Source organism: Enterobacter sp. MEB024 (assembly GCF_030209635.1).
GTDB classification, from domain to species: Bacteria; Pseudomonadota; Gammaproteobacteria; order Enterobacterales; family Enterobacteriaceae; genus Enterobacter; species Enterobacter ludwigii.
This window is the reverse complement of record NZ_JARVRQ010000005.1, coordinates 56,674-112,606: the sequence shown is the minus strand read 5'-3', so window position 1 is coordinate 112,606 and position 55,933 is coordinate 56,674. Positions and strand designations below refer to the sequence as shown.

The window sequence follows — 55,933 nt, the reverse complement described above, 5'->3', positions numbered from 1 at the left end:
CCCGATCGGTGATGGGCTGTTGCTGCCACCAGCGCAGATGGCGCAGCACGATGCCCTTCACAATCCCCGGGGTGAACACCTCCAGACCGGAAAAGGCGACCGCACTCCAGAAGGCGACCATTGCAAAGCGATAGGTCAGACTGCGACCAAACGGTACCGAGGCACCGTCGGCGGCTGACCAGTAGATAAAGTCTTCGGCGAACAGGCGCGAACGCGCTCGCAGCACCTGCGCCCTCTCCTCGTCACCGCTCAGGGTGGCGTAAATCAGGCCGTAGAAATGGAATGCCATCGAGATGTAATAATCTTTCGGCCGCCCCGGCCCGTCGGAATACCAGCCATCGCCCAGATAATAGGCCTCCATCATCGCAAACCGTCGGTCAATCGCCGTCTGGTCATACGGCAACCCGGCGCGCTTAAAACCGAGCTGCACCATAATGGCAAAGTAGTTCCAGTTGCTGTCCGGCATTTGCGCATGGGCGATCTGGTTGAGCCATGCGTGCAGGTTCATGACCTCGCGCCCGGTGAAGTGCGCGGTGAGTTTATCCCCTAGCAGGGCAAGCCCCAGACCGTAGGCAGCCATTTCGACCAGACGCTGATCGTAGGGGCCGGTTTCGCCCCAGTAACCGTCACTGTGCGGATCGGTTCCAAGTTTGATCGCGGTAAGGTATTTTTCGCAAAAGGGGCTGGCATCGCCGGATGCCAGCAGCGGAAACAGCCCCCATAACGCACGTGAGAGTCCCTCCATCTGCGCGATATCCGTGCTGTAGTGCGCACAGGTTTCGCCCAGCGAAAATCGTGAACTGCCCGGCGCAAACGATTTATCCAGCGCACTCAACAGGGTATTCAATGACGCCACGATATCCTGGCGTGAAGACAACGGATTTGATTTTTCTTTATTTGCCGCCCACATACGCTCACCCTCGTAATCAACTGCGGCAAAGCATAGTGAATCCACACGGGGCAGAAATGTTAGCCATGTCACAGGTAAGAGCGATGAATAAACCCGCAGTTAAGAAAATTTAAAAAGGTGGTTTATAAAGAGATTCTGACGGGAAAAAGTTGAGTTTTATTGCACTATGCGCGACACGCCAACATCCGATCATCTGGAGCTGATTACCTTAAATGACACCGTAGTGTCGTTTAGCCGCCTGTTTGCCAATACGGTGCGCTATCACCACTGGCATCAGTGTCTGGAAATTCTCTATGTGGAAGAAGGTTTTGGCGTGGCGATTGTCGATAACCGTCACTACACCATGCGCCCCGGGCGGCTGTTTTTCTTCCCACCGTTTACCCTGCATAAGGTGATGGTGGACGAGAAGGCAGAGGCCCTTTACAGGCGCACCATTATTCATCTCGACCAGCATGCCGTACTGAAAACCCTGCGTGATTTTCCGCAGGCTCAGCAGCGTCTGCAGAAGCTGTCTCATCGTGGCGGCGAGGCCTGGGTCGCTGACCTGGCGCATTGCCAGAAGCATATCGATTATCTTCTTGGCTGTTATCAGCCGCCGCTGAACAGCGAAAACATTGCCGGGCTGTTGATTAGCCTGTTTGCCATGCTGCCGGATGATAACGATGGTGCCCCGGGGAGCAGTCAAGGGGTGGCAAGCCAGGTGATGTTCTGGCTGGATGAGCACTATCGGGAGAAATTTCGCCTGGATGCGCTGGCGGCTGAGCTGGGAAAATCACGCAGCTATGTATCGCGAAAATTCCATGCGGAAACAGGCGAGAAGATCCACGACTATCTGAATACGCTACGGCTGCGAAAAGCCTGCGAGTACTTGCTGCACAGTGATGCCAGCGTGCGTGAGATTGCCGCGCGGGTGGGATTTTCCGACGTGACGTGGTTTATCAGCGCCTTTAAAAAAGGGATTGGTGAGACGCCGCTGCAATACCGGAAAAATCATGGCGCGGCGTGATCCCCTCACCCGCTCTTCTTGCCCGGTTTTAACCCGCGATGAAATTCGTTAATGCGCTTCATCGACCTGATGGTGCGCTGGGGCTCCGTTGACGCTACAGATAAAATGATCATCTCCAGACACAGCAGCACCGTGCCGTGGAGCGGAATTTTGCCCTTTTCACCGCCGCGCGGAACGTGGATCACCACGCTGGCCTCTTTGCTGAAGCGCGAGTCCGTAGCATTGGTCAGCAATATCGTGGGAATACCCAGTCGTTTCGCTTCACGCAGCGTGGTTTGTCCTTCCCGGTGGGCCGATTTTTGCGCCATCATCACCAGCACGTCGCCGCGCTGTAAGGCAATCAACTGCTCTGCCAGACCAATGCCGGTGCGGTTGAGTGCAATAGCGGGCAGGCCGATACGGCTGAACAGCCGGGAAGTGTACTCGGCCAGAATGCCGGAAGCCCCAATCCCAAAGATCGCGACCTGACGTGCCTGCGCCAGCAACGACACCGCCTGCGCCATTGCGTAGCGGTTGTGCGGCTCGGATAGCACGTCACAGGTATGCTGATGCCCTTCCAGCACAAAATCGATGCTCGCGTTCACGTCGCTGGTGAGCGTATTCACCGTGGTGGACATTTTTTCGCTGGAGGAGACCACCGGCCCAAACCACTGCTCCAGAGTCTGCTTCAGGTCACGCAGCCCGGCAAAGCCAAGAGCCTGAATGGCGCGAACCACCGTAGCGTCCGAGGTTTTCAGCAACGCGGCAATCTCCATCGCCGTCTGCTCCATCACCGCTTCGCGGTTTTCATTGATGTAACGCGCAACCTGCAGCAGGCGCGGCGTGAGCTGGTGCCCCCGCGAGCGAAAGCGGTCGCCATAGACATCAACCCGGGCTTTGTCTTTTCTGATCACTGTGACGCCTCCGGCAGCGGTCGACCGGCAATCTGCGACTGCACCTGGGCGGCCATCAGGCCTAAGGAGGCAAAGGAGTTCGAGATGGCCTCTTCACGGGAGATCAGTACGTAGTGGCCGGTGCGACAGGCATTGAGGAACTGACACCAGCCAGGCATCACGGCATCCATCGCTGCCAGCTCATCCTGCGGTTTGCCGCCGGTATCCCCGCGCCAGGTGGCAAAGACAAAATCTGCATCCAGCTCGGGCAGACGCTCGGCGCTGACGTCAATTCGACCGCCGTCAGGGATGGACTCAATCAGCGGCGGGAATGTGAATCCTGCGTCGCGCAGCACGCGCCCCAGCGAGTGGTAGCTGTGCATAGCGTTGATTTTGCCCTGGTTGGCCTGTATCACCGACACGGTGATGTTGCGGGTGTCGATGGTCGCTTTCAGGGCGTTAATCTGCTCCAGATAGCGACGTTCAAGGATCTTCAGCCGGGCTTCGGTGCCCGTGAGCTGTGCCAGCTTGCGGTAGATCTCCGGCGCGCCGCCATCGAGATGATCGATACTCACCGTCGGGGCAATTTTCTCCAGCTGTTCAACCGGCGTGTTACGGGTCGGTTCGGTGATGATTAAATCCGGCTTTGCAGCAGCGATGGCCTCGATGTCGATATCCGCGGAGCCGATAAATTTGATGTCGGCATTATCAAAATCAACGCCCGTCAGCATGCCGCTGGCGCGCAGAAAATGGCTACCGTCCGGCCGCGTGCGCCCGTGGCTTGCCACTGGCGGCACGCCGAGCTCAATCAGCGGAATGGTGATATCCAGATCGTGCAGCGAGACAATCCGCTTTGGGTGAAGGGGCACAGTCACCTTGCGGTTCAGATCGTCGGTAAACGTCTGCGTCGGCTCCGACGCACTCACGGTAACCCCCACCAGCAACAACATCGAAAAAAGTATACGCATCACCATCTCCTAAAATCTGTCCCGTCGCTGCCAGAGCAGCAGCAGGAAAAACGGTCCGCCAATCAATGAAATGACTACGCCTGCCGGCAACTGCAGCGGCAGGAAAGCCAGACGTCCGACGTTATCTGCCAGCAGAACCAGCAGCGCACCCAGCACGGCACTTCCCGCCAGCAGCGCGGTTTGTCCGCCGCGCAGCAGCAGGCGTGCCATATGTGGCGCAATCAGTCCCACAAAACCGATACTGCCCACGCACGAGACGCAGGCCGCGGTCAGCACCACCGGGGCAAGCACGCGCAGCAGCGCCAGACGCGAGGTGTGTACGCCAAGCCCCGTTGCGGTGGGGTTGCCCATCAGGGCCACGTCTGCGGCGCGCGCGGTCAACAGCAATAGCGCAAATGCCGGCAGCGTCCAGGCTGCCGCAATGCCCACCAGCGTCCAGTTTGCGGCATGCAGGCTTCCCGCCAGCCACAGCATCGCCGTCTGCACGTCACGCACGTCGGCGGTGGTCATGAAGACCCCCATTGCCGCGGCAAACGCCCAGGAAACGCCGATCCCCGTCAGGATAAATCGCGGCCGCGAAATATCGCGCGCCAGCGCCACCACCAGCAGCGCGGTGAGTATGCCCCCCGCCATTCCCGCCAGCGGTCGCCAGGCCAGGCTGAGCGCCGGGAACTGAAAAATCAGCACCAGCACCGCCGCGCTACATCCCTCTTTCACGCCGATAAGCCCCGGGTCGGCAAGGCCATTACGGGTGACAGACTGCATCGCTGCCCCCGCCATGCCGAGCATGGCACCGCATAACACCGCCATGAGCAGACGCGGCAGACGAATATCCATCACGATGTAGCGCGTATCCGCCTCCAGACTTTGCGGATACAGCAGCGCCCGTCCGATGGCCGACGTCGGGATCGGCAGCGAGCCGTGCGTCAGGCCAAACCCGAGCAGGATAAAGGCCGTGAGTGAAATCAGCGCAAGGCAGGCCAGCGCCCTCGGGCGTACCAGCGTAGAAAAGGTGCCTATACGCAACGCGCGCAGTCCGGCCCGGCTCATTTGAACACCCTCGAGGCCATAAAGATAAAGACGGGAGCACCGACCAGCGCGGTCATAATGCCGGTCGACAGTTCATAAGGGGTAAACAGCGTGCGGGCGGCGAGATCCGCCAGCAGCAAAACCAACCCTCCACACAGGGCTGAAAGCGGCACCATCACGCGCAGATCCACCGTCACCAGACGCCGTATCAGCTGCGGCACCACGAGGCCAATAAAACCAATCGGCCCGGCAACGGAGACTGCCGCGCCACACAGCAGCGCGATTGCCAGCAGCGCGAACAGGCGCGTCCTGAGAAGCGATACGCCAAGCCCCTGGGCCATCCGGTCTCCCAGTGCCAGCATATTGAGTGACGGCGACAGCCAGAGCGCAAGGGCGAAACCCGCGCCAGCGGCCCACGAAGCGCTGCGAAGCGTCCCTTCTGTTATCCCGGCCAAATCCCCTGCCAGCCAGGTGCGTAAGGCGAGAAGCGTCTGCTCATCGAGGATCAGGACCGTGGCGGTAATCGAGGAGGCGAACGCCGACATCGCCACCCCGCACAAGGTAACTTTCATCGGCGTCAACCCGGTGCGTCCCGAAGAGGAGAGCATCAGTACCAGCAGAAACAGCCCGGCGGCGCCGGTGGCGGCAATCAGCGGGCGACCAAACGGCAGGGTGAACCCGAGTGCACTTGTCAGCACGACAGCCAGCGCGGCGCCGGCATTCAGCCCCAGAATATGTGGCTCACCCAGCGGGTTACGGATAACGGACTGCAGCAAGACGCCTGCCACGCCAAGTGCAGCGCCGGTCAGCATGGCCGCAAGGAGGCGTAACAGGCGCAGCCTGATAATGATGTTATGGTCGAAATTGCGCGGGTCGAAATCGACAAAAGCCTGCACGACCGTCAGGGGAGAAATAACGCGCGCGCCCGTGCCCAGGTGTACAATTGCGCCCATCACCAGCAGCAGCGCAAAGAGCAGAAAAGCCAGTGACGTACGCATCATGATTTTTCTGCGACCTGGCGAAACGGCATGAAGAACGGTTTGCCGGTGAGCGGATTAACTGACATATGTACGTCAACCTCAAACACCGCTTTGATCAGTTCCGGCGTACAGGTATCGCCCTCGTGAAGCACGCCCTCGACTTTCCCCTGGCGTAAAAAGACCAGGGAATCACCGTAGTTCACCGCGAAGTTAAGATCGTGCAGCACCACCACGACGGTGCGCCCGTGCTGGCGGGTCAGCGTATGCAGCAGTTCAAGGATTTCCACCTGATAGCGGAGGTCAAGAAACGTTGTCGGCTCGTCGAGCAGGATATAGGGCGTTTGCTGCGCCAGCGCCATCGCAATCCAGCAGCGCTGTCGCTGGCCGCCGGAAAGGCTTTCCACCGGTAAATGGGCAAACTCCGCCGTACCGGTCAGGCGCAGTGCCTCTTTCACGGCCTGCTCGTCTTCATCACTCCACTGGCGCATAAAATTTTGCCAGGGGAAACGCCCGCGTGAAACCAGCTCAAACACGGTTAACCCTTCCGGCAACAGCGGTGACTGCGGCAGAATGCCCAGCTGACGGGCGACCGCTTTGGTTGGCTGTTGATGAATGGCTTTGCCATCCAGCAGCGCAGCTCCTCCGAGCGGTTGCAGCAAACGTGCGATCGTGCTCAGTAGCGTGGATTTTCCACAGCCGTTCGCGCCCACCAGAACGGTTATTTTCTGTGGGGGGATCGCAAGCGAGATCTCATCGACGATGATTTTTTTCTGATAGCCAGCAGAGAGGTTCTCAAGAACCAGCCCTGACTTATTCGTGTTGTGAGCCACGTGAACGCCAACTTAATAAAAAACTAACAAATAAAAATAAAACTCATTCTCTTTTGAGAGTTTGCCGCTGCGCCATGTAGTAGTCAAGAGAAGAAACACCCTTAAAACCCCAGGGTTATCGTGCAGAAACGGGAAAACTGCTAAACGCATTAAGTAATTTATTTTCAACAGGTTAATTACTTACCCCGCTAAGCATCAGAGGGGACGTACTGCTGTAGTCGATTTTTGCTTTTTTCCATTTACTACTACATCAGCGCATGATTGAATGATTCTCAATTACATGTTCGATGCCAGCTATGGCTAACGAGCAGACCGTAAAGGGCAATGACTCACACATTCTTCCGTGACGCTTCATTCGCGGGATATTTCGGGAAAACAGATGTAATGGCTACGTTCACTCCTTCACTCTCTGGGGTAAAAGGGCGCGCGCTCTTTTCACTGCTGTTTATGGCGCCGCTGGTGCAGGCAGCAGACAACACCGCGGCTCAGGACGGCGAAACGCTTACCGTCACCGCCGATCCTAATGCCGTGGCCGATGCCACCAACGGCTATCAGCCGCTGAACACCTCCACCGCCACACTGACCAATATGCCGATGCTGGATATCCCGCAGGTGGTAAATACTGTCAGCGATAAAGTGCTGGAAGATCAGCACGCTACCACGCTGGATGAAGCCCTCTATAACGTCAGTAACGTGGTGCAGACCAACACGCTGGGCGGCACGCAGGATGCGTTTGTACGCCGTGGATTTGGCGCGAACCGCGACGGCTCAATCATGACCAACGGCCTGCGCACCGTGCTGCCGCGCAGCTTTAACGCAGCCACCGAGCGTGTGGAAGTCCTCAAGGGACCGGCCTCAACGCTGTACGGCATCCTCGATCCGGGAGGGCTTATCAATGTGGTCACCCGACGTCCGGAAAAACAGTTTGGCGGTTCGATCTCGGGCACCTCCTCAAGTTTTGGCGGCGGTACCGGCCAGCTCGATGTCACAGGTCCCATTGAAGGAACGCGCCTGGCTTACCGCCTGACGGGCGAGTACCAGGACGAAGATTACTGGCGAAGTTTCGGCAAGGCGCGCAGCACCTTTATCGCGCCCTCGCTGACCTGGTTTGGTGATGACGCCACCGTGACCGTGCTCTATTCACATCGTGATTATAAGACGCCGTTCGATCGCGGTACGATCTTCGATCTCACGACCAAACAGCCGGTGAATGTTGACCGTAAAACCCGGTTTGACGAGCCGTTCAACATTACCGATGGCCAGTCCGATCTGGCGCAGCTCAACGCGGAATACCGCCTTAACAGCCAGTGGACGGCGAAGTTCGATTACAGCTACAGCCAGGATAAATACAGCGATAACCAGGCGCGGGTAATGGCCTATGACGCGAAAACCGGCAACCTGACCCGCCGTGTGGATGCGACGCAAGGCTCAACGCAGCGCATGCATTCCACCCGTGCAGACCTGCAAGGGAACGTGGATATCGCGGGCTTTTACAATGAGATCCTGACCGGCGTGTCGTATGAGAATTACGACCTGCTGCGCACGGATATGATTCGCTGTAAGAATGTAAAAGATTTCAATATTTACCATCCGTCTTACGGCAATCTGAGCAAGTGTACGACCGTTTCCGCCGCGGACAGCGATCAGACGCTCAAGCAGGAGAGTTACTCCGCTTACGCTCAGGACGCCCTGTACCTGACGGATAAATGGATTGCCGTCGCCGGGCTGCGTTATCAGTACTACACCCAGTACGCGGGCAAGGGCAGACCATTCAACGTCAATACCGACAGCCGCGACGAGCAGTGGACGCCGAAGCTGGGGCTGGTCTATAAGCTCACGCCATCCGTCTCGCTGTTTGCTAACTACGCCCAGACGTTTATGCCGCAATCGTCCATCGCGAGCTACATTGGCGACCTGCCGCCAGAAACGTCCAATGCCTACGAAGTCGGCGCTAAATTTGACCTGTTCAACGGCATTACCGCCAACATCGCGTTGTTTGATATCCACAAGCGCAACGTGCTGTACACCGAAAGCGTGGCGGGTGAAAACATTGCTAAAACCGCTGGCCGCGTGCGCTCGCAGGGCGTGGAAGTGGATCTGGCTGGCTCTCTGACCGAGAACACCAATATTATTGCCAGCTATGGCTACACCGATGCGAAAGTGCTGGAAGACCCGGATTACGCCGGCAAACCGCTACCAAACGTGCCGCGCCATACCGGTTCGCTGTTCCTGACGTACGATATTCACAATGTCATCGGCGGGAATACCCTGACAATTGGCGGCGGTGGACACGGCGTGAGCCGTCGCTCCGCGACCAACGGTGCGGATTATTATTTGCCAGGGTACGTTGTTGCTGATGCCTTTGCGGCCTATAAAATGAAGCTACAGTATCCGGTGACGCTGCAGGTCAACGTGAAGAACCTGTTTGATAAGACCTACTACACCTCGTCGATTGCGACCAATAACCTCGGTAACCAGCCAGGCGATCCACGTGAAGTGCAGTTTACGGTGAAGATGGAATTTTGATGTAAAAAAGCCCGGTGGCGCTAGCGCCTACCGGGCCTTCGTTCCATCCCCTCTCCCGGTGGGAGAGGGGTAAAGAGAGGGCATCAGGCCTCAATATCCGCCATATCGCCTTTTTCCTGCAGCCAGTTGCGTCGGTCTTCCGAACGCTTCTTGGCAAGCAGCATATCCATCATGGCGTTGGTTTGCTGTTCGTCTTCGTCGCTGATGGTCAATTGCACCAGGCGGCGGGTGTTTGGATCCAGCGTGGTTTCGCGCAACTGCATCGGGTTCATCTCGCCCAGCCCTTTAAAGCGCTGCACGTTCGGTTTGCCCTTCTTACGCTTGAGCTGTTCCAGTACGCCCGCTTTTTCCTCTTCCGTCAGCGCGTAGTAGACCTCTTTGCCGAGGTCGATACGGTAGAGCGGCGGCAGCGCCACGTGGACGTGACCGTTTTTCACCAGCGTCCTGAAGTGCTTCACAAACAGCGCGCACAGCAGCGTGGCGATGTGCAGACCATCGGAGTCCGCATCCGCGAGGATACAGATCTTACCGTAGCGCAGCTGGCTCAGATCGTCGCTGTCCGGATCGATACCGATCGCAACGGAGATATCATGCACTTCCTGCGAGGCCAGCACTTCATCCGACGACACTTCCCAGGTGTTCAGGATCTTACCCTTGAGCGGCATGATCGCCTGATACTCACGATCGCGCGCCTGCTTGGCAGAGCCTCCTGCCGAGTCCCCTTCCACGAGGAACAGCTCGGTGCGGTTCAGATCCTGCGCGGTACAGTCCGCCAGCTTGCCCGGAAGCGCCGGGCCACTGGTCAGTTTTTTACGCACCACCTTCTTGGCAGCACGCAGGCGTCGCTGGGCGCTGGAAATGGCCATTTCTGCCAGCATCTCGGCGGCCTGCACGTTCTGGTTCAGCCACAGGGTGAAAGCATCTTTGACCACGCCGGAGACGAACGCCGCACACTGACGTGAGGACAAACGTTCTTTGGTCTGACCGGCGAACTGTGGATCCTGCATCTTCACCGACAGGACGTAGGCGCAGCGATCCCAGATATCTTCCGCCGACAGCTTCACGCCGCGGGGCAGAATGTTGCGGTATTCGCAGAACTCGCGCATTGCATCCAGCAACCCCTGACGCAGACCGTTGACGTGCGTACCGCCAAGCATGGTCGGGATCAGGTTGACGTAGCTTTCGGTCAGCAGCTCGCCGCCTTCTGGCAGCCACAACAGCGCCCAGTCCACCGCTTCCGTATCACCGGTGAAATTACCGACAAACGGTTTTTCCGGCAGGGTTGGCAGGCCGTTAACGGCTTCGCACAGATAGTCGTTCAGACCGTCTTCATAGCGCCAGGTCTGTTCGGTGTTGTTGACGTTATCTTTAAAGGTAATTTCCACGCCAGGGCACAGTACCGCTTTGGCTTTCAGCAGGTGCGTCAGGCGTGAAACAGAGAAACGAGGACTGTCGAAGAAGCTTTCGTCAGGCCAGAAGTGGACGCTGGTCCCGGTATTGCGCTTGCCGCACGTGCCGACGACCTGCAGATCCTGCACCTTCTCGCCGTTTTCAAAGGCGATGTTATACACCTGACCGTCGCGGCGGACGTTGACTTCCACGCGTCTGGACAGGGCGTTAACCACGGAGATCCCCACGCCGTGCAAACCACCCGAGAACTGGTAGTTTTTGTTGGAGAACTTACCGCCCGCATGAAGACGACAGAGGATCAGCTCAACGGCTGGCACACCCTCTTCCGGGTGGATGTCCACCGGCATGCCGCGTCCGTCGTCGATGACTTCCAGCGACTGATCGGCATGGAGGATGACGTCAACGCGTTTGGCATGGCCAGCCAGCGCTTCATCCACACTGTTATCAATAACTTCCTGGCCCAGATGGTTTGGGCGTGTCGTATCGGTGTACATCCCAGGGCGGCGGCGAACCGGCTCAAGCCCGGTGAGTACCTCAATGGCATCAGCGTTATAGGTTTGCGTCATGATTTAAACTAGCAGTTCGCATTGATTGTCAGTGGCTGTGCAGTCCAAGAAAATCGACAATCTGGGTGAAATGATTCTCAAAGCCCGTGAAAGCATGGTTTCCGCCTTCTTCTATAGTCTGGCGGCAGGATGCGTAATACGCCACTGCCTGGCGGTAATCCAGCACTTCATCACCCGTCTGTTGCAGCAACCAGATAAGATCGGGCGCTTCAAGCGGGTCTACCTGCATAACTTTGAGATCGTAAATATGGCGTGACTCTAGCACATATTGTTGGCCGGTGTAGGGGTTCTCGTTTTGCCCGAGAAAGTCCCGCAGCAGCTCAAATGGCCGAACCGCCGGGTTAACCACCACCGCGGGCAGCATAAAACATTGCGAGAGCCAGGTGGCGTAATATCCGCCCAGCGAAGAACCGACCACGCCGAACGATTCGCCGCCGTGTTCCATCACTACCGATTCCAGCATTTCTGCGGCTTCCGCCGGGTAAGGCGGCAGTTGAGGGACGATCATCTCAACGTGCGGGTGATGTTCGCTCAGCCACTGGCGAAACTGCGTCGCTTTCGCGGAGCGCGGCGAACTGTTGAATCCGTGCAGATAGAGGAGCGTAGACATCAATAGCCTTCTGAAGCGGTGTCCGGGCGGAATTTTGCGCCGGTTAAACGGCAGACTTCCGTGGTGAGCAGGCCATCGGGATGCAGTTCGAGCCAGCGCCAGCCCGGTGCGATGGTGTCCAGGGTAAAGTTTGCGCAATGCGGCTTGAACTGAACGCAGGTCGAGGGTGTGGCCAGCAGTCGGCGGCCATTCCAGTCGAGATCCTGTTCCTGATGAATATGTCCGCACAGGAGATTCTGCACCCGCGGGAATTTCGCCAGCACTCTGTCCAGCGCGGCAGAGTTGCGCAGGCTGTGTTGATCAAGCCAGCTACAGCCCGCCGGCAAAGGATGATGATGCAGCAACAGCAGCGTATGACGTTCAGGTTCGGCAGACAGTTTGGTCTCAAGCCAGTCGAGTTGAAAGTCGCTTAACTCACCGTGTGGGACGCCAAAGACCTGGCTGTCCAGCAGCAGGATCTGCCAGTGGTCACCCACAAAAACACATTTTGCCGGAGAGATCCCCGCATCCTGCAGCGAGCTGTACATGGCAGGCTGGAAATCGTGGTTTCCCGGTAGCCAGACGCAAGGCACGCTAAAACTCGCGATGCCTTCAGCGAAATGCTGGTAGGCCGCGGAGGATTGGTCCTGCGCCAGATCGCCCGTCGCGACAATCAGATCGCATGGGCGATTTTCAGCGTGAATGGCGCTAAGTACCGCCTGATAGCTCTCCCAGGTATTCACCCCAAGCAGAGTTTCATGCTTTTCGGCAAAAAGGTGGGTATCGGTGATTTGTAATATCCTGACTGGTGCCCCACCAGCAACAGTCAGGTTCAACAGGCTTTCCAAATGGTGTCCTTAGGTAGGTTTATGACGCTAACAAACCGGAATCGCCATTGCTCCATGTGCTAAACAATATCTTAGCCAGTCGGCTAAAAACTGGTTAATTTGATGCTTTTCGTCGCGTTGATGCAACTTTTTATTCGGATAATCATACCGCGCTTTGAAGCGAAAGATCTGCTGGCTTGAACACACTTCAGCGACCATCGCGTCATGGTAAAGGCGCACCGTCATCGACGGCAGGCTCCAGTAGCTAATGCTGGGCGCCGTTTGTTCAATTTCGACAAGCGTAGTGTAGCGCGTTGATTCTGTTATCGTTAATCGATACTGCGCGTTGCTCACCTGATAGCTCACCGTTTCGCCGGGTGCGTCGTTTTTCGGCAGCAGGCGGCGCAATTGTGCGAAATTGGTTTCGCACAGGCGCATCATTTCTGGGAAGTCAGGTGTATAACGCTTCATTTTTTCCACTCGTTTCGTAAAGTCTGATAATGCAGTTGCAGCCATTGCAGAGCGATGACAGACGCTGCGTTGTCGATTTTCCCCTCTTCTACCCACTGATAAGCCTGCTCCCGACTCACCACATGAACCCGAATATCTTCGTTTTCATCTGCCAGACCGTGGATCCCTTCCGCCGTCGTGGCGTCCACTTCGCCCACCATAATGGACAAGCGCTCGCTGGTGCCGCCTGGGCTTGCCAGATAACTCAGCACCGGTTTTGTCCGGCCAACCACCAGCCCCGCCTCTTCCAGCGCCTCGCGGCGGGCAACGTCTTCGACCGATTCGCCCTCTTCAATCATACCGGCCACCATCTCCAGCAGCCAGGGGCTGGCGCTGACGTCATACGCGGCAATGCGGATCTGCTCCACCAGCACGACTTCATCACGCACTGGGTCAAAGGGTAGCAAGACTGCCGCATGCCCGCGCTCAAAAATTTCGCGTCTGATTTCACCGCTCATTTCGCCGTTAAACAGGCGATGCCTGAAACGGTAAAGTTCCATTGAAAAAAAACCGCTATAAAGCGTTTCTCGTGCAATAATTTCTACATCGTTTTTCGCGAATGTCACGGGCAAGTTTTCTGGTTTTTGCATGAGTCGAGTCCTGGTAGCAATGGTGATGAAATTATGAATTTCAAGGCTGTTTGGCTGCCGTTTGTAAGGCTATATGGTAGATTGGTGCAAATTACCGCCAGATGGCACGTAACGCCAACCTTTTGGTATGGAAGATTCTGTTAGAATCGGCAATTATTTTTTAATTAGATCAGCGCTAATACTGCTTCACAACAAGGAATGCAAATGAAGAAATTGCTCCCCATCCTTATCGGCCTGAGCCTGACGGGCTTCAGTGCAATGAGCCAGGCGGAAAACCTGTTACAGGTCTACCAGCAGGCACGTCTGGGCAACCCTGATTTACGTAAATCAGCGGCCGATCGTGATGCTGCGTTTGAAAAGATTAACGAAGCGCGTAGCCCATTGCTGCCACAGTTAGGTTTAGGTGCAGATTATACCTACAGCAACGGCTTCCGCGACGCCAATGGCGTTAACTCCAATGCTACCAGCGCCTCACTGCAATTAACACAGACGCTGTTTGATATGTCCAAATGGCGTGCCCTGACCCTGCAGGAAAAGAGCGCGGGCATCCAGGATGTGACGTATCAGACCGATCAGCAGACGCTGATCCTGAACACCGCCACCGCATACTTCAACGTGCTGAGCGCAATTGACTCGCTCTCCTACACCGAAGCGCAGAAACAGGCGATTTACCGCCAGTTAGATCAAACCACCCAGCGTTTCAATGTGGGTCTGGTGGCAATCACTGACGTTCAGAACGCCCGTTCACAATACGATAGCGTCCTGGCCAACGAAGTGACCGCACGTAACAACCTCGATAACGCGCTGGAATCCCTGCGTCAGGTTACCGGGAATTACTACCCTGAGCTGGCGTCGCTGAACGTCGACAGCTTCAAAACGGATAAACCGCAGGCCGTTAACGCCCTGCTGAAAGAAGCGGAAAACCGCAACCTGACGTTACTGCAGGCGCGTCTGAGCCAGGATCTGGCCCGCGAGCAAATCCGTCAGGCACAGGACGGCCACCTGCCGACCCTGAGCCTGAGCGCGTCTACCGGCGTGTCTGATACCACTTACAGTGGTTCTAAAACGAACACCTCCCAGTACGACGACAGCAACATGGGTCAGAACAAAGTGGGTCTGAACTTCTCGCTGCCACTGTACCAGGGCGGCCAGGTGACCTCTCAGGTGAAACAGGCGCAGTACAACTTTGTTGGCGCGAGCGAACAGCTGGAAAGTGCCCACCGCAACGTGGTACAGACCGTTCGTTCGTCCTTCAACAACGTGAATGCCTCTATCAGCAGCATCAACGCCTATAAACAGGCCGTTGTGTCTGCGCAGAGCTCTCTTGATGCCATGGAAGCGGGTTACTCCGTGGGTACGCGTACCATCGTTGACGTCCTGGACGCGACCACCACGCTGTACAACGCGAAACAGCAGCTCTCCAGCGCACGTTATCAGTACCTGATTAACCAGCTGAACATCAAACAGGCGCTGGGTACGTTGAACGAGCAGGATCTGCAGATGCTGAACAGCACCCTGGGTAAACCTGTCTCTACTTCTCCGGAAAATGTTGCGCCAGAGAACCCTGAGCAGGTTGCCGCCGTTGATAACTTCAACGGTAACGGTGCTGCACCTGCCGCGCAGCCAGCTGCCGCACGTACGACTGCCCCCGCCAGCAGCGGTAACAATCCGTTCCGCAATTAAGCATGTCATCGGGCCCATTGCGGCCTGATGCCTTCGCTATACCCCTCTCCTTTCGGGAGAGGGCGTACGCAAATCACACCTGAACGTAAGCCAACGTAAAGATCCCCCTCATTCCGGCCATCATCGCTTCATTTTCAACCACTCATCCTCTATCCTGAGCGTTATTACCACTGGGTCCAGGAAGACAACGATGAAACGGACAAAATCTATCAATCACGCTTCGTTCCGCAAAAGCTGGAACGCGCGTCATCTCACCCCTGTTGCGCTGGCCGTCACGGCAGTCTTTATGCTGGCAGGCTGTGAGAAAAGCGATGAAACAGTTTCGCTTTATCAAAACGCGGACGACTGTTCTGCTGCAACCGGCAACGCCGCAGAGTGTAAAACGGCATATACCAACGCCCTGAAAGAGGCGGAACGTACTGCGCCGAAATATGCTTCACGTGAAGACTGCGTGGCAGAGTTCGGTGAAGGTCAGTGTCAGCAGGCACCGGCTCAGGCAGGCACAGCCCCTGAAAACCAGGCACAGGCCCAGTCCAGCGGCAGTTTCTGGATGCCGCTGATGGCAGGTTACATGATGGGCCGCCTGATGAGTGGTGGTGCGGGTTACCAGCAGCAGCCGCTGTTTAGCTCGAAAAACCCGGCCAGCCCGGCTTATGGTCAATATACCGATGCCAGCGGCAAAGGCTATGGCGCAGCCACCCCTGGCCGCTCCGTAACCGTACCGAAAACGGCGATGGCTCCGAAACCCGCGACCACCAGCACCATTACCCGTGGCGGGTTCGGTGAGTCTGTGGCGAAACAGACCAGCATGCAGCGTAGCGCGTCAGGCACGTCCACTCGCTCAATGGGCGGCTGATCATGGAACGAGTCAGTATCACCGAGCGCCCGGACTGGCGCGAAAAAGCGACCGAATACGGTTTTAACTTCCACACCATGTACGGCGAGCCATACTGGTGTGAAGACGCTTACTACAAGCTCACGCTTGCCCAGGTTGAGAAACTGGAAGAGGTGACCGCCGAGCTGCACCAGATGTGCCTGAAAGTGGTGGATAAAGTCATCGACAGCGACGCGCTGATGGCGAAGTTCCGCATTCCGAAGCACACCTGGAGTTTCGTCCGCCAGTCGTGGAAAACCCACCAGCCTTCGCTTTACTCACGTCTCGATCTGGCGTGGGACGGCGTGGGCGATCCTAAGCTTCTGGAAAACAATGCTGATACGCCAACCTCGCTGTACGAAGCGGCGTTCTTCCAGTGGATCTGGCTGGAAGACCAGGCCAATGCCGGCAACCTGCCGCAAGGCAGCGACCAGTTCAACAGCCTGCAGGAAAAGCTGATTGAGCGTTTCGCTGAACTGCGCGAACAGCATGGTTTTAATCTGCTGCACCTTGCTTGCTGCCGCGACACGGAAGAAGACCGTGGCACGGTGCAATATCTGCAGGACTGCGCGGCCGAAGCTGAAGTGGCGACCGAGTTTCTCTATATCGAAGATATCGGCCTGGGTGAGAAAGGTCAGTTTACTGACCTGCAGGATCAGGTGATAAGCAACCTGTTCAAGCTCTACCCGTGGGAATACATGCTGCGTGAAATGTTCTCCACCAAGCTGGAAGACGCCGGCGTGCGCTGGCTGGAGCCGGCATGGAAGAGCATTATCTCCAACAAAGCCCTGCTGCCGATGCTGTGGGAGATGTTCCCGAACCATCCGAACCTGCTGCCGGCTTACTTTGCGGAAGACGATCACCCGCCGATGGAGAAATACGTCGTTAAACCGATCTTCTCCCGTGAAGGGGCGAACGTGTCGATTATTGAAAATGGCAAAACGCTGGAAGCCGTTGAAGGGCCTTATGGCGAGGAAGGAATGATCGTCCAGGCGTTTTATCAACTGCCGAAGTTTGGTGACAGCTATACCCTGATTGGCAGCTGGCTCATCAACGATCAGCCAGCCGGGATTGGCATCCGCGAAGATCGCGCGCTGATCACGCAGGATCTGTCACGGTTCTATCCGCACATTTTCGTCGAGTGATCGGGTGTGCCGGGGTGCGAGCGGAAGCCCTCACCCCGGCCCTTTCTCTTTGGGAAAGGCATGCATATGTTATCCAATCTGCACCGACAACATACTTAAGCTTCCCATCTCAATGCCATCGACCGGTATGCTGATCGGCTCCTGACCATCCCACGCGCCCAGTACATACAGCAACGGCAGAAAGTGTTCCGGCGTCGGGTTAGAGAGTGAACCGCCTTCGTGATCCAGATAGTTCACCAGCGGATGCTCCTCAACCGGCCCTTGCCAGGTCAGATTCGCTTTCACGTAATCGTTAAAAGATGTCGCCCACGGGTATGGCGTGTTCTCACCGTGCCAGCGCGCTGTACGCAGGTTGTGTACCACGTTGCCGCTTGCGATCAGCATGATGCCCTCGTCGCGTAAGGTCGCCATTTTTCGCCCCATCTCCAGGTGCCAGGCCGCCGGTTTAGTGCTGTCGATACTCAACTGCACCATTGGGATGTCCGCCTCGGGATACATCTTTATCAGTACGCCCCACGAGCCATGGTCAAAGCCCCAGGCTTCGTTATCCAGCGCCACGGGCACAGGCGCGAGTAATTCCACCAGCTGTCGGGCCAGCGCTGGCGAGCCGGGTGCCGGATAGTGCGTGTCGTACAACGCCTGCGGGAAGCCACCGAAATCATGAATGGTTTTTGGCGTTTCCATTGCGGTCACGCCCGTGCCCCGGGTAAACCAGTGCGCAGACACCACCACAATCGCTTTCGGACGCGGTAGCGTCTCGCCCAGATGACGCCATACTCGGGTATAGACGTTGTCTTCCAGAACGTTCATTGGGCTACCGTGGCCTAAAAACAGTGCTGGCATACGGGAAGAAGTCATGGTGATATCCTTACAGAAGGTGTCAATTTAATGGTTCTACATTACGCGCAATCTCGCCCGGATGAACGCTGATAAGCGTGAAGATCATCATCAGGAAATTTGAATGTAAGGAATGTGTAAAGCAGGGTTTCGCCTCTCGCTTTGACCGAAATGAACCATTAATATTAATGATAATCATTATCATAAGGAGCAATGCATGTCAGTCCCCTTGATCCTGACTATACTGGCGGGCGCCGCAACGTTCATCGGTGCCATTCTCGGTGTGCTTGGTCAAAAGCCGTCTAACCGCGTGCTGGCCTTCTCATTGGGCTTTGCTGCCGGGATCATGCTGCTCATCTCTCTGATGGAGATGCTCCCTGCCGCACTGGGCACCGAAGGCATGTCTCCGGTGCTGGGGTATGGCATGTTTGTATTCGGCCTGCTTGGTTACTTTGCCCTCGACCGCATGCTGCCGCACGCGCATCCGCAGGATTTAATGCAAAAAAGCGTGACCCCGATGCCGCGCAATATTAAGCGCACGGCCATTCTGTTAACGCTCGGCATAAGCCTACACAACTTCCCGGAAGGCGTAGCAACCTATGTCACCGCCAGCAGCAATCTGGAGATGGGCTTTGGTATCGCCCTGGCGGTCGCTTTGCACAATATTCCTGAAGGACTGGCGGTGGCCGGGCCGGTTTATGCCGCCACGGGCTCGAAACGGACCGCGGTCTTCTGGGCGGGGATCTCGGGGATGGCCGAAATTCTCGGCGGCGTGCTGGCGTGGTTGATTCTGGGCAGCCTGGTCTCGCCTGTGGTGATGGCCGCTATCATGGCCGCCGTGGCCGGGATAATGGTGGCGCTCTCCGTGGATGAGCTGATGCCGCTGGCGAAAGAGATCGATCCGAATAATAACCCAAGCTATGGCGTGCTGTGCGGTATGTCGGTGATGGGCTTGAGCCTGGTGCTGCTGCAAACGGCAGGGATCGGCTAAAACAATAGCGCATTAACGTCTCACAACAAAAAAGCCGGCTTTCCCCGGCTTTTTCACATCAGCCCTTTCAGCTGGCTTTGCGCGCGTGCGCCTGGCGATACTCCACCAGATCTTCAATCGTCACCACGGGCATATTATGCAGACGGGCAAAGGTGATGCACTCCGGCGCACGTGCCATGGTGCCATCGTCGTTGGTGAGTTCACACAGTACGCCCGCAGGTTTAAAGCCTGCCAGGGTCACGAGGTCAATGGTCGCTTCGGTGTGACCGCCACGGGTCAATACACCGCCGGCCTGCGCACGCAACGGGAAGACGTGGCCTGGACGATGCAGGTCTGATGGCTTCGCATCATCGGCAATCGCGGCACGTACGGTGGTCAGACGGTCAGCCGCTGACACGCCGGTGGTCACGCCATGTGCCGCTTCGATGGTCACGGTAAAACCGGTTCCAAAGGCGCTGGTGTTGTTTTCAACCATCATGGGCAGGTCGAGCTGCTTACGACGGTCTTCGTTGATACACAGGCACACGATGCCGCTACCGTGACGGATGGTCAGCGCCATCTGCTCAACGGTCATGTTTTCGGCGGCGAAAATCATGTCGCCTTCATTTTCACGGTTTTCATCGTCAAGCACCATCACGCCGCGGCCTTCGCGCAGTGCATCCAGTGCATGTTCAACACGTTCAATAGAAGTGCCAAAAGAGGAAAGTAGCGTCTGATTCATGGTAAAAAAACCTCATTAACATTATGGTTACCAGAATCAGGGCAGTCTTAGGAGCGCCGTATAAGCGGCAAAAAGATAACGTGAGCGGGCCAGGCCCGACTTGATCGTTACTCTCTCCCATCCGGACTCTAACCGTCGGCCCCGGAATTACACCGGATCTGCTGTCCTTTGAGTGGTGACCCAAAGCGCTCGCGGGCTTTCAGCGTTACGCTGATTTACCGCCGGTGGGGAATTTCGCCCCGCCCTGAGAATAAGCGAGATAACTATAACGCGATTGATTACCCTGGGCAATGCGCAGACATAAAATCTCCTTTATCCTGGGGCATGACGCGCTACAATGTTCATTAACACCGTCTTATCAAGGGAAGCCACAATGATTGACCCGAAGAAAATTGAGCAAATTGCGCGCCAGGTTCATGAGTCTATGCCAAAAGGTATTCGTGAGTTTGGGGATGACGTAGAGAAGAAAATCCGCCAGACGCTGCAGGCGCAGTTGGTTCGCCTTGATTTAGTCAGCCGCGAAGAGTTTGACGTGCAGACGCAGGTTCTGCTGCGTACCCGCGAGAAGCTGGCCCTGCTGGAGCAGCGTCTGAACGAGCTGGAAAACCGCAATACGCCAGCGGAAGTAAAACCGGCACCGGCCATTCCACCGGTTGATGAAGCAGAATAATAGCCACGTATAACGGGCTGTTTGCGAAGATACCCTCTCCTGCAAAGAGAGGGTGAAAAAAAACGGGCCAGATGGCCCGTTTTTTATTGGCTGACTTTATTTGCTGTCTTTCTGGATCTTCTTGATGATGTTGGTGGTTGAGCACCCATCCTCAAAGTTGAGCACCATCACTTCACCGCCATTAGCCCAGACCTCTTCGCTGCCTGCGATTTGATCCGGTTTGTAATCGCCGCCTTTCACCAGCAGATCCGGCAAAATACCGGCAATCAGGCGCTGCGGGGTATCTTCTTCAAACGACACCACCCAGTCCACCGCTTCCAGCGCACCCAGCACGATCATGCGCTGCTCCAGCGGGTTCACCGGACGCGTTTCACCTTTAAGACGTTTCGTCGACGCATCGCTGTTCACCGCCACAATCAGACGGTCGCCCAGCTTACGCGCATTGGCCAGATAAGAGACATGACCGGCATGCAGGATGTCGAACACGCCGTTGGTCATCACCACTTTTTCACCGCGTTTACGGGCGGCGGCAACGGCCACTTTCAGCTCATCTTCGCTCATCACGCCAAAACCGGTATCGGCACGACCGCGCACCGCGTTTTCCAGTTCGATCGGCGAAACGGTGGAAGTCCCCAGCTTGCCGACGACCACGCCTGCTGCCGCATTAGCGAAGTAGCACGCTTCTTCCAGAGAGTTCCCTGCCGCCAGCGTCGCCGCCAGAACGCCAATGACCGTGTCGCCGGCACCGGTCACGTCATACACTTCCTGCGCCTGGGTCGGCATATGCAGCGGCGCTTTGCCAGGCTGCAGCAGCGTCATCCCCTGCTCGGAGCGGGTCACCAGCAGCGCGGAGAGTTCGAAGTCAGCAATGATCTTCATGCCGCGCTCAACGAGCTCTTCTTCCGTCTTACATTTGCCCGCCACCGCTTCAAACTCAGAGAGGTTTGGCGTCAGCAGCGTTGCGCCGCGATAGCGCTCAAAGTCAGTACCTTTCGGGTCAATCAGCACGGGCACATTGGCTTTACGCGCGAGCTGAATCATCTGCTGTACGCTTGCCAGCGCACCTTTGGCGTAGTCGGACAGCACCAGCGCGCCGATAGTGCTCAGCGCCTGGTTAATGCGCTCGTGCAGCGGCTCAGGATCAACGCCCTCAAAGCCTTCCTCGAAGTCGAGGCGGATCAGCTGCTGGTTACGCGACAGAACGCGCAGTTTGGTGATCGTCGGGTGTGTCGGAACTGAAACGAAGTCGCACTTCACGTTCACGTCCGCCAGCGACTTGCTCAGCGCACGCGCCGCATCGTCAATGCCGGTTAAGCCAACCAGACGCGACTGCGCGCCCAAAGAGGCAATGTTCATCGCCACGTTTGCCGCGCCGCCAGGACGCTCTTCAATGGTGTCGACCTTAACTACCGGTACCGGTGCTTCCGGAGAGATGCGGCTGGTCGGCCCGTACCAGTAGCGATCCAGCATGACATCCCCTACAACCATAACTCCAGCACGTTCAAACTCTGGCAGTGTTACTTTCATTCCTGACTCCAGAAAGATTCACAATTTGCGCGCGATAATATCACACTTGTTTTGTTACGCACGGTTCCACCAGCCACTTCTGCCAGCTGGCGGTGACCTGCGCGCGTTCAGTGGCGAAACAGTCCAGCGCGACGTGACCAGGCTGCTCCTGTAAAGCCAGGTGGTGCAGCTCGTCGCGCAGCGTGGTGTAGGCGCGCGTTAAGGCCTGCGCCTCCTGCTCATCCATAATGTCGTTTTGCGCCAGCAGTTCCAGAATACGCACATTATCAGACCAGCGGGTCAGCTTCGGTTTAGCGTGCGCATGGCGTAGCACCAGATATTGCGTAATAAATTCAATATCGGTAATGCCGCCCTCATCCGCTTTAATATCAAAGCGATCGCGATGCTTATTGCCCAGGTGCGCGCGCATTTTCTCGCGCATCTCACGCACGTCGGTCTGCAGCGTGCTGCCGTCACGCGTGGTTGTCATAATCTCCCGACGAATGGCATCAAACTGCGTTTTCAACGACGGATCGCCGTACACCACGCGGGCACGCACCAGTGCCTGATGTTCCCACGTCCAGGCTTCATTCTTCTGGTACTCAGCGAAGGACTCCGTCGAGGTCACCAGCATGCCGGCCGCGCCGGAAGGACGCAGACGCGCATCCACTTCATATAAAATGCCAGATGACGTGCGGGTGCTGAACAGATGCATAATGCGCTGGGCCAGACGCAGGTAGAACTGACGCCCGTCGATTTCACGCTCGCCATCGGTCATGACGTCTGCCGGGCAGTCATGCAGGAAGATTAAATCGAGATCCGAGCTGTACCCCAGTTCCCATCCGCCGAGCTTACCGTAACCCACAACGGCAAAACCGCGGCCTTCGCGGTCAGCAAGGTGTTTCGGCTGGCCGTAGCGCGCCACCATCTGAATCCATGCCTGATGCACCACCGCATCAATGATCGCTTCTGCAAGCCAGGTTAAGTGATCGCTCACTTTCATCACTGGCAGCGTTCCGGCGATATCTGCCGCCGCCACGCGCAGCATTTGCGCCTGCTTAAACTGACGCAGCGCCTCCAGCTGTTGCTCTTCGTCCTCTTCCGGTACGCGCAGCAGATACTGACGCAGCTCGTCACGGTAGGCGTCCGTTGCCGTCGGCTGGTAGAGCGTATTGGGATCGAGCAACTCATCCAGCAGCAGCGGATACCGCGCCAGCTTGTTGGCCACCATCGGCGAAGCGGCGCAAAGCGTAATCAGATGCTTGAGCGCGCCCGGGAACTCGCTCAGCAACTCAAGATAGGTCGTACGGGTGATGATCCCGCTCAGCAGCGGCATCATGCGCGACAGCGGGACCGGCGCATCCGCACGCGAGCAGACGTTGCTCAGCAGGTGCGGCATCAGATGATCCAGCACCTGACGACCGCGCGGACCAATGGCCCGTTTATTCAGTTCGAGACGGAAATCAGCAATTAACGCCACCACACGATGGCGATCGTCGTCGCTCAGGTGCGCCAGCACCGGCGTGGTGTCATCTTCCTGCAGCGCGTCCTGCCACAATTCGCGCCAGTGTTCAGAGAGCGAATCGTCCTGCGATTCACTTTCATCGTCACCAATCAGCGCGTTAAAGACACGGCGCACGCCGGCCATATGCGCATCCAGTTGCCCGGTCAACGTTGACCAGTCGTCGACGTGCATCCCCCAGGCCAGCCGCGCCCGGTTCAGGTCATCGCCTGGCAAAGTCTGGGTCTGCTCGTCATTGATGCTTTGCAGCAGGTTTTCCAGGCGGCGCAGGAACAGATAGGCCTCACGCAGGATCTGCGCGTCGCCTTCCGGCAGCAGATGCAGTTGCTCTATGGCTGACAGCGTCGGCAGCAGCGAACGGGATTGCAGTGAAGGCTCACGTCCGCCGCGGATCAGCTGGAAGACCTGAACGATAAATTCGATTTCGCGAATGCCGCCCGCGCCGAGCTTGATGTTGTCCTTCAGACCCCGGCGACGCACTTCACGGGCGATCATTCCTTTCATGTTGCGCAGCGACTGAATAACGCTGAAGTCGATATAGCGACGGAACACGAACGGGCGCAGCATGGCGCGCAGCTCGTTGGCGTAGGCATCGTCGCTGTCTCCCATGATCCGCGCTTTGACCATCGCGTAACGCTCCCAGTCGCGCCCCTGCTCCTGGTAATAATCTTCCAGTGCCGCAAAGCTCAGCACCAGCGGACCGCTGTCGCCAAACGGGCGCAGGCGCATATCCACGCGATAGACAAAACCATCCTGGGTAGGTTGATCCAGCGCTTTAATCAGACGTTGCCCGAGACGGGTAAAGAACTGCGCATTGTCCAGTTCACGGCGGCCCCCGCGTGTGGAGCCGTTCTCCGGCCAGGCAAAAATCAGGTCGATATCCGAGGAGAAATTCAGTTCGCAGCCCCCGAGCTTGCCCATGCCCAGAATCAATAGTGGCTGAGGAACCCCATCCTCATTGCACGGCGTGCCCCACTCTTTACAGCAGGCGGCATAGAGCCAGTCCCGTGCGGCAACAATCAGCGTCTGTGCCAGCTCGCTCAGCTGCTGCAGGGTACTTTCTTCGCTGACCAGCTCCAGCGCCTGAGCCCAGGCAATACGCACCATCACCCGGCGGCGGAACTGGCGCAGGACGCGCATCAGTGTCGCTTCATCCGCGACCTCTTCAAGTGCGGTTTGCAACCAGCCCGCATAATGCCGCCACTCGTCTGCCTGCGGCGGGGTGCTCTCAAGCGCCTCCAGCCAGTCCGGGTAAGCGGTGATACTTTCCTGCACAAAATCACTGAAGGTGAGCACGCTCCTGGCCTGCTCGCTTAACGATGACGCCGGTAATGACTCAGGCAGACGTTCGCAAACGGTCTGCCACTGCTGCTGTAACTGCGAAGAAAGCGGCATTATAGGGTTCCTTGCCAGAGTTAACGTTTTCCGCTGTGCAGCCAGAACGGCTCCTGCGAAATGGCTTCATTGCGGAAATGCTCAATCTCAATGTGCTGACGGGTTTCGATAGCATGTTTCAGCCCCTGCCAGTTCTCCAGCCAGGCCTGCGCTTTAGGGCCGTCATAGGCACCCGACAGCAGCAGCATGCTGTCGATATTGCGCGACAGGCGGATCAGCTGATCGCCATACTGGTCTCCCAGCGGATACGCAAAGGTGGTTTTAAGCTCCGCCGCGTGGCGTGAAAGATGGATATCCGCGAAACGTTTGAAGTTATCTTCAATTTTGGCCTGCGCTTTTGCATCCAGGAAGGCACGCCAGCTGCGCGTCACCAAAAACTCGGTCAGCGCCAGCCTGGCGGCGGCGTTTTGCGGGCTATAGAGCGCCGTTTGCGCGGATACGTCAGAGAGCAGCAGCGCTTCGGTCTGGGTCAGCAGGTCACGTAAGTGAGCGCTCGCTTTGCGAGGTACGATGCCGCCGAACAGCGCCAGGGTATGACGCACAAGACTCATCGCCGCTAACACGTGCGCTTTTGCGTTTTTCACATTACGCACCCAGAGCTCTTCATGATAAAGCCACTGTGAGAGCGCCAGTTCCAGCGCCGCCTCCATGCCCTGCTCAACGTTGGCTTTCGGTGGCACGTGCAAAATAGTCGTCTCTTTCAGCAGGCGTGGCGCATTCCCGGCGGCCAGATGATACCCCCGCGCCGCTTTGCTCAGGCTGCCCTGACGCAGGCCCGGCTGGCTTACCAGCTTACGCGCCAGCTTCAGTACGTCCTGGACTTCACCCTCCAGCAGTTCAAGCTCCAGCTCGCAAATCGGCTCCTGAAGCTCACCCGCTTTTACCTCACCCCGATCGAGGGCGATTTCAATGCGGCTTTTCCCTTCCGTTACCAGCCATTTTTCACGCCAGAAATCGGTGCTAAACAGCGGTTTCACCTCGGCGGATAAGGTTTCTGGCAGCACGCCGTCCGGCCAGACTTCTGCCGGGAAACGATCCAGCTCAAGTTCTGGCTGATTGATGTCGATATTGTATTCCGGGCGCTGATGCAAACCGCCGACCACGCGGCCAGCGATTTTCATCGTCATCTCGTAGCGCCCGTTCGCGCCACGGATGCGCAGTCCCATATCATGGCGGCGCAGCCAGTTGTCTGGCGTTTCGTAATAAATATTAAGCAGTTGTACCGGTTCATGGTGTTCGCCGGAAAGGATCTGCAGATGCTGACGGAGTGCGTCAACGCTGTCTTTTTCGACGATAAATTTTAATTCGATTTCTTGAGCCATAGCCTTGTACTTTTGCAGGCGTCACAGACGCGTCAATGAGGGCGAACTTCCTCGCCATTTGTTTGTCAGTACATAGTATTTTGCGCCAAATTGCCACGCAATGAGCAATTTGACGGGCGTAAATGTTTAGGGTCGTGACACAGATGATTCTGATTGCTGACGAATGCTTTGCGTAGAGACACTGTTGCCACTACTATCGTTCCACTATTTATGAAAATAACGACTAATGATGCTTAAATTACGCCTGATTGGACTTACTTTCCTCGCTTTTAGCGCCGCAACCGCCGTGCACGCTGAAGAGAAGCGTTACGTTTCTGACGAACTGAACACCTGGGTACGCAGTGGCCCTGGAGATAATTATCGCCTCGTGGGTACGGTCAATGCCGGCGAGGAAGTGACGCTGTTACAGACCAACGCGGAGACCAATTATGGTCAGGTTCGCGACAGTACCGGCCGCACGTCCTGGATCCCACTGAAAGAGCTGAGCGCGGTGCCAAGCCTGCGCACCCGCGTGCCGGATCTGGAAAATCAGGTGAAAACGCTGACCGACAAGCTGAACAATATCGACGGTACCTGGAACCAGCGTACCGCGGAAATGCAGCAGAAAGTGGCCCAGAGCGACAGCGTGATTAACGGTCTGAAAGACGAGAATCAGAAACTGAAAAACGAGCTGATTGTCGCGCAGAAGAAGGTGAACGCCGCCAATCTGCAACTTGATGACAAACAACGTACCATCATCATGCAGTGGTTTATGTACGGTGGCGGTGTGCTGGGCGTTGGCCTGGTGCTGGGTCTGGTGCTTCCTCACCTGATCCCAAGCCGTAAGCGTAAAGACCGCTGGATGAACTAATTCGTCTTCTCTGCCAGACTTACGTATTATCTTGCGAAAAGAGAAAACGGGAGTACAGGGCGTGAAGAGTTATCTGGTCGGTGGTGCGGTACGTGATGCGTTGTTAGGTCTGCCGGTCAAAGATAAAGACTGGGTGGTGGTGGGAGCCACACCTGAAGAGATGCTTAACGCGGGCTACCAGCAGGTAGGCCGCGATTTTCCTGTGTTTCTGCACCCGCAAAGCCGTGAGGAGTACGCCCTTGCGCGTACCGAACGGAAATCTGGTTCGGGTTATACCGGCTTCACCTGCTATGCCGCACCGGACGTCACGCTGGAGCAAGATCTCCTGCGCCGCGATCTCACCATCAACGCGCTGGCGCAGGACGAAGACGGCCAGATCATTGACGCGTATGGCGGTCAGGACGATCTGCGTAATCGACTGCTGCGTCACGTCTCCCCGGCGTTTTCTGAAGATCCGCTCCGCGTGCTGCGCGTGGCGCGCTTTGCGGCGCGTTACGCGCATCTGAGCTTCCGCATTGCCGATGAGACCCTGGCACTGATGACCGCCATGACCGAGGCGGGCGAACTGGCCCACCTCACGCCAGAGCGCGTCTGGAAAGAGACGGAAAACGCCCTTACTACCCGCAACCCGCAGGTCTTTTTCCAGGTGCTGCGTGACTGTGGCGCACTGAAAGTGCTGTTCCCGGAAATTGACGCGCTGTTCGGCGTGCCCGCCCCGGCGAAATGGCACCCGGAAATCGATACCGGCGTGCATACCCTGATGACCCTGAGTATGGCTGCCATGCTCAGCCCCGAGGTGGATGTGCGTTTTTCAACGTTGTGTCACGATCTCGGCAAAGGATTAACGCCAAAAGCCATGTGGCCGCGCCACCATGGCCACGGTCCTGCCGGGGTGAAGCTGGTCGAAGGGCTTTGCCAGCGCCTGCGGGTACCCAACGAGATCCGCGATCTCGCCAGACTGGTGGCGGAATTTCACGACCTGATCCACACCTTCCCGATCCTCAAACCGGCCACCATCGTTAAGCTGTTTGATAACATCGACGCATGGCGCAAACCCCAGCGCGTCGAGCAGATCGCGTTGACCAGCGAAGCCGACGTACGTGGCCGCACCGGTTTTGAAGCCTGCGATTATCCGCAGGGGCGGCTGTTACGCGCAGCGTGGGAAGTGGCAAAAGCGGTACCGACTAAAGCGGTTGTCGAGGCGGGCTTCAAGGGACCGGAAATCCGGGAAGAGCTGACGAAACGTCGAATTCAGGCGGTGACAGACTGGAAGGAAAAGCATTGCCCTCAGCCTAAAGACTGAGGGCCGTCGGTCAGAAGAAGACCACGTAAACCGCAGCCGCCACGATAAAGCGATAGATCGCGAACGGAATAAACGAGATACGCTTAATCAACTGCAGGAAGGTTTTGATGGCGATCAGCGCCACGATAAAGGCGGTGACAAAGCCCACGGCGAACATCGGAATGTCACCCGTGGTGAGGAAGCCAATGCTTTTATAGACGTCGAGTGCGGTCGCGCCCATCATCATCGGCACCGCCAGCAGGAACGAGAACTCCGACGCAGCATAACGGCTAACGCCCATCAGCATCCCGCCAGAGATGGTCGCGCCTGAGCGTGAAAAGCCCGGCCACAGCGCCAGACACTGGAAACAACCGATGATAAACGCCTGACGGTAGGTCATGTCATCCAGACCTTCCGCGCGTGGCGTTTTCGGCTTCAGCAGTTCTGCCGCGATCAGCAGGAAACCGCCGACAACCAGCGCATACATGACGTTAATCGGGTTAAACAGCGATTTAATGGTGTCGTGGAAAACCAGGCCCAGAACCACTGCCGGAACCATGCCAAGCAGAATATGGATAAGCGTCAGGCGACCTTTGCTTTCACCCTCACGCTGAGGAAGACGGCCAAAGTGGATACCGATAAGCCCGAACAGACGACGCCAGAACATTACAACGACCGCCAGAATAGACCCCAACTGAATGACAACTTCAAACGTCTTTGCGGTATCGCCTTCAAAGCCCAGCAGATGGCCAACGATAATCATATGGCCCGTACTGGAAACCGGCAAAAACTCCGTCAATCCTTCGACCACACCCAGTATTGCCGCCACCAGCAGCGAGTGCATATCGCTCATCTATAAACCCCTAAAAAGATATAAAAAAAACGGTGTCCCACGCGGACAACCGTGAAAGATACAGCTTTAAGACCGGTATAACCTAAAATGGTTTAGCTATTATGACGTTAAATCTTCCCTTTCAGATTTGTGCCACGCTCAATGATCACGCCGACGTTAGCGGCACGCGCCACGGCGCCCGGTTTGCTCAACTTGATGCGTACCCACGGTGCGTTGAACTTGCTCAGCAGCAGCTCAGCCACCTCTTCTGCCACACGCTCCACCAGCGCAAAACGTTGCCCTTCGACGTGGCCCACGACCGTTTCACTGATATCGGCGTAGCTCAGACAGTCATTCACGTCGTCGCTTTTTGCTGACTTGAGGTTATCCCAGCCCATTTCGATATCGAACACGAGTTTCTGTTCAATGGTCTGTTCCCAGTCGTAAACACCAATAGTGGTGATTACCGAAAGTTGCTCTATAAATACAATATCCATCACGACCTGCCTGCTTTTTGGCTAAACCGGATACCACTTCCGGCGAATTATGCGTATTATCCACAGATGCTGAGAATACAGATACATTTTCAAAACGGAACAGCGTTATGAGTGCAATCGCGCCTGGAATGATCCTCCTCGCCTACCTTTGCGGCTCAATCTCCAGCGCCATTCTGGTCTGCCGCATTGCCGGGTTACCTGACCCGCGCGAAAGTGGTTCCGGGAATCCGGGGGCGACCAATGTACTACGAATTGGCGGCAAGGGAGCAGCCGTAGCGGTATTGATTTTTGATGTTCTGAAAGGAATGTTACCCGTCTGGGGAGCGTATGCGCTGGGCGTAACGCCGTTCTGGCTGGGGCTCATTGCTATCGCCGCCTGTGTCGGCCATATATGGCCTGTATTCTTTGGTTTTAAAGGCGGTAAAGGCGTCGCCACCGCCTTTGGTGCTATTGCCCCAATCGGCTGGGACTTAACCGGCGTGATGGCCGGCACCTGGCTACTGACCATTCTTCTGAGCGGTTACTCATCACTGGGCGCCATCGTCAGCGCGCTGATCGCGCCATTCTATGTCTGGTGGTTCAAACCGCAGTTTACCTTCCCGGTGTCGATGCTCTCCTGCCTCATCCTGCTGCGTCATCACGATAATATTCAGCGCCTGTGGCGTCGCCAGGAGACCAAAATCTGGTCGAAGCTCAGGAGAAAGAAAAAAGACGCCCCGTAAGGGGTTAGTTATGCCTTATAACCAAATGTGATTTTGGTCACCCTCTGCCTGTGGTAACTGTTAATGACACAACACAACCACACAAAAAGAAAATGGCAGACATTACAGACACAACTCCCCTTTCAACGGCAGGACATTCGCCTGATGGCGACATCAAGTGGGTACGTAACGCCTCTGACGTTTCACGTCTGGTCAACGACGGTTCTCAGGGTCGGGCCAACGCCCGCATCGTAGTCGGTATCGCGCTGGGCGGTATTTTCCTCGATGCGTACGACCTTGGTGCGCTGGCGTTCGGCATCAAAGACATCACCCGCGAATTTAATCTCACCCCTGCCGGTACCGGCATGGTGGCCTCGGCCATTACCTTTGGTGCGATTGTCGGGGCGCTACTGGGTGGCTATCTCACGGACAAGATCGGACGCTACCGCGTCTTTATGGCCGACATGCTGTTCTTCGTGGTAGCGGCCATCGCCTGTGCACTGGCACCCAACGAATATGCGCTGGCGGGCGCACGCTTTGTGATGGGCCTCGGCGTGGGGATCGATCTGCCGGTGGCGATGGCGTTTCTTAGCGAGTTCGCCAGGCTCAAAGGCCCCGGAAACAAGGCCTCCAGCGTGGCAATGTGGTGCCCAACCTGGTATGCCGCAATCAGCATCTCTTACCTGTTGGTGTTATTCTTCTACGCCGTACTGCCAGAAAGTCACAGCGACTGGCTGTGGCGCTTAATCCTGGGGTTTGGCGCGGTGCCTGCGCTGGTGATTATCGCCATTCGTAGCCGCTACATGAGCGAGTCCCCGGTCTGGGCGGCGAATCAGGGCAACCTGAAAGAGGCGGCCGCTATCTTGCGGCAATCGTATAACATCAACGCCCACGTGCCGCAGGATGCGCTTAACCAACCGGCACCGGTGGTCAACAAGGCGAAGTGGGCAAACTATCTGCACCTGTTCCGTGGCGTCTATTTGCGACGTACCACGCTCGCTACCCTGCTCTCGGTGGTGTCGTCTTTCGCCTATAACGCCGTCGCATTTGGTCTGCCGGTCATTATCTCCAGCTTCTTTGTGCAGTCGATGCTGACCACTATTCTGATCTCGCTGGTGCTAAACCTGCTGTTTGCCTTCGTCGGCGGATTGCTGGCGGTGCGCTATGTTCCGCGCTTCGGCGCGTGGCGGATGTCACTGGCGGGCTACGCCTGTCAGCTTGTTGCTCTGCTGGGGCTGGCGCTGATTGGTCGTCCGGAAGGCGTATCGGAAGGCGTTATCGCCGTCGCGATGCTGGCGCTGTTCCTGTTCGGTCAGGGATTTGGGCCCGGTGCCCATACCATGACGTTTGCGTCCCTGAGTTATCCCACCTCTCTGCGCGGCGTGGGCGTGGGCCTTAACCAGACGCTAATGCGCAGCAGTTCTACGCTCTCCCTGTTTCTGTTCCCGCTGCTGGTGGCCTCTCTTGATACCGCCGTGTTCTGGGTGATCGCCCTGGCACCGTTTATCGGGCTGGCTTCGCTGCTGGCGATCCGCTGGGAGCCGTCCGGCTATGATGTGGATGCAGAAGATTATCGATAACCTTCTCAACCGGCTCCTTGAGCCGGTTTTTTTATCCATAAGCGACTCATATGACAGCCTTCATTTCTGCCAGGGCATACTGAAACGTCTCCCGATGATGAGCAGATGGATGCAGCATGTTAGCAGCTCAGGTCACTGATAATTCTTACAAAGGCTGGCAGGCATCGCTTGCCCTGCAGTTTTGTTACACCCCTGAGAAAACCCTCCTGCACGCTGCTCATCACATCGGGCCCCTCACCGTACAGCGGCCTTTTTATCCCGAAGCCGACACCTGCCACCTCTATTTGCTGCACCCGCCAGGCGGGATAGTCGGCGGCGATACGCTGGATATTTCGGTGCATCTGGACGCGAAAAGCCATGCGCTGATCACCATGCCCGGCGCGAGCAAGTTCTATCGCAGCAGCGGTCCGCAGGCCTGTCTCAATCAGCACTTCTGGCTCGATGATGAGGCTACGCTGGAGTGGCTGCCGCAGGACACCATTATCTTTCCCGGTGCGAATGCCGCCCTGCGTTCCGTTTTTCATCTGAAGGCCTCCAGTACGCTGCTGGCGTGGGAGCTGTACTGTCTGGGTCGCCCGGTGATCGGCGAAACCTTCAGCCACGGCACGCTGGAAAGCCGCCTTGAGATCTGGGTCGACGATGAGCCACGGCTGATTGAACGTCAGCACCTCAGCAATGGCGATCTCACGCCCGTTGCAGGTCTCCCGTGGGTCGGCACGCTGCTGTTCTTTCCGGCCAGGGAAGCGCACCTCGAAACGGTGCGCGAACTGCTGACGCCGCTGAGCCATTTTGCCGGGGCAACGCTCACAGACGATCTGCTGTCGGTGCGTTTTCTCTCCCACGACAACCTGATTTGCCAGCGGGTGATGCGCGATATCTGGCAGTCGCTTCGCCCGCTTTTAACCCCCAAAACCGCCTGTTCGCCGCGTATCTGGCAGACATAAGAGAAACGTTATGGAACTGACCCCCAGAGAAAAAGACAAGCTGTTGCTGTTTACCGCTGCGCTGGTTGCCGAACGCCGCCTTGCGCGCGGGGTAAAACTGAATTACCCGGAATCAGTCGCGCTGATCAGCGCGTTTATTATGGAAGGCGCCCGCGATGGCGAAACCGTCGCCTCACTGATGGAAGCGGGCCGTCACGTCCTGACGCGCGACCAGGTGATGGAAGGCGTACCGGAGATGATCCCCGACATTCAGGTGGAAGCGACGTTCCCGGACGGATCAAAGCTCGTCACCGTCCATAACCCGATCGTATAAGGAGCGCGTGATGATCCCAGGCGAATACCAGATCCAATCCGGAAACATTGCGATCAACGTTGGGCGAGACACGCAAAACGTGATCGTCGAAAACCATGGCGACAGGCCGATCCAGGTGGGATCGCACTACCATTTTTATGAGATTAACCCGGCGCTGAAATTCGACCGGGAAGCCACCAAAGGCTATCGGCTGAATATTCCGGCAGGCACCGCCGTGCGTTTCGAACCCGGACAGAAGCGCGAGGTGACGCTGGTTCAGGTCAGCGGCGCGCAGCGTATTTTCGGCTTTCGCGGCGAGGTGATGGGAGAGGTGAAAAATGGCTGAAATTTCACGCCAGGCCTACGCCGATATGTTCGGCCCCACCACTGGCGATAAAGTGCGTCTGGCCGACAGCGAGCTGTGGATAGAAGTGGAAAACGATCTCACCGTCTACGGCGAAGAGGTCAAATTCGGCGGCGGAAAGGTGATCCGCGACGGTATGGGCCAGGGGCAGATGACATCCGACGGCTGCGTGGATCTGGTGCTGACCAACGCGCTGATTATCGATCACTGGGGGATCGTTAAAGCCGATATTGGCGTAAAAAACGGACGGATCTTTGCCGTGGGTAAAGCCGGCAACCCGGATATACAGCCCGGGGTCACGATCCCGATTGGCGCAGCGACAGAAGTGATCGCCGCCGAGGGGAAAATTGTCACCGCCGGCGGGATCGACACGCACATCCACTGGATCTGCCCGCAGCAGGCGGAAGAGGCGCTGGTCTCTGGCGTCACCACCATGATTGGCGGGGGCACGGGCCCTGCGGCAGGCACCAACGCCACGACCTGTACGCCGGGGCCCTGGTATATCGCGCGGATGTTGCAGGCGGCCGATACACTACCGGTGAATATCGGCCTGCTTGGCAAAGGTAACGGTTCCAACCCTGATGCCCTGCGCGAGCAGATCGCAGCGGGTGCCATCGGGCTGAAGATCCACGAAGATTGGGGCGCGACGCCGGCCGCCATCAACTGCTCACTGGCGGTGGCGGAGGAGATGGATATTCAGGTGGCGCTGCACAGCGACACGCTGAACGAATCCGGGTTTGTTGAGGACACGCTGGCGGCTATCGGCGGACGGACCATTCACACCTTCCATACGGAAGGGGCGGGCGGCGGACATGCACCGGATATTATTACTGCCTGCGCGCACCCTAATATTCTGCCCTCCTCCACTAACCCGACGCTGCCCTACACGGTGAATACCATCGACGAGCATCTCGACATGCTGATGGTGTGTCACCACCTCGACCCGGATATCGCCGAGGACGTCGCCTTTGCTGAATCACGCATTCGCCGGGAGACCATCGCTGCGGAAGATGTCCTTCACGATATCGGAGCCTTCTCGCTGACCTCGTCCGATTCCCAGGCAATGGGTCGCGTCGGCGAAGTGATTATTCGTACCTGGCAGGTGGCGCACCGTATGAAGGTTCAGCGCGGCGCACTGCCGGAAGAGACCGGGAACAACGATAACTACCGCGTGAAACGCTATATCGCCAAATACACCATTAACCCGGCGCTGACCCACGGGATTGCTCATGAAGTGGGCTCGATTGAGGCCGGGAAACTGGCGGATTTAGTGGTCTGGTCCCCCGCGTTCTTTGGCGTCAAACCCGCCACCATTGTGAAAGGCGGGATGATCGCCTGCGCGCCGATGGGGGATATCAACGCCTCTATCCCAACGCCGCAACCAGTCCATTACCGTCCGATGTTTGGCACGCTGGGTGCCGCACGCCATGCGACACGGCTGACGTTTGTCTCCCAGGCTGCCGATGCGAAGGGCATTTCGCACCAGCTCAGCCTGCAGAGCGGCATAGCCGTCGTAAAAGGCTGCCGCACGGTGAAAAAGGCCGACATGATCCACAACAGCCTGCAGCCCAACATCACCGTTGACGCGCAAACTTACGAGGTTCGCGTTGATGGCGAGCTCATTACCAGCGAGCCGGCAGACGTTCTGCCGATGGCCCAACGCTATTTCCTGTTTTAAGGAGTAACGATGATCTACCTGACCCAACGCCTTGACCATGCCCATCCGATAACCGCCAGCGTCACGCTGCCGATTGATGTCCGGGTGAAAAGCCGTGCCCGCGTGGCGCTGAATGACGGCCGCGAAGCCGGGCTGATGCTGCCGCGCGGCCTGCTGCTGCGCGGGGGGGATCTACTGACCACTGACGACGGCAGCGAGGTGATCGAGGTGATCGCCGCACCGGAATCGGTCTCCGTGGTGCGCTGCGACGATCCGTTCCTGCTCGCCCGCGCCTGCTACCACCTCGGCAACCGCCACGTGCCGCTGCAGATCATGCCCGGCGAGCTGCGCTATCACCACGATCATGTGCTCGATGACATGCTGCGCCAGTTCGGGCTCGAGGTGACATTTGCCACCCTCCCGTTTGAACCGGAAGCAGGGGCGTATACCAGCGATGCCCACAGCCATAGCCATAGTCATAGTCATAGTCACTCTCACGCTCATTCACATTAAGGATTCATCATGCGTACGTTTTTACCTCTGCTACTGCTGGCCTTTTCTCTTCCTGCCCTGGCGCATCCCGGACACGGCACAGACAGCTTTCAGGCCGGTTTTTTCCATCCGCTGACGGGTCTTGATCATCTGCTGATGCTAACCGGTGCGGGCGTACTTTCGGCCCTGAGCGGGCGCAAGCTACTGCTGCCTCTCGCCACTCTCGGCATGATGCTGGCCGGGGCCGTTGCAGGCAGCCTGCTTGGCGGCTTTAGCGGCATGGAAATGCTGATTATCGCCTCGCTGGCGGTCTGCGGCGCGATGATGTTTAAAACCGAAAATCGCCTGCTGTTGGCCGTGCCGGCGCTGGCAATGTTCCACGGCTGGGCGCACGGGGTAGAGATGTCTGGCCACAACTTCTGGCTCTTCACCAGCGGCTTTATGTTTGCCAGTGCCACGGTGCTGTGCGCCAGCTTCGCCGCCGGGTTACTGCTGCGCCGTCACGACGGGTTGCGTAAAACCTTTGGTGGCGGGCTGATTGTCTCTGCGCTGCTGGCGCTGATGAGCTGATGGAGCACGTCCGCCAGCGGCTGCGCCTGATGCAGCTCTCCAGCAGCAGCCTTCCGGTCGGGTCATTCACCTGGTCGCAGGGGCTGGAGTGGGCCGTAGAAGCAGGCTGGGTCCCCGATGCTGAGGCGTTCAAAAACTGGCAGATCCTGCAGATGGAGCAGAGCTTGTTCTGTGTCGATCTGCCGCTGTTTTCCCGACTTTATCAGGCGTGCGAGCAAAACGATTTGGCGACGGCAACACGCTGGACGGCCTACCTTCTCGCCTGCCGGGAAACGCGTGAACTGCGTGATGAGGAACGCAACCGCGGGGCGGCCTTTACGCGCCTGCTCAAAAGCTGGGAGCCGGACTGTCCGGCAGAGTGGCGGACGCTGTTTATGCAAAGCCAGCTCAGCGGGATGGCGTGGCTGGGAGTACGCTGGGGCATTAGCGCCCATGAGCTGGCCCTGAGCCTGGGCTACAGCTGGATTGAGAGCGCGGTCATGGCGGGCGTCAAGCTGGTGCCGTTCGGGCAACAGACGGCGCAGCAGCTGATTATCGACCTGAGCGACCACTTTGCAGCCGGGCTTGAACCGGCTTTTTTGCGTGGCGACGACGCGCTGGGTGCGGCAACGCCGCTGTCGGCCATCGCCTCTGCGCGCCACGAAACACAATATTCACGATTATTCCGTTCCTGAGGAGACAACATGGCTGATTACAAACATCCCCTGCGCGTGGGCGTGGGCGGCCCGGTGGGGTCGGGCAAAACCGCGTTACTGGAAGCACTCTGCAAAGCAATGCGCGACACCTATCACCTGGCAGTGGTGACCAACGATATCTACACCAAAGAGGATCAGCGCATTCTCACCGAAGCGGGGGCCCTTGAGCCAGAGCGCATCGTGGGCGTGGAGACGGGCGGCTGCCCGCATACCGCAATCCGCGAAGATGCCTCAATGAACCTGGCGGCAGTGGAAGCGTTAAGCGAAAAGTTTGGCAATCTGGACCTGATCTTCGTTGAAAGCGGCGGTGACAACCTGAGCGCCACCTTCAGCCCGGAGCTGGCTGACCTGACGATCTATGTGATTGACGTCGCTGAAGGGGAGAAGATCCCGCGTAAGGGCGGCCCAGGGATTACCAAATCCGATTTTCTGGTGATCAACAAAACCGACCTGGCCCCCTATGTGGGGGCCTCACTGGAAGTAATGGAACGTGACACCAACCGCATGCGCGGCGAGCGCCCGTGGACCTTCACCAATCTGAAGGCGGGCGACGGACTGGCGACGATCGTGACATTTCTGGAAGAGAAAGGGATGTTGCGGGTGTAACCGTTTAAATCCCCTCTCCCTGGCGGGAGAGGGTCAGGCATTACGCCTCCGGCAACTCCGCCAGCGGCCAGCGTGGACGTACAGAGACACTCAGATCGGCGGTCGCGCCAGCGTTCAGACGCACCATGCCCGCGTAGGCGATCATCGCCCCGTTATCGGTACAGAATTCCGGACGGGCATAAAATACTTCCCCGCCACGCTTTTGCATCATCTGCGCGAGTTTTGCACGCAGCGTGCGGTTGGCGCTGACGCCCCCGGCCATCACCAGACGCTTAAAGCCGGTCTTTTCCAGTGCGCGTTTGCATTTGATCATCAGGGTATCGACCACCGCGTCTTCGAACGCACGGGCGATATCAGCACGGGTCTGCTCGCTATCGTCATTATTGCGAATGGTATTGGCCGCGAAGGTTTTCAGACCGGAAAAGCTGAAATCCAGCCCTGGACGGTCAGTCATCGGACGCGGGAAGACGAAACGCCCTTCCGTGCCCTGCGATGCCATTTTCGAGAGCATCGGACCGCCAGGATAATCCAGACCCAGCAGTTTGGCCGTTTTGTCGAAGGCCTCACCGGCTGCGTCGTCAATGGACTCGCCGAGCAGCTCATACTTGCCAATCCCCGTTACGCTAATCAGCTGGGTATGGCCACCTGAAACCAGCAGCGCCACAAAAGGAAACGCAGGCGGATTATCTTCCAGCATCGGCGCCAGAAGATGCCCTTCCATATGGTGAACCGGAATGGCCGGCACATCCCACGCGAATGCCAGCGAACGGCCCACCGTTGCGCCGACCAGCAGCGCACCCACCAGGCCCGGGCCTGCGGTATACGCTACAGCATCAATATCAGTAGAGCTCAACCCGGCTTCTTTCAGCGCCGCCTGAATCAGGGGAACCGTTTTACGCACGTGGTCACGAGAAGCCAGTTCAGGCACGACGCCGCCGTAGTCAGCGTGTAATTTCACCTGACTATACAGTTGGTTGGCAAGAAGCCCTTTTTCGTCGTCGTAAATGGCGATGCCGGTCTCATCGCAGGATGTTTCAATACCCAGTACACGCATGACTTGTTTTACCTCGTTTCAATACCGCGCAGTGTAGGGCCAATGCGGATTGATGTAAAACTTTGTTCGCCCCAGGAAGAAGCCTCGTGTATACTCCTCACCCTTATTAAAGTCCCTTTCAAAAACGCGTCGGTGCTTTACAAAGCAGCAGCATTTGCAGTAAAATTCCGCACCATTTTGAAATAAGCTGGCGTTGATGCCAGCGGCAAACCGAATTTATCAAAGGTGAGAGTTACATGCCGGTAATTAAAGTACGTGAAAACGAGCCGTTCGACGTTGCACTGCGTCGCTTCAAACGTTCATGCGAGAAAGCAGGTGTTCTGGCTGAAGTTCGTCGTCGTGAGTTCTATGAAAAACCAACGACCGAACGTAAGCGCGCTAAAGCTTCTGCTGTGAAACGTCACGCGAAGAAACTGGCTCGCGAAAACGCACGCCGTACTCGTCTGTACTAATCAATTGAGGGCCTCAGCCCTCAATGACAGACAGAGTTGTAGTCGTAAGGCCGTGCTTCCGGAAGGAATGCGCGGCTTGTTTTCGTTTATGAGTTACTAAAATTTTTGGGGCATATGGCCGGACGAATCCCACGCGTATTCATCAATGACCTGCTAGCCAGAACCGACATCGTCGATCTCATCGACGCGCGGGTAAAGCTGAAAAAGCAGGGCAAGAACTACCATGCGTGCTGTCCTTTCCATAACGAAAAAACCCCCTCCTTCACCGTAAACGGTGAAAAGCAGTTTTACCATTGCTTCGGCTGTGGTGCTCACGGTAATGCTGTCGATTTTTTAATGAACTACGACAAGCTCGAGTTCGTTGAAACCGTCGAAGAGCTGGCGGCGATGCACAACCTTGAAGTGCCGTATGAAGCAGGCAGTGGGCCAAGCCAGATCGAGCGCCATCAACGGCAGACGCTGTACCAACTGATGGATGGTCTGAACTCGTTTTATCAACAGTCTCTTAAGCACGCTGCTGCTGAGCCTGCGCGTCAGTACCTGACAGCGCGCGGACTGAGTGACGATGTGATTGCGCGTTTCGCTATTGGTTACGCCCCGCCCGGCTGGGACAACGTGTTAAAGCGTTTTGGCGGCAATAGCGAAGATCGTAAGTCTCTTATCGATGCCGGCATGCTGGTCACCAATGACCAGGGACGAAGCTACGACCGCTTCCGCGAACGGGTGATGTTCCCGATCCGCGACAAGCGTGGCCGGGTGATTGGTTTTGGTGGTCGCGTGCTGGGTGATGCCCTGCCGAAGTACCTCAACTCCCCGGAGACCGATATTTTTCATAAAGGCCGCCAGCTTTACGGTCTTTATGAGGCGCTGAAGGATAACGCGGAACCTCCGCGCCTTCTGGTCGTCGAAGGCTATATGGATGTCGTCGCGCTGGCGCAGTACGACATCAACTATGCGGTTGCATCTCTGGGCACCTCGACCACAGCCGATCACATTCAGCTGCTGTACAGGGTGACTAACAATGTCATCTGCTGTTACGACGGTGACCGTGCAGGGCGCGACGCCGCCTGGCGTGCGCTGGAAACCGCACTGCCTTATATGACCGACGGGCGTCAGTTACGCTTTATGTTCCTGCCCGACGGTGAAGACCCGGATACGCTGGTGCGTAAAGAGGGCAAAGCGGCGTTTGAAGCGCGGATGGAGCAGGCTCAGCCGCTCTCCACGTTTTTGTTTAACAGCCTGATGCCGCAGGTCGATTTGAGTACCCCTGACGGGCGCGCGCAGCTCAGCACGCTGGCGCTGCCGTTAATCAGTCAGGTGCCCGGCGAAACGCTGCGCATCTATCTGCGTCAGGAGCTAGGCAACAAGCTCGGCATTCTGGATGACAGCCAGCTTGAACGTTTAATGCCTAAACAGTCTGAAAACGGTGCGGTTCGTCCCGCGCCTCAGCTAAAACGCACAACCATGCGTATACTGATAGGGTTACTGGTTCAAAACCCCGAACTTGCTCCGCAAGTGCCATCGCTGGCGGGTTTGAACCACGAAAAATTGCCCGGGCTTGGCTTATTTTCAGAATTGGTCAACACTTGTTTGTCTCAGCCAGGTCTGACCACCGGACAACTTTTAGAACATTATCGCGGCACAAAAGAGGCTGCTACCCTTGAAAAACTGTCGATGTGGGACGATATAGCAGATAAGGACATTGCAGAAAAAACGTTCACCGACTCACTCAACCATATGTTTGATTCGATGCTTGAGCTGCGCCAGGAAGAGTTGATAGCTCGCGAGCGCACACACGGCTTAAGCAGCGAAGAACGCCGGGAACTCTGGATGCTGAACCAGGAGCTGGCAAAAAAATGAATTCAACGGCTTAAGTGCCGAATATCGATCGGGAAGCCCCCGGCAGCCGCACTGAGAGGCAGCGGCACAAATATAAGTACGCCCTCGCTTTAAAGGTTGGCAGCCCCATCGCCGACACCAATCAAACGAATTAAGTGTGGATACCGTCTTATGGAGCAAAACCCGCAGTCACAGCTGAAACTTCTTGTCCAACGCGGTAAGGAGCAAGGCTATCTGACCTATGCCGAGGTCAATGACCATCTGCCGGAAGATATCGTCGATTCAGACCAAATCGAAGACATCATCCAAATGATCAATGACATGGGTATTCAGGTGATGGAAGAAGCACCTGATGCCGATGATCTGTTGCTGGCTGAAACCTCCAACAACACTGACGAAGATGCGGAAGAAGCTGCTGCACAGGTCCTGTCCAGCGTGGAATCTGAAATCGGGCGTACCACTGACCCGGTCCGCATGTACATGCGCGAAATGGGTACCGTTGAACTGTTGACCCGCGAAGGCGAAATTGACATCGCGAAACGCATCGAAGACGGGATCAACCAGGTTCAGTGCTCTGTTGCCGAATACCCTGAAGCGATCACCTATCTGCTGGAGCAGTACGATCGTGTTGAAGCGGAAGAAGCGCGCCTGTCTGACCTGATCACCGGTTTTGTCGACCCGAACGCTGAAGAAGATATGGCACCGACCGCCACTCACGTGGGTTCTGAACTGTCTCAGGAAGAGATGGATGATGACGAAGACGAAGATGAGGAAGATGCCGACGACGATACCGCCGATGATGACAACAGCATCGACCCGGAACTGGCGCGCGAGAAGTTTGCCGAGCTGCGTACCCAGTACGAAGTCACGCGTGACACCATCAAAGCAAAAGGTCGCAGCCACGCAGCCGCACAGGAAGAGATCCTGAAACTGTCTGAAGTCTTCAAACAGTTCCGTCTGGTGCCTAAACAGTTCGACTACCTGGTTAACAGCATGCGCGTGATGATGGATCGCGTACGTACCCAGGAACGCATCATCATGAAACTGTGCGTTGAGCAGTGCAAAATGCCGAAGAAGAACTTCATCACCCTCTTCACCGGCAACGAAACCAGCGAAACCTGGTTCAACGCGGCTATCGCGATGAACAAGCCGTGGTCTGAAAAACTGCATGACGTGAAAGAAGACGTGTTCCGCGGCCTGCAGAAACTGCATCAGATTGAAGAAGAGACCGGCCTGACCATTGAGCAGGTTAAAGACATCAACCGTCGTATGTCCATCGGTGAAGCGAAAGCCCGCCGTGCGAAGAAAGAGATGGTTGAAGCGAACCTGCGTCTGGTTATCTCTATCGCCAAGAAGTACACCAACCGTGGCCTGCAGTTCCTGGATCTGATTCAGGAAGGCAACATCGGTCTGATGAAAGCGGTTGATAAGTTTGAATACCGTCGTGGTTATAAGTTCTCCACCTATGCTACCTGGTGGATCCGTCAGGCTATCACCCGCTCTATCGCGGATCAGGCGCGCACCATCCGTATTCCGGTGCATATGATTGAGACCATCAACAAGCTCAACCGTATCTCCCGCCAGATGCTGCAGGAGATGGGCCGCGAGCCAACGCCGGAAGAGCTGGCTGAGCGCATGCTGATGCCGGAAGACAAGATCCGTAAAGTGCTGAAGATCGCCAAAGAGCCAATCTCCATGGAAACACCAATCGGTGATGATGAAGATTCGCATCTGGGTGATTTCATCGAGGATACCACCCTCGAGCTGCCGCTGGACTCTGCGACGACCGAGAGCCTGCGTGCTGCAACGCACGACGTTCTGGCTGGACTGACCGCCCGTGAAGCAAAAGTGCTGCGTATGCGTTTCGGTATCGATATGAACACCGACCATACGCTGGAAGAAGTGGGTAAACAGTTCGACGTTACCCGCGAACGTATCCGTCAGATCGAAGCGAAGGCGCTGCGTAAACTGCGCCATCCAAGCCGCTCTGAAGTACTGCGTAGCTTCCTGGACGATTAATCGATCCTGTCAGTGAAAAAGCTCCCTTTGGGGAGCTTTTTTTTTGCATTTTCTCCGCCCCTCAGGGACAAGGAAACACCGCCCTACAGCCCACGCACAACCAGGGCCTCATCCAGTTCCCGATACGCCTCCACCAGCTTATCCAGCGTTGCCCTGTTAAGCCCGCTCGGGTTTGGCAGCACCCACACCTGCGTGACGCCAATGGTGATGGCCTGTTTGCCCCACTGCGCACCGCGCTGACTAAACGCCTGCTCGTAAGCCTGCTTGCCCAGGATGGCCAGCGCTGCCGGCTGATAATCTTCAATCTTCTTAATCAGCTCCCGCCCACCGCTGCGCAGTTCATGCAGGTTCACCTCACTCGCCTGTACCGTGGGCCGCTCAACCAGCATGGTAATCCCGCAGCGCGTATCCAGCAGGTGCTGCTCCTCTTCAGGCTTCAGTAGCCTGTCGGTAAACCCGGCCTGATAGATAACCTTCCAGAAGCGATTTCCCGGATGGGCAAAGTGAAAACCGGTGTGCGCCGAGGACTTCCCCGGGTTAATCCCGCAAAATACCACCCGCAAGCCCGGGGCCAGAATATCGTTGATCATCTCTACTCCCATTGATACATCCTTATGGAAGTATAAAGGATTGATTATGCATTGTTTATAAAAACAGCAGGCAGGTGTGAATGGCTGGATTGCTGAAGGGAGTTCCTCTATAATTCACCGCCACGGCCCCTTAGCTCAGTGGTTAGAGCAGGCGACTCATAATCGCTTGGTCGCTGGTTCAAGTCCAGCAGGGGCCACCAAATTTAGCTGTAGAATCAAATGATTAAGCCACTCGATTGAGTGGCTTTTTTATTGGTTTTTTGAGCCGGTGGCGCAGTCGCTAACCGTGGGTCTGCGAAGCCGTTCGGACACGCTCAGCGGCGCCAGGTGTCGCAATCAGACGCTCCACGGACTCCATCGTCACGAACGTACAGCTGCAGTCCACATTGGTGCACTGGTGATAGCGCTCTTTGGTATTTTCACTTAAATAGCGACTGGTACGCGCATGCGCGGAATGCTTGCACTTAGGACAATGAAACATGTACCCCTCCACATAATTCACGATTTGTGAATTAATAATACCCAAAAAGAAACAAATAGCAAATACATTACTCATTTCCGATAGAAAATTTTTCATCGGCGACGTTCAGCTCAAGCTTAAGTTGCGTGGTAAATCCACTCTCGCTGAGAGTATGAACCACCTCGTTGATAATCCACGCCTGCTCGTCAATGACCCGTTTAAAGCCGTTGACCAGCACCGGCGTTTCGGGATACAGATCGGCGCGTCCCAGCGCCAGCTGGATAGAAAAATTCACGGTACCCCGCTGAAGCGCACGCCACTTCGCCTCTGCAGCCCTGAGCGCCTGCTCTTCAGAGGCATAAACCGTGGTGAGCTCAAAAACGTTTTCCGCCGATCCTACCAGCCTCTCTTGCGGCTTCTCTGCCTTGCCTCCTGCTCCCGCTACCGGTGCAGCGGCATCCGGGTGCTGTAGTCCTTCTGTCGGCTGCCCCCCGGGCTGACGATTAATACTCAATTGAGTATTTTGTTGTTTTGGGTCACGCGTTTGCAGCCATTTGGCCGTCACGCCGGAATAATTTTCACGGTCAGCGACGGAAAAAAGGTGCCGATCGCCATCCCCACGTTCAATCATCATTAAGGGAAGCGGTGTGCCACTGGCCGTCACGGCATGGCCCGCTTTCATAAAAATAACCTTTCCGGCTTTGATTGAAACAAATGCACCATTACGTTCGGCCAGGCGGGAGAGAAACGCCGCGTCAGTCTCCTGAGACTGATCGATATGAGAAATGGCGATGGATGCAAGTCCCGCTCCGACGCTGGCGGTAAACTGGTTACGCTGAGCAATGGTGTTGACTATCGCGCCGATCGTCGTGTCATGCCACGACTGTTCGCGCCGCACGTTGAGCTTCCCACGAAAATCTGCGCTGCATCCCCGGATGGTCAGCGTGTCAGGCGTGCCCCGGAATTCAATCGCATCTATCGTAAAGTCCCCTTTCGGCTGGAGCGATGTTCCCTCCCATCCCAGCCATAAGGACAGTCTTGCCCCCCGGGCAGGCAGGTCTAACAACCCGTCGGAATCATCCAGTAGAATATCCAGCTGATCGGCTTCCAGCCCACGTTTGTCGGTCATGGTCAAACTGATAAGACGATGGCTGAAATTTTGCGTGATATCGCGCTCGTCAAGCTTAAGCATAAAATCAGGGGCGAGTTTCCCACCCGCCCGGATATTCATTTCGGTGATCATCCCACCAGCCCTCCAATGCTATTACGTGCGCTTTCCACCAGCTCTGAGGCCTGCGTTCTCAGGTCGCCAAACGTCGTCATCAGCGATTCGTCCACGCGTTTCAGTACCAGGGTAAAATCAATTTTCCGGGCAGTGCCATCGCTGTAAAAATCCGAATGCGTATGCGTGACTTTCTCAATGATAAACATGCCGTGAATGATGCCGGTACCGTCTATCAACGGCCATGCCCGCCCTTCATTCGCCATCAGCTCAACCGCCTTGAGAGAAAGCAGCCCTCCCGTGAGCTCCGGGTAAAGTAATCCGGAAAGGTTAAAGGATGTCTCACCTTCGCCAAGGTACTGCCAGGCTTTGGGTTTCCCGATGCGTTCGTTGGATGCCCAGCGGTAGTCTTTTGTAAATACCATTGACTGATACGGTAAGGTTCGTCGTTCAAAGACAAACAGACCCAGCACCATTAACATTTTCTCTCTCCTTAACCATACATAAAGCTGGATTGCTGCCGTCTCGCTTTTTCCTGCTCACTGCTCTCTATAGCCTCCCGGATTTGACGAGTCAGATCCGTTCCGGAGGCTGCGCTTCCCTGCAGCGTGAAGTTGTATTCACTTTTACTCTGATCGATGTAAGAACGCCCTCCCGCTGCTGCCATCGGCTGGTATCCCATGAAGCCGCTGTAAACAGGTGATGCCGGGTCCCAGGCACTGCCGGTGTCAGCAGAGGAGGTGCCTTCTTTCGGTACAGCCGAGTCGATATTGCCCGACTCTTTTTTTATGACGCCGAGTTTCTCCAGCAGCCAGCTGGCCTTGCCGCGCAGGCTGTTAAAGAGATTTAGCGGCGCCATTAGCGCATCTCCCAGCGCCTGACCGAACGCCACGCCGACATTTTTGCAGCTGTCGAGCGTTTCCTGCGTCGCCTTAATCGGCGCAATCAGATCGATGAACCACTGCCAGATCCCGCCCAGTTTTTCTGAAATGAAACCAAAGGCCTGTAACAGCGGAGAGAACAGCTCGCCCAGCGGCGCGAAGGCCGCAGAAAGCCCCTCAATCACCCCGCCAAAGAAGGCGCTAATGGGCTCCCAGTATTTAAGAATCAGTAAAGCGCCGGCGGCAATTGCCGCTCCGAGAGCAATAACGGGCCAGCTCAGGGCGCCCAGCACCGTCATGATGCTCCCCCCCACTACGCTGAATACCGTGCCCAGCATCCCGGCAGCGGTTATCACCAGATTCAGGCCTGACACAATGGGGGCGACCACCATACCTAGCGTGCCCAGGACACCGGCAAAGGCTTGTGCGCCCATAACCACGCTGACCAGGGCTTGCGTCAGTGCAGGGTTAGCGTTGACCCAGAGAGAGAGCGTACTAAGCCATCCGGTCGCGGTTGAGATCAGCGTGCGTAGGGCACCATCGGCCTTATCAAAGACATCAATCTTCAGGCCGTTTAATGCAGCCTGGAACTTGCTGATATCACCCTCGAGGTTATCGCCCTGAACCGAGGCTGTCAGCGCGGTGCTCCCCCTCGCGCCCTGGAGTGTCTGGCGCTTGTTATCCAGCGTTCCATTCCCAGCCGCTGAAACCAGTACGCCTGCGCCTTGCATCGCATCCGCACCGAAAATGGCCTTCAGGTATTCCGTTTGTTGAGCCGCACCGATTTTGCTGTTTTCGAATGAGGTAGAGATCGCCTTGAGGATATTCTCTGTCGGCAGTGGATTACCCTCGCCATCCCGGGTTTGCACCTTCAGTTCATTCAGCGCTGCAGAACGCTGCCCATCCGGCGTCTGCAGGCGGCTCAACATGGCGCTAACCTCTGCGCTGGCATCTGCCCCTTTCATCCCCTTTTCCATCAGAATACCAAGCAGCGCGGTGGTCTCCTCAAGGCTGGCGCCGGCTTCTCCGGCGGCAGGTGCGGCGGATGCAACGGCGGTACTCAGTTCGGTGAGACTGGTATTTGACGCAGTGAAACCGCGGGTAAGGACATCTGCAACGCGTTCAACATCCGTATTCGCCAGGTTAAACGAGGCCTGCGTGCTGCGGATAATGTCGACCGCTTTGGCGGCATCAATATTCCCAGCGAGGCTGAGGTTGACCGTCGGCACAGTGGCGGCCACCACCCCGTCGGCGTCATAGCCTGACCGGGCCAGCTCGCCCTGCGCCCGGGTAACAACATCTGTAGAGGTTCCTGTACTGACGCTGACATCCCGTGCCTGCTGGCGAATGGCCTCCAGCCTGGTATCCCCCTTCTGCAGACCCAGGCTTGCCTGTATGGCAGACATCTGCTTTTCAAAACGGATGCCTGAGGCAATAAAGCGGGACGTCTGATTAAAGCCCGCCTTTGCCATTCCTGCGCTCGCATTAGCAAACTGCTGCACACTTGCGGCAACACGTTTGCCAGACTCGTAGCGGTTCTGGACGGTATTAAGCCGCTCCTGTTGCTGATTGACCCTGGCAAGCGCCTCTTTATGTCGATTTAGTTGTAGCGTTTTTTCGCTGATACCCTGTCTTAAACGACGCTCATCTGACGACAGCGTGCGCGTATTAATCCCTGCCTGCGCCAGCTCACCGCGCTGGCGCTGCACTGACTGGCGTAAATTGTTGTACTCAAGCTTAAGCGCAGCGGCAGATTGGCGGGCTGCCGCCAGCGCATCCGCCTGGTCACGGGTTGGGTTCTGGGTGTTTTTGAGCTGGAGCGCCAGCTCCGCGGTCTGCTGTTTCGCCCGGGCAAGAGACTGCCCCGTCACGGCGAGCTGTTCGTTGGCTTTTCTGAAGCCGTTAATGCGGCCCGCCTGTTCATCAAGCGCGCGCAACGCCGCCTCAGAATCGCGGATACTGGCCGCGAGAGAGAGACTGGCGTTCTGGATAGCGTTAAGCGGTCGGCTTGCCCGGTCGACTGCCTTAAGCAACTCCTGAAGTCTGACATTATTACTCATGGTAGTTTCCGCTTCGCTGCAGCGCCTTTTCGCGCCATATAAGGAGTTCGGTCATGCTCAGCGAGTACAGCTCTGACGGCGGCCAGTGAAAGATCACCGCGATATCCGCCATCAGATCATCGACCGACAGGTTTTCGGGAAATGTTAGCGAGCCGAAGCCGGTGACAAAAAACCGATCACCTTGCCCGCAAAAGAGAGCAGATCGGAAGCATCCAGACGCGCAATCTCATGCTCGGTCAGGGCCGGCGAGGTCATTCGCGGCAGCACTTTAATCAGCGCATCGACGTCAGATTGTGCCAGCGACGCCAGCGATACCCCACGCAGGGTCCCCGCGTTGGGTTTTGCGACGGTCACCTTTTCGATTTTTTGCTCGCCGCGCAGAACGGGGGTGTCGAGCGTAATGGTGTTCGGGTTTTCGCTTTCGTTAATGACGGTCTCGTTGATATTTTCCATTTGGTTACTCTTCAGAAAGTTAACTTACCGGCCGGCAGTCCCGGCCGGTTAAAGGTTTACAGGCCAATCGCCTTACGGTGTTCCGCCAGACGATCGACGCCGTCGACTTTCAGCACCATGTTGATGATGTCAATTTCGATGATCTCTTTGCCATCGATGGTCAGCTGGTAGTAAGCGCACTCGGTGGACATCTTGGTGGTGCCGCTCTCGCCCTGCTTGTTTTCACCACCATCAAACTCTTTATGACGGCCTCGCATGACGATTTCGACAGCGGAGATTTCGCCCGTGTCGTCACGCTGGAAGGAGCCGGTAAAGCGCAGAGGCACGCTGTCCGCGCCCGGAGAGGCATACTGTGCCCACAGCGCGACGTCCGGCAGACCGCCAATGGTCCATTCAAGCGCCAGGGCATCATCGTCCAGGCCGAGGTCGACAGAGACCGAGCCCGGCATACCGCCGCCGCGATACTTCTCCAGTTTGCGGGTGAGCTTCGGTAAGGTGACAGACTCAACAACGCCCATATAGCTCAGGCCATCGTTGAACATGTTCAGATATTTAAGTTTGCGTGGTAACGCCATGCTTCAGCTCCTTAGCTGTTAACCGAATCGGACAGATCTGCCAGATAGGTATCGGTGATGCGCTGGCGCAGGGTCAGGTTCTCCAGCGGCGGGACAGGGGTGTAGTCGTAATCGATGTACAATTTCCCCGCTTTCAGGGTCGATGCATCATTTGATTCCGGGTCATACCAGCAAGTGCCATCAACGATATAGCCGTTGGTTTTCAGCTCACGGAATTTGGCATTGATACCGGAAACGATGTCGCGGATGAGCGTTGGCGTAATGGGTTTATCCATTGCCCATGCGTGTGCTTCGGCCATGGTATCGGCCAACACCTGCGCGGTACGGGTGTAGTTTTCAAAGACGAAGAGCGGATCGTCTGAACAGGTACGGTTGCCCCAGAATTTGAAGCCGTCGTTACGAATAAGCGTGGTGACGCCGGCCTGGTTAAGCAGGTTCGCATCGGTCGCTTGTTCCTGCAGATCCCAGGACACGGAGGCGCTTACACCTGTGACACCGTTAACGCCGATGTTGGACAGGGTTTTGTGCCAGCCAATCGTCTGGTCGATTTTGGCGCGCAGGCCGAGAGCACGTGCAGTGGCCCAGGCGTGGGTCGTCGTGTTGGTGGTGGTATCCCACGCCAGAAAATCAGGGTGAATCACCATCAACTCGCGCTGACTGAAGTTTTTGCGGTAATCGATAGCGGCTGAAATGGTTTTACAACCCCATGCACTGACATAGCCAAACGCGCGCAGGCTCTGGCACATGGCGGCCAGCGCGGTCGCCACTTCCTGCGAATCCATCCCCGGAACACCGAGAATACGTGGCTTAACGCCAGTGACCGTTTTCGCGGTAAGGAGCGCTTTCAGACCGGTATATTTACCGTTTTCATCGGTTGTACCGATGATATTAGAGATAGTCTCTTTCTGTGCTTCCTCAGCGGTATCAGCGGTGCCTTCAGCGACACGCACGACAACAACAACCGGTTTACACTGATCGGCAATCGCCTGCAGGGAAGCGGACAACGTCCCCATTTTCCCGGCTTTCGCAATCGCGGTTTGCACGTTGGTAATGAGCACAGGCTCGTTTAAAGGAAATGTCTTGTCGTCCGCATCGCTGGCCGTACAGACCATGCCGATGATTGCCGTCGAGACGGTGGAAATGGTGCGGGTGCCATCGTTGATTTCGATGACTTCCACGCCGTGATGATAGTCGCCCATCCGTTTAACTCCTTCGTTTAGTGGTGAGGCTATTGTCTGTGGAGCGCACGATTGATGCGACGTATTGGGGTTGGAGAAAGGATTACACAACAAACGAAAAACCCTCCGGATGGAGGGTTTGGGGTCAGGCAGGGCGTTCTGGCCATTCAATATCCGGGGCGGTGGTAACATCAACCCGATTTAGCATTACCCGGTACCGCTTCCAGCGTAACAACGCGGCAGCTTCTTCCTCGGTAGCAATGCCTAGCTCGGAGGCATCCTCAAGCGGAGTGATAATGTCATTTGCCGCTTGCATTAAGGATGTTTTTTGAGAATTCGCCAGAGCAACACGATCTTCATGCGTGGGTGCTGGCGGTTCCGCAAGCACGGGATAGCCGTTCTTATCTGAGACAATCACTTTTCCCTCGGTTTGCCCGGCCATAAGCGAATCATAATCTTCATCGATCACTTTTACATAATCATCTGGCCAGGTGCCGGCGGAACGATAGTCTGCCTCAAGAGTATCGTTATAAAAAGCCCGGGTAATGGGACAATAAACATAACTCATATTAATAGCCTCTCGCCTCGAAATAAACTTTAACCTCACCACTGCCAGCAACGTAGGTAAAACCTGATTTATCAGGGTTTTGAACATAAATATTCTGATCGTGGAATCCATTGGTATAAAGCAGTGTTAACTGCACACTCAAACAAGCATTAGGAAATGCCGTAGGGAAAGCGATACGTGTTGAATCCGCACTCCGTGTTGCCACACCCCATTGCTTCATAATTCCTGTCGAGTTATCTTTCTCCCAACCACTCGCCGCCTTGCTGGCTGTATTTTTAAGATTGTACCGCGCATCGCTTTCGGCTTTTGTATAGGCAGAAGTTTTTGCCATATAACCGGCATCACTTTGTCCCTTGGTGTAATAACGGGAGTCGAAATTAGTAAAACTCCCTGGAATAATCTGTCCTGGTGCAATAAAATTACCGCTAGTATCCCATTTATAATTAACGTCCTGGCCTCCACTCCCTTTCATATGTAAATGCCATGAAAGAACGCTACTGCTTACCAGGGAGCCCATTGAAAATGCCCAAGAGTTTACCCCCTGAATGCTTGCCTGTTGTTTTAAAACTGGGTGATATTCGCTTGTCCCGGCTGTACTGTATAAATTGAAAAATGGCGCTTTAGTATTATATTGCTCGACCCATGCATAATTTCCGCTATAACCAGCCGTAATTTCTTTTCCAGCATAAATCGTATTATTAACAGATAGCGGCGAAGCGGAATTTAGCGCACCGGTTTCAAGGCTCACCCACAAAGGGCGCAGCGAATTATAGCCACCAAATTTATCACCTTTATTCGTTAGCATGAGATATAGGTTTGCGCCATCATTGCGCCAAAAAGTGCCATAGTCACCGTAAGCAATACGCATACCATTTGCATTCAAGGAGGTGATTTCGAGTCGTGCACGTAACCCGTTTGCAGTACTGAGATTGATTTCCTCCTGACCGTCTGTCGAACCAGTTGCAAGACGCCAATTTCCCTGTTGTACCGTCTCATGCCAGATAGTATCACCTTCCCCACCACGCATTTTTCGTAGGTAGTTTTTTTCACCGCGCATGCCATTACTCAGTCCTGATTGCAGATAAACTCCTTGCTTTACGCCATCAAGATTGAGCGTACCGCTCATGCTGTCACCAAATTTACTTACGCGTTCGCTGGCATTACGATTTGCGGCTACAGCGTTATCATTAGCTGTTTTGACGGCTTTCGGAGTGGCGGCGAGCGCCTCTGATGCGCTGTCGGCTGCGCTACTAAGCTGAACGATGCCCTTTTGTGTCGTAGTAGCATCCAGAGCGGTGTATTTCCCTTTAGCAAGATCATAAGCAGTCTTCACCGCTTTCGGCGTCGCGGCCAGCGTCTCAGATACATTGTCAATGGCGCTGCTGAGCTGGACGATACCTTTTTGTGCCGTGCTGGCATCCTGAGCCGTATATTTCCCTTTGGCCAGGTCATAGGTGGCCTTTACCGCTTTAGGTGTTGCGGCCAGCACCTCAGACACGCTGTCGATCGCACTACTGAGCTGGACGATACCCTTTTGTGCCGTGCTGGCATCCTGAGCTGTATATTTCCCCTTAGCCAGGTCATACGCGACCTTCACCGCTTTTGGCGTCGCGGCAACGACTTCAGAGACACTGTCGATCGCACTACTGAGCTGAGTAAAACCTTTTGCCGTCAGAGAAGCATCAGGATGGCGTCGGGACTGCTCGTGCTCGGCAAGTTTGTCGTCGACGTAATCCTGCGTCGCCATCACCGTTGAGGTGTCAATCGTCAACTCGACGGAGGCGATATCACTCACCATGATGACCATACGCACAGTCTGCGCACGTCCCGATCCTTCAGCGAGTGCAGGTTTGTAACTTTCAGCCATATTGCCGACAGCAATCAGCGTCCCGGTATCATCATAGAGCCCCATTTCACGCATCCAGAACCCGCCGATCTCCGGAGGGATCAGCAGCTCCGCCACGACATAATTTTTATTCTTTTTGTCCTGGCTGATTTTGTTCAGCGCATGACGCCAGACCTCATTGATGAGTTTCGTCTGGCTGGCATTTGGCGTCGGGAGTTGCCCGCCGCCATCACCCACCGCCATCGCCGTAAAATTCACTTTCTTCCCGTTCGGGACGGTTGCGGCAGCCAGTTTTTCGGCGCCGGCTTTGGTGATAACCGTTTTATACTTCACTGTCATTGTGCTCTCACTTATCCGGGGTAAACCGTGATGATGTCGCCGTCATAGCTCAGGGCACCGGTATAGAGATAGCCCGGAACGTCCTGAATGATATTGAGGCCGATAAGATGTCGGCTGGCAGGCTTTGCATCAGCAATAAGCCGCTCCATTTCGTAATACATTTCTTCGGTGATGCCGGTTTCCAGCACGCCAATGTCCAGGCGAAACGTGCCTGCCGGGTCGTTGGTTTGCCACCACTCCGTCACGTTGATCAGATAGCCAAGTGGCTCCACCACGCGGCGTACTGCGCCGATCGTTCCTTTATGTGCATGGATAAACCATGCATTGCGGATAACATCGCGCTTGGTGGCCTCCGGCCAGTTTTCATCCCAGCGGTCAACCGAAAACGCCCACGCCAGCCAGGGCAACAGATTTGCCGGACAGGTGTCGGCATTCCAGAGGTGACGAAGCGGGACGGGGGTATTCTCAATGTCGGCACAGGCGCGCGCCGCCGCGACCTCAAGCGGCGACGACCCCACCGGTAACAATCGGGCATTACTCATCGTTTCCCCCAACGGTTACGCTGTACTGGCTGCACCATGAGGCCTGGGTTTCATCAAGCACAATATCGGCCGCAGGCGCGGTCAGTTCGACGCGTTGTACACCCTCAACATGCAGTGCAGCGTAAATGGCGGACTTACGAATATCCCGCCCGAGCCGGTGCTGTGCCGTTATATAGGCCTGCAGCCGGGCCCTTGCCGCGTTGAGCACTGGCTCGCTTTCGGGACCTGGGAAGAGAAAAAGAGAAGCCGCAATGTTGTAGTCGACAATGCTGGCGGACTGGACGGTCACACGATCGGCAACGGGCCTGACGTCCTCATCGTTCAGCGCGTTGCGCACAATGGCCAGCAGCTCTTCAGACGCCACGCCGTTATTCTCCCGGGACAGCACGGAGACGGTAACGTTCGCAGGCTGAGGACTGATGACAGAGATATCCGCCACCCGGCCATCCGCGCTGCGGCCATGGAACTGATAAGCCCCCGTCGATCCCGCCACGCTCAGCCCTTCCGGGGCTTGCTGGATGCGCAAACGAAAGTCGGTGTCAGACTCCATCACTGCCGGCGTGGGCGGAAACGTCGTGTCGTCGGCAGGTGTTATCACCAGACGCGCAAGGTTAGCGTTAGCACCAAGCTGGTCGAGATCGCTACCGGTGGCGTAGGCCAGCATGACCGCACGCGCGGCCTCGTTAACGCGCTGGCGCCAGATAACTTCCCGATACGCATTTTCCTGCAGCAGTTTCACAATCGGTTCTGACTCAAGCGTCAGCGTTCGTGCAATTGCCTCCTGCTCTTCTTCAGGATAGAGCGAGACAAAAGTGGCCTTTCGTTCTGCCAGCAACGTTTCGTAATCCACCTCCTCCACGACATCCGGCGCGGCGAGCTGGCTCAGATCAACAATAGCCATAGCGTTTAACTCAATGAAATAGTGATAGAAAAGGAATGTCCGGAGGTCTGGCGGGTGCCGGTGAGATCGACATACAGCGTCCCGTCATTCTCCGAACGTTCGAAAGTGATGGCCGTCAGGCTGATCCGCGGCTCCCATTTCTGGATAGCGGAGTAACATGCGGCCATGATTTGCAGGCGCAGCGCCGGACTCTGCGGCCTGTCGATCATTGCCGCCAGCAGTGAACCGTACTCGCGGCGCATCACCCGCGAGCCAATCGGCGTGACCAGAATGTCCCGCACGCTTTGTCTGATATGTTCAGCCTCTGAAATGCTGAGCCCGGTCTGACTGTTCATTCCCCTGTAGCGCACCGTCATTGCGTCCCCTTAGTCCAGCTTCCGCCGCTTTGCACACTGCCGTGAGCATGGTTGTCCACCTGCACCCCATTGGAGGTGAATTTACCGCCGGAATGCTCAATATTGCCGGCCATTACCCCGCCCTTCTGCACTTCAAGAGAGGCGGTAATTAGCTTGTTGGTACACACCACCTCAGGTGTATCCAGGGTGATGCGCGTCTCAGACTTCACCAGGACCACCGGTACGGTGGCGGTGAGTGATTCAGAGGCTGTAATGTCAGCCGTTTTAATGCCTGCGGCCATGAGTGCTCCGCTCCCGGGCTCGTACTCGATAACCGCCCCATCAGGGAACGAGACGTGGAGTGCGTCAGGCGAACCTGACGGCGCCGGGTGGTCATCGGAAAAGATACCTGGCAGCACGAAGGCGGTATCAAGCTCACCGCCGATGGCCAGCAGCAGCACTTGTTCTCCCTCGGACGGTGCCCACCACACGCGCGAACGGCCGGCGCGACAGGTCAGCCAGTTCAGCCAGGTGGTTTTCATCCCTCCGGACTGGACGCGGCAGAGCCCTCTGTTGAGGTCAACATCGGTGACAACACCGATACGAATCAGGTTACGGATCGCGCGAGCGATACCGTGCATGGAAGTGAGTGTATTCATGAGAAGAGAATGCCCTTCAGGGGGATCGGCAGCAACGAGACGGGGTTTTATGCGGGATGAAACAACAATCGTTCACGCTGATGGCTGGACAGCCATCAGCGTGGTGAACTTACGCTTTCCACTGGCTGACCAGTTCACCGTTGATGTACAGCTCCAGCGGACGTGTGACGGGCTCTGGTAACGGCGGCTCCGGGGAATAGGTGGCATGCAACGTTCCCTGCTCCTGCGAAACAAGAATGCGCTCGGTGAGCTGCAGGCTAAAGCTGATATTCGCCGTACCATCGTCGTTGATGGTGACGCCAAAGAGAAACCCGTTTTT

The 55,933-nt window shown here is 56.4% G+C and carries 57 protein-coding genes, 1 tRNA gene and 1 riboswitch (2 of these 59 running past the window's edge); of the genes, 23 read left to right on the top strand and 35 right to left on the bottom strand.

The window, feature by feature from the left end; translation table 11 throughout:
• A protein-coding gene (locus tag QRN24_RS10140) for a DUF2264 domain-containing protein (RefSeq protein WP_284942677.1) crosses the window boundary here: on the bottom strand, positions 1–910 show its 5' portion. It extends 905 nt beyond the left edge of the window; only the first 910 of its 1,815 coding nucleotides appear in the window; the start codon lies at positions 908–910; its stop codon lies off the left edge, out of view.
• A gap of 166 nt (positions 911–1,076) precedes the next feature.
• On the opposite strand from QRN24_RS10140, the gene QRN24_RS10135 reads away from it, so the two are divergent.
• Entirely contained in the window at positions 1,077–1,916 is an 840-nt protein-coding gene (locus QRN24_RS10135) for an AraC family transcriptional regulator (RefSeq protein WP_047956105.1), read from the top strand.
• A 5-nt stretch (positions 1,917–1,921) separates the two neighbouring features.
• Here QRN24_RS10135 and QRN24_RS10130 read toward each other — a convergent pair whose 3' ends face one another.
• Genes QRN24_RS10130 through QRN24_RS10110 form a run of 5 tightly spaced genes read right to left on the bottom strand, consistent with a single transcriptional unit; the run spans position 1,922 to position 6,595 of the window.
• Complete coding sequence (locus tag QRN24_RS10130) at positions 1,922–2,809, bottom strand: MurR/RpiR family transcriptional regulator (RefSeq protein ID WP_014171632.1); 888 nt, start codon at positions 2,807–2,809, stop codon at positions 1,922–1,924.
• Positions 2,806–3,756: an iron-siderophore ABC transporter substrate-binding protein gene (locus tag QRN24_RS10125; RefSeq protein ID WP_284942676.1), complete on the bottom strand. Its 951-nt coding sequence runs from the start codon at positions 3,754–3,756 to the stop codon at positions 2,806–2,808. The genes QRN24_RS10130 and QRN24_RS10125 overlap by 4 nt, the downstream gene beginning before the upstream one ends.
• Positions 3,757–3,765: 9 nt before the next feature.
• Positions 3,766–4,806 (bottom strand): FecCD family ABC transporter permease, encoded by a 1,041-nt coding sequence (locus tag QRN24_RS10120; RefSeq protein WP_040018823.1) that lies wholly within the window; start codon positions 4,804–4,806, stop codon positions 3,766–3,768.
• The gene (locus QRN24_RS10115; protein WP_272755686.1) at positions 4,803–5,786 is read right to left on the bottom strand and encodes a FecCD family ABC transporter permease; all 984 of its coding nucleotides are present in this window, start codon (positions 5,784–5,786) and stop codon (positions 4,803–4,805) included. Before QRN24_RS10115 ends, QRN24_RS10120 begins: the two co-directional genes overlap by 4 nt.
• On the bottom strand, positions 5,783–6,595 hold the full coding sequence (locus tag QRN24_RS10110; RefSeq protein ID WP_272755685.1) for an ABC transporter ATP-binding protein: 813 nt from the start codon (positions 6,593–6,595) through the stop codon (positions 5,783–5,785). Before QRN24_RS10110 ends, QRN24_RS10115 begins: the two co-directional genes overlap by 4 nt.
• Before the next feature lie 384 nt (positions 6,596–6,979).
• Between QRN24_RS10110 and QRN24_RS10105 the strand changes: the two genes are divergently transcribed.
• Positions 6,980–9,121 carry a TonB-dependent siderophore receptor gene (locus tag QRN24_RS10105; protein WP_047355865.1) on the top strand — a complete coding sequence of 714 codons (2,142 nt, stop codon included), beginning with the start codon at positions 6,980–6,982 and terminating at the stop codon, positions 9,119–9,121.
• Positions 9,122–9,204: 83 nt separating this feature from the next.
• Here QRN24_RS10105 and parE read toward each other — a convergent pair whose 3' ends face one another.
• The 5 genes from parE to nudF are packed head-to-tail and all read right to left on the bottom strand — an operon-like array spanning position 9,205 to position 13,613.
• Complete coding sequence (parE, locus tag QRN24_RS10100) at positions 9,205–11,097, bottom strand: DNA topoisomerase IV subunit B (RefSeq protein WP_020883640.1); 1,893 nt, start codon at positions 11,095–11,097, stop codon at positions 9,205–9,207.
• Positions 11,098–11,125: 28 nt separating this feature from the next.
• Entirely contained in the window at positions 11,126–11,707 is a 582-nt protein-coding gene (yqiA, locus tag QRN24_RS10095) for an esterase YqiA (RefSeq protein WP_032680279.1), read from the bottom strand.
• On the bottom strand, positions 11,707–12,534 hold the full coding sequence (gene cpdA / locus QRN24_RS10090; protein ID WP_014171641.1) for a 3',5'-cyclic-AMP phosphodiesterase: 828 nt from the start codon (positions 12,532–12,534) through the stop codon (positions 11,707–11,709). The genes yqiA and cpdA overlap by 1 nt, the downstream gene beginning before the upstream one ends.
• A 27-nt stretch (positions 12,535–12,561) precedes the next feature.
• Entirely contained in the window at positions 12,562–12,984 is a 423-nt protein-coding gene (locus QRN24_RS10085; protein ID WP_014833293.1) for a DUF1249 family protein, read from the bottom strand.
• Entirely contained in the window at positions 12,981–13,613 is a 633-nt protein-coding gene (gene nudF, locus QRN24_RS10080; protein ID WP_014171643.1) for an ADP-ribose diphosphatase, read from the bottom strand. Before nudF ends, QRN24_RS10085 begins: the two co-directional genes overlap by 4 nt.
• A 204-nt stretch (positions 13,614–13,817) precedes the next feature.
• On the opposite strand from nudF, the gene tolC reads away from it, so the two are divergent.
• The 3 genes from tolC to QRN24_RS10065 all read left to right on the top strand — a co-directional run bounded on the left by tolC (position 13,818) and on the right by QRN24_RS10065 (position 17,315).
• Positions 13,818–15,296: an outer membrane channel protein TolC gene (gene tolC, locus QRN24_RS10075; protein WP_020883637.1), complete on the top strand. Its 1,479-nt coding sequence runs from the start codon at positions 13,818–13,820 to the stop codon at positions 15,294–15,296.
• 190 nt (positions 15,297–15,486) lie between these two features.
• Positions 15,487–16,152 carry a DUF1190 family protein gene (locus QRN24_RS10070; protein ID WP_014171645.1) on the top strand — a complete coding sequence of 222 codons (666 nt, stop codon included), beginning with the start codon at positions 15,487–15,489 and terminating at the stop codon, positions 16,150–16,152.
• 2 nt (positions 16,153–16,154) lie between these two features.
• Entirely contained in the window at positions 16,155–17,315 is a 1,161-nt protein-coding gene (locus QRN24_RS10065) for a glutathionylspermidine synthase family protein (RefSeq protein WP_014171646.1), read from the top strand.
• Positions 17,316–17,384: 69 nt separating this feature from the next.
• Here QRN24_RS10065 and ygiD read toward each other — a convergent pair whose 3' ends face one another.
• Positions 17,385–18,173, bottom strand: a complete 789-nt coding sequence (gene ygiD, locus QRN24_RS10060) for a 4,5-DOPA-extradiol-dioxygenase (RefSeq protein WP_032678980.1) — start codon at positions 18,171–18,173, stop codon at positions 17,385–17,387.
• 196 nt (positions 18,174–18,369) lie between these two features.
• On the opposite strand from ygiD, the gene zupT reads away from it, so the two are divergent.
• A complete protein-coding gene (zupT, locus tag QRN24_RS10055) occupies positions 18,370–19,143 on the top strand; it encodes a zinc transporter ZupT (protein WP_014171648.1) in 774 nt (257 codons plus the stop codon).
• A gap of 67 nt (positions 19,144–19,210) precedes the next feature.
• On the opposite strand, the gene ribB is transcribed toward zupT, so the two are convergent.
• Positions 19,211–19,864, bottom strand: coding sequence for a 3,4-dihydroxy-2-butanone-4-phosphate synthase (gene ribB, locus QRN24_RS10050; protein WP_014171649.1), 654 nt, complete (start codon positions 19,862–19,864; stop codon positions 19,211–19,213).
• A 105-nt stretch (positions 19,865–19,969) separates the two neighbouring features.
• Positions 19,970–20,120, bottom strand: a riboswitch (FMN riboswitch).
• A 117-nt stretch (positions 20,121–20,237) separates the two neighbouring features.
• Here ribB and ubiK point away from each other — a divergent pair.
• Entirely contained in the window at positions 20,238–20,534 is a 297-nt protein-coding gene (ubiK, locus tag QRN24_RS10045; protein ID WP_020883634.1) for a ubiquinone biosynthesis accessory factor UbiK, read from the top strand.
• Positions 20,535–20,630: 96 nt separating this feature from the next.
• Here the strand turns inward: ubiK and hldE are convergent, their stop codons facing one another.
• Genes hldE through QRN24_RS10030 form a run of 3 tightly spaced genes read right to left on the bottom strand, consistent with a single transcriptional unit; the run spans position 20,631 to position 26,279 of the window.
• Positions 20,631–22,061: a bifunctional D-glycero-beta-D-manno-heptose-7-phosphate kinase/D-glycero-beta-D-manno-heptose 1-phosphate adenylyltransferase HldE gene (gene hldE, locus QRN24_RS10040; protein ID WP_020883633.1), complete on the bottom strand. Its 1,431-nt coding sequence runs from the start codon at positions 22,059–22,061 to the stop codon at positions 20,631–20,633.
• 40 nt (positions 22,062–22,101) lie between these two features.
• Positions 22,102–24,960 (bottom strand): bifunctional [glutamate--ammonia ligase]-adenylyl-L-tyrosine phosphorylase/[glutamate--ammonia-ligase] adenylyltransferase, encoded by a 2,859-nt coding sequence (gene glnE, locus QRN24_RS10035; RefSeq protein ID WP_284942733.1) that lies wholly within the window; start codon positions 24,958–24,960, stop codon positions 22,102–22,104.
• Positions 24,961–24,977: 17 nt separating this feature from the next.
• Positions 24,978–26,279: a CYTH domain-containing protein gene (locus tag QRN24_RS10030; protein ID WP_284942675.1), complete on the bottom strand. Its 1,302-nt coding sequence runs from the start codon at positions 26,277–26,279 to the stop codon at positions 24,978–24,980.
• Between the two features lie 229 nt (positions 26,280–26,508).
• On the opposite strand from QRN24_RS10030, the gene QRN24_RS10025 reads away from it, so the two are divergent.
• Together QRN24_RS10025 and QRN24_RS10020 are read left to right on the top strand one after the other, a co-directional pair.
• Positions 26,509–27,129, top strand: a complete 621-nt coding sequence (locus QRN24_RS10025; protein ID WP_025203004.1) for a TIGR04211 family SH3 domain-containing protein — start codon at positions 26,509–26,511, stop codon at positions 27,127–27,129.
• A 61-nt stretch (positions 27,130–27,190) separates the two neighbouring features.
• On the top strand, positions 27,191–28,432 hold the full coding sequence (locus tag QRN24_RS10020; protein ID WP_020883630.1) for a multifunctional CCA addition/repair protein: 1,242 nt from the start codon (positions 27,191–27,193) through the stop codon (positions 28,430–28,432).
• A gap of 10 nt (positions 28,433–28,442) precedes the next feature.
• Here QRN24_RS10020 and bacA read toward each other — a convergent pair whose 3' ends face one another.
• Both bacA and folB read right to left on the bottom strand, forming a co-directional pair.
• On the bottom strand, positions 28,443–29,264 hold the full coding sequence (gene bacA, locus QRN24_RS10015) for an undecaprenyl-diphosphate phosphatase (RefSeq protein ID WP_014171656.1): 822 nt from the start codon (positions 29,262–29,264) through the stop codon (positions 28,443–28,445).
• Positions 29,265–29,371: 107 nt separating this feature from the next.
• Positions 29,372–29,740, bottom strand: coding sequence for a bifunctional dihydroneopterin aldolase/7,8-dihydroneopterin epimerase (gene folB / locus QRN24_RS10010; protein ID WP_047743677.1), 369 nt, complete (start codon positions 29,738–29,740; stop codon positions 29,372–29,374).
• 107 nt (positions 29,741–29,847) lie between these two features.
• On the opposite strand from folB, the gene plsY reads away from it, so the two are divergent.
• The 10 genes from plsY (at position 29,848) to ureG (ending at position 37,641) form a co-directional block, all read left to right on the top strand.
• On the top strand, positions 29,848–30,462 hold the full coding sequence (plsY, locus tag QRN24_RS10005; RefSeq protein ID WP_049023326.1) for a glycerol-3-phosphate 1-O-acyltransferase PlsY: 615 nt from the start codon (positions 29,848–29,850) through the stop codon (positions 30,460–30,462).
• A 92-nt stretch (positions 30,463–30,554) separates the two neighbouring features.
• On the top strand, positions 30,555–32,021 hold the full coding sequence (locus tag QRN24_RS10000) for an MFS transporter (protein ID WP_032678984.1): 1,467 nt from the start codon (positions 30,555–30,557) through the stop codon (positions 32,019–32,021).
• Positions 32,022–32,137: 116 nt separating this feature from the next.
• Positions 32,138–32,965 (top strand): urease accessory protein UreD, encoded by an 828-nt coding sequence (locus QRN24_RS09995; protein WP_047743679.1) that lies wholly within the window; start codon positions 32,138–32,140, stop codon positions 32,963–32,965.
• Between the two features lie 10 nt (positions 32,966–32,975).
• Entirely contained in the window at positions 32,976–33,278 is a 303-nt protein-coding gene (locus tag QRN24_RS09990; protein ID WP_003862556.1) for an urease subunit gamma, read from the top strand.
• Positions 33,279–33,288: 10 nt separating this feature from the next.
• Entirely contained in the window at positions 33,289–33,603 is a 315-nt protein-coding gene (locus tag QRN24_RS09985; protein ID WP_020883624.1) for an urease subunit beta, read from the top strand.
• Positions 33,596–35,299 (top strand): urease subunit alpha, encoded by a 1,704-nt coding sequence (gene ureC / locus QRN24_RS09980; RefSeq protein ID WP_047956113.1) that lies wholly within the window; start codon positions 33,596–33,598, stop codon positions 35,297–35,299. The genes QRN24_RS09985 and ureC overlap by 8 nt, the downstream gene beginning before the upstream one ends.
• A 9-nt stretch (positions 35,300–35,308) precedes the next feature.
• Positions 35,309–35,791 carry an urease accessory protein UreE gene (gene ureE, locus QRN24_RS09975; protein WP_063925600.1) on the top strand — a complete coding sequence of 161 codons (483 nt, stop codon included), beginning with the start codon at positions 35,309–35,311 and terminating at the stop codon, positions 35,789–35,791.
• Positions 35,792–35,800: 9 nt separating this feature from the next.
• Entirely contained in the window at positions 35,801–36,340 is a 540-nt protein-coding gene (locus tag QRN24_RS09970; RefSeq protein ID WP_020883621.1) for a HupE/UreJ family protein, read from the top strand.
• Positions 36,340–37,014: an urease accessory protein UreF gene (locus QRN24_RS09965; protein WP_014171665.1), complete on the top strand. Its 675-nt coding sequence runs from the start codon at positions 36,340–36,342 to the stop codon at positions 37,012–37,014. The genes QRN24_RS09970 and QRN24_RS09965 overlap by 1 nt, the downstream gene beginning before the upstream one ends.
• A 9-nt stretch (positions 37,015–37,023) precedes the next feature.
• Positions 37,024–37,641 (top strand): urease accessory protein UreG, encoded by a 618-nt coding sequence (gene ureG / locus QRN24_RS09960; RefSeq protein ID WP_014171666.1) that lies wholly within the window; start codon positions 37,024–37,026, stop codon positions 37,639–37,641.
• 40 nt (positions 37,642–37,681) lie between these two features.
• On the opposite strand, the gene tsaD is transcribed toward ureG, so the two are convergent.
• Positions 37,682–38,695, bottom strand: coding sequence for a tRNA (adenosine(37)-N6)-threonylcarbamoyltransferase complex transferase subunit TsaD (gene tsaD, locus QRN24_RS09955; RefSeq protein WP_020883618.1), 1,014 nt, complete (start codon positions 38,693–38,695; stop codon positions 37,682–37,684).
• A 236-nt stretch (positions 38,696–38,931) separates the two neighbouring features.
• Here tsaD and rpsU point away from each other — a divergent pair, with 236 nt between their 5' ends.
• The 3 genes from rpsU to rpoD all read left to right on the top strand — a co-directional run bounded on the left by rpsU (position 38,932) and on the right by rpoD (position 43,005).
• Positions 38,932–39,147 carry a 30S ribosomal protein S21 gene (gene rpsU, locus QRN24_RS09950; protein ID WP_001144069.1) on the top strand — a complete coding sequence of 72 codons (216 nt, stop codon included), beginning with the start codon at positions 38,932–38,934 and terminating at the stop codon, positions 39,145–39,147.
• Between the two features lie 114 nt (positions 39,148–39,261).
• Complete coding sequence (dnaG, locus tag QRN24_RS09945; RefSeq protein ID WP_025202985.1) at positions 39,262–41,007, top strand: DNA primase; 1,746 nt, start codon at positions 39,262–39,264, stop codon at positions 41,005–41,007.
• A gap of 150 nt (positions 41,008–41,157) precedes the next feature.
• A complete protein-coding gene (rpoD, locus tag QRN24_RS09940) occupies positions 41,158–43,005 on the top strand; it encodes an RNA polymerase sigma factor RpoD (RefSeq protein ID WP_020883616.1) in 1,848 nt (615 codons plus the stop codon).
• 83 nt (positions 43,006–43,088) lie between these two features.
• Here the strand turns inward: rpoD and mug are convergent, their stop codons facing one another.
• Positions 43,089–43,595: a G/U mismatch-specific DNA glycosylase gene (gene mug / locus QRN24_RS09935; RefSeq protein WP_025202984.1), complete on the bottom strand. Its 507-nt coding sequence runs from the start codon at positions 43,593–43,595 to the stop codon at positions 43,089–43,091.
• Between the two features lie 124 nt (positions 43,596–43,719).
• On the opposite strand from mug, the gene QRN24_RS09930 reads away from it, so the two are divergent.
• A tRNA-Ile gene (locus QRN24_RS09930) sits at positions 43,720–43,795 on the top strand.
• Positions 43,796–43,875: 80 nt separating this feature from the next.
• Here the strand turns inward: QRN24_RS09930 and QRN24_RS09925 are convergent.
• From QRN24_RS09925 to QRN24_RS09855, 15 genes are all read right to left on the bottom strand, one after another.
• Positions 43,876–44,076, bottom strand: a complete 201-nt coding sequence (locus QRN24_RS09925; RefSeq protein ID WP_025202983.1) for an ogr/Delta-like zinc finger family protein — start codon at positions 44,074–44,076, stop codon at positions 43,876–43,878.
• Between the two features lie 67 nt (positions 44,077–44,143).
• The gene (locus QRN24_RS09920) at positions 44,144–45,298 is read right to left on the bottom strand and encodes a phage late control D family protein (protein ID WP_284942674.1); all 1,155 of its coding nucleotides are present in this window, start codon (positions 45,296–45,298) and stop codon (positions 44,144–44,146) included.
• Positions 45,295–45,759: a phage tail protein gene (locus QRN24_RS09915; RefSeq protein ID WP_284942673.1), complete on the bottom strand. Its 465-nt coding sequence runs from the start codon at positions 45,757–45,759 to the stop codon at positions 45,295–45,297. Before QRN24_RS09915 ends, QRN24_RS09920 begins: the two co-directional genes overlap by 4 nt.
• A gap of 11 nt (positions 45,760–45,770) precedes the next feature.
• Positions 45,771–48,218 carry a phage tail tape measure protein gene (locus QRN24_RS09910; RefSeq protein WP_284942672.1) on the bottom strand — a complete coding sequence of 816 codons (2,448 nt, stop codon included), beginning with the start codon at positions 48,216–48,218 and terminating at the stop codon, positions 45,771–45,773.
• Positions 48,211–48,330, bottom strand: coding sequence for a GpE family phage tail protein (locus tag QRN24_RS09905; protein WP_014171679.1), 120 nt, complete (start codon positions 48,328–48,330; stop codon positions 48,211–48,213). Before QRN24_RS09905 ends, QRN24_RS09910 begins: the two co-directional genes overlap by 8 nt.
• A gap of 32 nt (positions 48,331–48,362) precedes the next feature.
• Complete coding sequence (locus tag QRN24_RS09900; RefSeq protein WP_014171680.1) at positions 48,363–48,671, bottom strand: phage tail assembly protein; 309 nt, start codon at positions 48,669–48,671, stop codon at positions 48,363–48,365.
• A 56-nt stretch (positions 48,672–48,727) separates the two neighbouring features.
• Positions 48,728–49,246 (bottom strand): phage major tail tube protein, encoded by a 519-nt coding sequence (locus QRN24_RS09895; RefSeq protein WP_014171681.1) that lies wholly within the window; start codon positions 49,244–49,246, stop codon positions 48,728–48,730.
• A gap of 11 nt (positions 49,247–49,257) precedes the next feature.
• Positions 49,258–50,445, bottom strand: coding sequence for a phage tail sheath protein (locus QRN24_RS09890; RefSeq protein WP_284942671.1), 1,188 nt, complete (start codon positions 50,443–50,445; stop codon positions 49,258–49,260).
• A 124-nt stretch (positions 50,446–50,569) separates the two neighbouring features.
• Positions 50,570–50,992, bottom strand: coding sequence for a tail fiber assembly protein (locus QRN24_RS09885; RefSeq protein WP_044857456.1), 423 nt, complete (start codon positions 50,990–50,992; stop codon positions 50,570–50,572).
• 1 nt (position 50,993) lies between these two features.
• Positions 50,994–53,177: a tail fiber protein gene (locus QRN24_RS09880; protein ID WP_284942670.1), complete on the bottom strand. Its 2,184-nt coding sequence runs from the start codon at positions 53,175–53,177 to the stop codon at positions 50,994–50,996.
• 11 nt (positions 53,178–53,188) lie between these two features.
• A complete protein-coding gene (locus QRN24_RS09875; protein WP_040018803.1) occupies positions 53,189–53,719 on the bottom strand; it encodes a phage tail protein I in 531 nt (176 codons plus the stop codon).
• Positions 53,712–54,620, bottom strand: coding sequence for a baseplate assembly protein (locus QRN24_RS09870; protein WP_025202974.1), 909 nt, complete (start codon positions 54,618–54,620; stop codon positions 53,712–53,714). Before QRN24_RS09870 ends, QRN24_RS09875 begins: the two co-directional genes overlap by 8 nt.
• A 5-nt stretch (positions 54,621–54,625) precedes the next feature.
• Positions 54,626–54,976, bottom strand: coding sequence for a GPW/gp25 family protein (locus tag QRN24_RS09865; protein ID WP_014171687.1), 351 nt, complete (start codon positions 54,974–54,976; stop codon positions 54,626–54,628).
• On the bottom strand, positions 54,973–55,614 hold the full coding sequence (locus QRN24_RS09860) for a phage baseplate assembly protein V (protein ID WP_032678996.1): 642 nt from the start codon (positions 55,612–55,614) through the stop codon (positions 54,973–54,975). Before QRN24_RS09860 ends, QRN24_RS09865 begins: the two co-directional genes overlap by 4 nt.
• 109 nt (positions 55,615–55,723) lie before the next feature.
• A protein-coding gene (locus tag QRN24_RS09855; protein WP_252068601.1) for a phage tail protein crosses the window boundary here: on the bottom strand, positions 55,724–55,933 show its end. Its footprint extends 258 nt past the window's final position; 210 of the gene's 468 nt are visible here — the last part of the coding sequence; its start codon lies off the right edge, out of view; its stop codon occupies positions 55,724–55,726.

What these genes read in the sequence shown, in the direction of transcription:
- QRN24_RS10135 (WP_047956105.1), top strand. Translation starts at nt 1,077, where the DNA reads ATGCGCGACACGCCAACATCCGATCATCTGGAGCTGATTACCTTAAAT.
- QRN24_RS10125 (WP_284942676.1), bottom strand. Translation starts at nt 3,756, where the DNA reads ATGCGTATACTTTTTTCGATGTTGTTGCTGGTGGGGGTTACCGTGAGT.
- QRN24_RS10120 (WP_040018823.1), bottom strand. Translation starts at nt 4,806, where the DNA reads ATGAGCCGGGCCGGACTGCGCGCGTTGCGTATAGGCACCTTTTCTACG.
- QRN24_RS10115 (WP_272755686.1), bottom strand. Translation starts at nt 5,786, where the DNA reads ATGATGCGTACGTCACTGGCTTTTCTGCTCTTTGCGCTGCTGCTGGTG.
- QRN24_RS10105 (WP_047355865.1), top strand. Translation starts at nt 6,980, where the DNA reads ATGGCTACGTTCACTCCTTCACTCTCTGGGGTAAAAGGGCGCGCGCTC.
- parE (WP_020883640.1), bottom strand. Translation starts at nt 11,097, where the DNA reads ATGACGCAAACCTATAACGCTGATGCCATTGAGGTACTCACCGGGCTT.
- yqiA (WP_032680279.1), bottom strand. Translation starts at nt 11,707, where the DNA reads ATGTCTACGCTCCTCTATCTGCACGGATTCAACAGTTCGCCGCGCTCC.
- QRN24_RS10085 (WP_014833293.1), bottom strand. Translation starts at nt 12,984, where the DNA reads ATGAAGCGTTATACACCTGACTTCCCAGAAATGATGCGCCTGTGCGAA.
- nudF (WP_014171643.1), bottom strand. Translation starts at nt 13,613, where the DNA reads ATGCAAAAACCAGAAAACTTGCCCGTGACATTCGCGAAAAACGATGTA.
- tolC (WP_020883637.1), top strand. Translation starts at nt 13,818, where the DNA reads ATGAAGAAATTGCTCCCCATCCTTATCGGCCTGAGCCTGACGGGCTTC.
- QRN24_RS10070 (WP_014171645.1), top strand. Translation starts at nt 15,487, where the DNA reads ATGAAACGGACAAAATCTATCAATCACGCTTCGTTCCGCAAAAGCTGG.
- QRN24_RS10065 (WP_014171646.1), top strand. Translation starts at nt 16,155, where the DNA reads ATGGAACGAGTCAGTATCACCGAGCGCCCGGACTGGCGCGAAAAAGCG.
- ygiD (WP_032678980.1), bottom strand. Translation starts at nt 18,173, where the DNA reads ATGACTTCTTCCCGTATGCCAGCACTGTTTTTAGGCCACGGTAGCCCA.
- zupT (WP_014171648.1), top strand. Translation starts at nt 18,370, where the DNA reads ATGTCAGTCCCCTTGATCCTGACTATACTGGCGGGCGCCGCAACGTTC.
- ribB (WP_014171649.1), bottom strand. Translation starts at nt 19,864, where the DNA reads ATGAATCAGACGCTACTTTCCTCTTTTGGCACTTCTATTGAACGTGTT.
- ubiK (WP_020883634.1), top strand. Translation starts at nt 20,238, where the DNA reads ATGATTGACCCGAAGAAAATTGAGCAAATTGCGCGCCAGGTTCATGAG.
- hldE (WP_020883633.1), bottom strand. Translation starts at nt 22,061, where the DNA reads ATGAAAGTAACACTGCCAGAGTTTGAACGTGCTGGAGTTATGGTTGTA.
- QRN24_RS10030 (WP_284942675.1), bottom strand. Translation starts at nt 26,279, where the DNA reads ATGGCTCAAGAAATCGAATTAAAATTTATCGTCGAAAAAGACAGCGTT.
- QRN24_RS10025 (WP_025203004.1), top strand. Translation starts at nt 26,509, where the DNA reads ATGCTTAAATTACGCCTGATTGGACTTACTTTCCTCGCTTTTAGCGCC.
- bacA (WP_014171656.1), bottom strand. Translation starts at nt 29,264, where the DNA reads ATGAGCGATATGCACTCGCTGCTGGTGGCGGCAATACTGGGTGTGGTC.
- folB (WP_047743677.1), bottom strand. Translation starts at nt 29,740, where the DNA reads ATGGATATTGTATTTATAGAGCAACTTTCGGTAATCACCACTATTGGT.
- plsY (WP_049023326.1), top strand. Translation starts at nt 29,848, where the DNA reads ATGAGTGCAATCGCGCCTGGAATGATCCTCCTCGCCTACCTTTGCGGC.
- QRN24_RS10000 (WP_032678984.1), top strand. Translation starts at nt 30,555, where the DNA reads ATGGCAGACATTACAGACACAACTCCCCTTTCAACGGCAGGACATTCG.
- QRN24_RS09995 (WP_047743679.1), top strand. Translation starts at nt 32,138, where the DNA reads ATGTTAGCAGCTCAGGTCACTGATAATTCTTACAAAGGCTGGCAGGCA.
- QRN24_RS09990 (WP_003862556.1), top strand. Translation starts at nt 32,976, where the DNA reads ATGGAACTGACCCCCAGAGAAAAAGACAAGCTGTTGCTGTTTACCGCT.
- QRN24_RS09985 (WP_020883624.1), top strand. Translation starts at nt 33,289, where the DNA reads ATGATCCCAGGCGAATACCAGATCCAATCCGGAAACATTGCGATCAAC.
- ureC (WP_047956113.1), top strand. Translation starts at nt 33,596, where the DNA reads ATGGCTGAAATTTCACGCCAGGCCTACGCCGATATGTTCGGCCCCACC.
- ureE (WP_063925600.1), top strand. Translation starts at nt 35,309, where the DNA reads ATGATCTACCTGACCCAACGCCTTGACCATGCCCATCCGATAACCGCC.
- QRN24_RS09970 (WP_020883621.1), top strand. Translation starts at nt 35,801, where the DNA reads ATGCGTACGTTTTTACCTCTGCTACTGCTGGCCTTTTCTCTTCCTGCC.
- QRN24_RS09965 (WP_014171665.1), top strand. Translation starts at nt 36,340, where the DNA reads ATGGAGCACGTCCGCCAGCGGCTGCGCCTGATGCAGCTCTCCAGCAGC.
- ureG (WP_014171666.1), top strand. Translation starts at nt 37,024, where the DNA reads ATGGCTGATTACAAACATCCCCTGCGCGTGGGCGTGGGCGGCCCGGTG.
- tsaD (WP_020883618.1), bottom strand. Translation starts at nt 38,695, where the DNA reads ATGCGTGTACTGGGTATTGAAACATCCTGCGATGAGACCGGCATCGCC.
- rpsU (WP_001144069.1), top strand. Translation starts at nt 38,932, where the DNA reads ATGCCGGTAATTAAAGTACGTGAAAACGAGCCGTTCGACGTTGCACTG.
- dnaG (WP_025202985.1), top strand. Translation starts at nt 39,262, where the DNA reads ATGGCCGGACGAATCCCACGCGTATTCATCAATGACCTGCTAGCCAGA.
- rpoD (WP_020883616.1), top strand. Translation starts at nt 41,158, where the DNA reads ATGGAGCAAAACCCGCAGTCACAGCTGAAACTTCTTGTCCAACGCGGT.
- mug (WP_025202984.1), bottom strand. Translation starts at nt 43,595, where the DNA reads ATGATCAACGATATTCTGGCCCCGGGCTTGCGGGTGGTATTTTGCGGG.
- QRN24_RS09925 (WP_025202983.1), bottom strand. Translation starts at nt 44,076, where the DNA reads ATGTTTCATTGTCCTAAGTGCAAGCATTCCGCGCATGCGCGTACCAGT.
- QRN24_RS09920 (WP_284942674.1), bottom strand. Translation starts at nt 45,298, where the DNA reads ATGATCACCGAAATGAATATCCGGGCGGGTGGGAAACTCGCCCCTGAT.
- QRN24_RS09915 (WP_284942673.1), bottom strand. Translation starts at nt 45,759, where the DNA reads ATGTTAATGGTGCTGGGTCTGTTTGTCTTTGAACGACGAACCTTACCG.
- QRN24_RS09910 (WP_284942672.1), bottom strand. Translation starts at nt 48,218, where the DNA reads ATGAGTAATAATGTCAGACTTCAGGAGTTGCTTAAGGCAGTCGACCGG.
- QRN24_RS09905 (WP_014171679.1), bottom strand. Translation starts at nt 48,330, where the DNA reads ATGGCGGATATCGCGGTGATCTTTCACTGGCCGCCGTCAGAGCTGTAC.
- QRN24_RS09900 (WP_014171680.1), bottom strand. Translation starts at nt 48,671, where the DNA reads ATGGAAAATATCAACGAGACCGTCATTAACGAAAGCGAAAACCCGAAC.
- QRN24_RS09895 (WP_014171681.1), bottom strand. Translation starts at nt 49,246, where the DNA reads ATGGCGTTACCACGCAAACTTAAATATCTGAACATGTTCAACGATGGC.
- QRN24_RS09890 (WP_284942671.1), bottom strand. Translation starts at nt 50,445, where the DNA reads ATGGGCGACTATCATCACGGCGTGGAAGTCATCGAAATCAACGATGGC.
- QRN24_RS09885 (WP_044857456.1), bottom strand. Translation starts at nt 50,992, where the DNA reads ATGAGTTATGTTTATTGTCCCATTACCCGGGCTTTTTATAACGATACT.
- QRN24_RS09880 (WP_284942670.1), bottom strand. Translation starts at nt 53,177, where the DNA reads ATGACAGTGAAGTATAAAACGGTTATCACCAAAGCCGGCGCCGAAAAA.
- QRN24_RS09875 (WP_040018803.1), bottom strand. Translation starts at nt 53,719, where the DNA reads ATGAGTAATGCCCGATTGTTACCGGTGGGGTCGTCGCCGCTTGAGGTC.
- QRN24_RS09870 (WP_025202974.1), bottom strand. Translation starts at nt 54,620, where the DNA reads ATGGCTATTGTTGATCTGAGCCAGCTCGCCGCGCCGGATGTCGTGGAG.
- QRN24_RS09865 (WP_014171687.1), bottom strand. Translation starts at nt 54,976, where the DNA reads ATGACGGTGCGCTACAGGGGAATGAACAGTCAGACCGGGCTCAGCATT.
- QRN24_RS09860 (WP_032678996.1), bottom strand. Translation starts at nt 55,614, where the DNA reads ATGAATACACTCACTTCCATGCACGGTATCGCTCGCGCGATCCGTAAC.